Here is a 57,671-nt window from a genome sequence, read left to right on the forward strand (position 1 = left end):
TCGAACTGACCCGCGCCGCTTATCACCTGGGCAACCGCCACGTCGCCCTGCAAGTCGGCGACGGCTGGCTGCGCTTGCTCGATGACTACGTGCTCAAGGCGATGCTCGAACAGCTCGGCGCACAGGTCGAAGCCATCGAAGCGCCGTTCCAGCCGGAACACGGTGCCTACGGCGGCGGCCATCACCATTCGCGGCATGGCGACGAGGATTTCAACTACGCGCCGAAACTCCATCAGTTCGGCGTCCGCCTGTGAATCCGGCCTGGGCGCTGCTGCGCCTGGCCAGCCCGCAACTGCCGATCGGCGGCTACAGCTATTCCCAGGGTCTGGAAATGGCGGTGGATAACGGCCAGGTCCACAACCCGGACAGCGCCCGTCGCTGGATCAGCGATCAATTGCTGTTGAACCTCGCGCGCTTCGAAGCGCCGCTGTTGCTCGCCCATTGCCAGGCGGCGGCCGAGGAAAACTGGAGCGAACTGCGGCAACGCTGCGAAGCCCACCGCGCCAGCCGCGAAACCCGTGAGTTGCATCTGGAGAGCCGGCAAATGGGCTACTCGCTGCAACAACTGCTCAACGGCCTGCCGGAACTCGACGCGCCCGCCCGTACCTTTCTCGAACTCATCGACGAGCCGCACCTGGCCCTCGGCTGGGCGCTGGCCGCCCGCGCCTGGCGCATCAGCCCGCAGGACGCCCTCGCCGCGTGGCTGTGGAGCTGGCTGGAAAATCAGCTCGCCGTGCTGATGAAAACCCTGCCGCTGGGCCAGCAGGCCGCCCAGCGCCTGACCAGCGAACTGCTGCCGTTGCTGCAACAGGCCCAGCAGGACGCGTCCCGCATCAACCCCGAACACATCGGCAGCGCCGCTTTCGGCCTGTCTCTGGCGTGCATGGCACATGAGCGCCAGTACAGCCGCCTGTTCCGTTCCTAGGAGAGAAGTACATGAACACCCAACCTCTGCGCGTCGGTATCGGCGGCCCGGTCGGCTCCGGCAAAACCGCATTGACCCTGGCCCTGTGCCTGGCTCTGCGCGAGCGCTACAACCTGGCGGTCGTCACCAACGACATCTACACCCGCGAAGACGCCGATTTTCTGGTACGCAACGAAGCCCTGGCGCCGGAACGCATCATCGGCGTGGAAACCGGCGGCTGCCCGCACACGGCGATTCGCGAGGACGCCTCGATCAACCTCGAAGCGGTGGATCAACTGAACCGGCGCTTTCCGGGGCTGGACCTGATTCTGGTGGAGTCCGGCGGTGACAACCTGTCGGCGACCTTCAGCCCGGAACTGTCCGACCTGACCATCTACGTGATCGACGTGTCCGCCGGCGACAAGTTGCCGCGCAAGGGCGGGCCGGGGATCTGCAAATCCGACCTGCTGGTGATCAACAAGATCGACCTGGCGCCGCTGGTCGGCGCCTCGCTGGAGATGATGAACAGCGACACCCAGCGCATGCGCAACGGCAAGCCGTTCGTGTTCAGCAACCAGAAAACCGGCCAGGGCCTGGAAGACATCATCGCCTTCATCGAACGCCAGGGCCTGCTGAGCGCTGCCTGAATCACTTATCAACAAGGAAGCTTCGCCATGACACTCAAACGCATTTTCGCCGCCGCAGCCCTGCTGCTGACTCCGGCCCTGGCCTTCGCCCATCCGGGACACGGCGACAGCGGCCTGATCGCCGGTATCAGTCATCCGATCGGCGGCCTCGACCATTTGCTGGCGATGGTGGCTGTGGGTCTGTGGGCCGCGCAACAGCAAGGCGCGGCGCGCTGGGCGCTGCCCTGCACGTTCGTCGGCACCATGCTGATCGGCGGCCTGTTGGGTTTTGAAGGGCTGGAGCTGCCGGCGCTGGAAAGCGGGATTGCCGCGTCGGTTCTGGCGCTGGGTCTGGCGGTGGCGCTGGCGGTGCGTCCACCGCTGGTGATGGCAGTGGCCGCGACGGCGCTGTTTGCGTTGTTCCATGGCGTGGCCCATGGTCTGGAACTGCCGGACATGTCGAGCCCCTGGGCGTACGCGGCAGGCTTCGTGCTGGCGACGGCGGTGCTGCATGCGGCGGGTTACGGCGTGGTGCGGGTATTGCCACAGGCCGCGGCACCGCTGGTGCGACTGGCGGGCGCGGCATCCGCTGCGACCGGAGTCTGGTTGTTGGCGGGTTGATGCTTTAGCGACTGCACGACCCCTTCGCGGGCCAGCCCGCTCCCACATTGGACTGTGTCGTCCGTGTGGGAGCAGGCGTGCCCGCGAAGGCGGTCTGACAGACACCGCCTCTCTCATCCGTCCTCTCTGCTACCATGTCGCGCAATCGCCCCAGCCGTGACGACGTCCGCCCATGCCCCACGCTTCCCGCTCCGCTTCCCTGCCTGAATTGACCGCCCTGTTCGGCGCTGTGCAACAGCACTTTCTGAACGTGATCGTACCGCTCTGGCAAGGCCCGGGCTGGAATGCCGAGATGGCGCTGCCCTACGAAGCGCTGGACGCCAGCCATCAGCCACTGCCGCCGCAACGCTATCGGGCGATGGCCTGCGCACGGCAGCTGTATCTGTTTTCCAGCCTGATCGGCGTGGTGGACGGCGCCGCAACCCGTGCGGCCGCGCTGTTCCGTTCCCTGCAACGGCACTTTCACGATGCCGAGCATGGCGGCTGGTTCTACAGCATCGATCCACAGGGCAAACCGCTGGACTCGCGCAAGGATCTCTACACCCACGCGTTCATCCTGTTTGCCTGCGCCCATTACTGGGAAAAGTCCCGCGAGCCGCTGGTGGAGTCGACCCTCGACGCCGCGCTGGAGGTCATTTCCCGACGGTTCGCCACCGGTGATGGTCTCTACGAGGCCTGCCTCGAGCGCGACTGGCTGACCCTGGAAACCGGCCCGCTGCAAAACCCGCTGATGCACCTGGCCGAAGCGTTCCTCGCCACCCTGGCCGTGCGTGAAGACGCAGCGGTACAGCAAGCGCTGATCGAGTTATGCACAGCCATGCACAAGCGCTTCGTCGATCCGCAACACGGCGTGCTGATGGAGAAACCGCTGGGGGCTGTGGATAACTGGTATGAGCCGGGGCATCAGTTCGAGTGGTACTTCCTGCTCGAGTCCTCGCCGTTACTGCGTGGCTCCAGACTGCACGCGGCACTGGATCGGGCCTTTGCCTTTACCGAGCAATACGGCGTGGTAAGCGCCTCCGGCGCGGTGCGGGCATCGCTGGATCTGGAGATGGATGGCCGGCCGCTGGATTCGACCCAGCGCATCTGGGCGCAAGCGGAATACCTGCGCGCCCTGACCTTGCGTCCGGGCAGCGAGGCCGTGGTATTGCGTCAATTGCAGGCGTTGCAGCAACGCTTCCTGCATGCCGGCGGCTGGCACGAGTGCCGTGACGAACAGGGCGAGGTCAGCCGCAAGGACATGCCGTCGACCACGCCTTATCACTTGGCGACCTGCTATCGCGGCTTGGCCGACTATCTGAACTGACTGCCAGCCCGCGCTCACCAATGTGGGAACGGGCTGGCTCGCGAAGAACGCTGATGCGGTCTTACGCCTTGTTCCGCTCGATGGCAAAACCGGCCCAGGTCTGGCTCACCGGCATCAGCTCCAGGCTGTTGATGTTGATGTGCGCAGGCGCGTTCAGCACCCAGAAAATGGTTTCGGCGATGTCCTCGGGCTGGATCGGCTCGGCGCCCGCGTAGGTGGCGTCGTAGCGCGCCTGATCGCCAGCGAAACGCACCAGCGAGAACTCACTCTCACACAGCCCCGGCTCAATGTTGCTGACCCGCACGCCCGTGCCCTGCAAGTCGCAGCGCAGGTTCAACGAGAACTGTTTGACGAACGCCTTGGTCGCGCCATACACGTGGCTGCCCGGATACGGGTAGTTGCCGGCGATGGAGCCGAGGTTGACGATGCTCGCACCGCGACCATGGCCGATCAGACGCGGCAGCAGCAGGCGGGTGCTGTACATCAGGCCTTTGATGTTGGTATCGACCATGGTGTCCCAATCATCGAGGTCGCACTTGGGCGCCGGATCCACGCCCAGCGCCAGGCCGGCGTTGTTGATCAGGCCATGCAGCGTGGCGAACGACGGCGGCAGGCTGGCGATCGCGTCTTCCATTGCCTTGCGGTCACGCACATCCAGCACCAGGCCATGCACTTCGGTCTGCTTCGACAGCTCGGCGCAGAGGGCATTGAGGCGTTCTTCACGACGACCGGTCAGCACCAGCTTCCAGCCGTCCCGGGCGAAACGGCGGGCACAGGCTTCACCAAAACCGGAGGTTGCGCCGGTGATAAACAGGGTCTTGGACATCGTGTTCTCCTTGCGTCGGCTACCGGAGCAGCCATGGGGATAGAAAATCAGCAGGCAGCATGCCCGGCCCGGCATTCACGAGCAACCACTGGCCAAGACCGGAAACCTGTACAAAAAACGATCAATCGGCGCAACACCTTGCATTTCGTGGCCTGTAGCCACATGCACGCACCTTATCCACAAGCCCTTCCACAGTTTCCGGGGACAGCTGGAACAGCGCAAAGCCGCGCCACACAAGGCTTTGCGGGCGAAATACAAAGTTTTTTGCTTGACCCTGATCCGCCGGTTGTGCCGGGCTGGGCATTTTGCACGACCGCCCGGTCAGGACGATGATTGCGCGAGGCCAGTAATCCCGGCCCTCAGCGCGGTCTTTCCAGAGTTTAATCACAGACTTATCCACAGGATTTCCCACAAGACACCGACCACTTTTCCCCGCCCATAAAAAGGTTGACAAACCGCTCCCGGCGCGGAGGAAAAACGCCTGATCAAAAAATAACCACCAGCCTGCAAGCCACGGTTTACAAGGCTTACAGCCAGCTACCACCACGTTATGCACAGCCCGCTCCACAGCAAACGGGGACAAGTCAAAACTGTGCAAAAACAGGGTTTTGCAGCGGCTTTATGTCGCGCTTTGGCAGGTTGGGGGATTTGTTTTCCACAATTCGGCGAATGGGCTGTCAAGACTTATTCAGCGATGACAGTGGCCGTGCCGGCCTCTTCGCGGGCAATCCCGCTCCGACAGGGGCTTGTGGGGTCTTGAGAAGCAAAAAGCCCCGGCGTTTGCGCGCCGGGGCTTGTGGACAACTTGCCGGGAATCAGTGCCCGCCCAGATAAGCGTTACGCACCTCCTCGTTGACCAGCAATTCCTTGCCGGTGCCCGTCAGGCGGATCTCGCCGTTGACCATCACATAAGCCCGGTCGGACAGTTTCAACGCGTGGTTGGCGTTCTGTTCGACGAGGAAAATGGTCATGCCGGTTTTCGCCAGTTCGCGCAGGGTAGCGAAGATCTGTTTCACCACGATCGGCGCCAGGCCCAGGCTCGGCTCGTCGAGCAGCAACAGTTTGGGCCGGCTCATCAGCGCCCGGGCGATGGCGAGCATCTGTTGCTCGCCGCCGGACATGGTCATCGCCCGCTGGTTGCGCCGCTCCTCGAGCCGCGGGAACAGCTCGAACATGCGCTGCATGTCTTCCTTGGCATGTTTGTCGCCGATCGGAATGGTGCCCATCAGCAGGTTTTCCTCGACGGTCATGTCGGGGAACACCCGCCGCCCTTCCGGCGACTGCGCGATGCCGTTGGAGGCAATGTAGTGCGATGACTTGTGGGTGATGTCCACGCCTTGATAGAGGATCTGCCCGCCCGCTGCCCGTGGCTGGCCGAAGATCGACATCAGCAGGGTCGACTTGCCGGCCCCGTTGGAGCCGATCAGGCTGACGGTTTCCCCTTCGTTGATGTGCAGCGAAACACCTTTGAGCGCCTGGATCGGGCCGTAGAACACGTCCAGGTCCTTGAGTTCGATGATCGGTCGGGTCATGCCACTTCCTCTTCATCGGCGCCCAGGTACGCGGCAATCACTTTCGGATCGTGGCGGATATCGTCCGGTCCGCCCTCGGCGATGACGATGCCGTGGTCCAGCACCACGATGTGGTCGGAAATGCTCATTACCATGCCCATGTCGTGTTCGATCAGCACCACGGTCAGATCATGCTCGTCGCGCAGCAGCCGGATCATCGCGCTCAGCGCTTCGGTTTCCTGAGGGTTGAGGCCGGCGGCCGGCTCGTCGAGGCAGATGATCTGCGGCCGCGTACACATGGCCCGGGCGATCTCCAGACGGCGTTGCTGGCCGTAGGACAGCTCGCCGGCCAGACGGTTGGCGCAGTCCACCAGATCCACCACTTCCAGCCAGTAGAACGCGCAGTCCAGCGCATCGCTTTCAGCCTTGCGGTAGCCCTTGGTGTTGAGGATGCCGGCCAGCATGTTGCGGTTGACCCACATGTGCTGGGCCACCAGCAGGTTCTCCAGCACCGACATTTCCTTGAACAGACGAATGTTCTGGAAGGTGCGGGCCAGCCCTGCGCGGTTCACCAGATGGGTGCCGCCGAACATCTTGTAGTACAGGCGACTGGCGAAGGTTTTCGGCGAGACGAAATCGCTCGGTTTGAACGATTCGCCCAGCAGCTTGATGACGTTGGTCTGCTGGCCGCGCACGTTGAGTTCGATCTTGCCGCCCGAGGCCTTGTAGAACCCGGTCAGGCAGTTGAACACCGTGGTCTTGCCGGCACCGTTGGGGCCGATCAGGGCGAAGATCGAGTTGCGCTTGACCTTCAGGCTGACGTCGCTCAACGCCTTGATGCCACCGAAGTGCATCATCAGTTTTTCCACCGAGAGTACGACTTCACTCATGGCGCAGTCCTCTCATAGTGAATGGCACCCTTGCGTGGCGTGACCCCGGTACGGCTGATGCGGATCAGCCCCCGTGGTCGCCAGATCATCATCAACACCATCAGGATGCCGAACAGCAGCACCCGGTATTCGGCGAAACCGCGCAGCAGTTCCGGGGCGACGGTCAGCACGAACGCAGCGATCACCACACCGATGGTCGACCCCATGCCGCCGAGTACCACGATGGCGAGGATCAGGGCCGACTCGAAGAAGGTGAACGAGGTCGGGTTGACGAATCCCTGATAGGTGGCAAAAAACACCCCGGCCAGGCCCGCAGTCGACGCACCGATGGTGAACGCCGAGAGCTTGACCAGTACGTGGTTCAGGCCCATCGAACGGCAGGCGATTTCGTCTTCACGCAGGGCTTCCCAGGCGCGGCCCACCGGCATCTTCACCAGACGGTGCTTGATGTACAGCACGGCCAGAACCACCAGGAACAGCACCGCGTAGATGAAGTAATACTTCACGTCCGGGTTGTAGGCGATGCCGAAGAACTCGTGGAACGGCACCCCGCCATCCTTCGCCCGCTTGCCGAATTCCAGGCCGAAGAACGTCGGCAGCGGCGCCGGCATGCCGTTCGGACCGCCGGTCAGGGACAGCCAGTTGTTGAGGATCAGGCGAATGATTTCACCGAAGCCCAGGGTCACGATCGCCAGATAGTCGCCATGCAGGCGCAGCACCGGGAAACCGAGGATGCACCCGGCCAGCCCGGCGGTGATCGCCGCCAGCGGCAGCACGGTCCAGAAACCCAGCCCCAGATACTGATAACCGAGCGCCAGACCGTAGGCCCCGATGGCGTAGAACGCCACGTAACCGAGGTCGAGCAGACCGGCCAGGCCCACCACAATGTTCAGCCCCAGCCCCAGCAGCACGTAGATCAGTCCGAGGATGACCACGCCCAGCAGGTAGGAGTTGGAGAAGAACGGCAGCGCCACCGCGATGGCGATCATCAGCGGGATGATCCAGCGCAGGCGCGACTTGTAGTCCGGTGGCAGCACATGCACCCCGGAACCGGTGCTTTCGAACCCTTCGAGAATGCGCAGGCCCCTGGGCGTCTGCAGGAACAGGCTGAGGGCGAAGCGACCGGCCATGACAATGGCGATGATCCACGCCACGCGGGTCGATTCCAGGTTGAAGCTGTAGCCTTCGAGTACGACACCGACAATCGGGCCGAACACGATCAGGGCAATCAGGCCGGCAAGGATCGCCTCAACCAGGCTTTTTTTCACATCGATTTTTTTAGGAGTGGTTGAAGACATCGCTTACACCTTCGACACAAGAGGACGGCCCAACAGGCCCTGCGGCCGGAAGACCAGAACAAGTACGAGCAGCGAGAAGCTGAACACGTCTTTGTAGTCGGAGTTGACCAGGCCCGAGAACAGCGACTCGGAGATGCCGAGGATGATCCCGCCGAGCATCGCGCCGGGCAACGAACCGATCCCGCCAAGCACCGCAGCGGTGAACGCCTTGATGCCGATCACGAAGCCTGCGTAGAAGTCGAACGTGCCGTAGTTCATGGTGATCAGTACGCCGGCCAGGGCCGCCATCGCTGCACCGATGATGAACACGTAGGAAATCACCCGGTCGGTGTTGATCCCGAGGATCGACGCCATCTTGCGGTCTTGCTGGGTAGCGCGGCACATGCGGCCGAGCTTGGTGTACTTGATCACGTAGGTCAGCAGGCCCATGCCGACGAAAGCAGCGACCAGGATGAAGATCTTGGTGTAGGTCAGCTGGACGAAGCCTGAACCGACGTCGATCCGCCAGGCACCGGTGAGCAGCGTCGGAACACCCTGTTGCCGGGCGCCCTGGCTGATCTGGGCATAGTTTTGCAGGATCAGGGAGATACCGATGGCGCTGATCAGCGGTGCCAGTCGGGTGGAGTTGCGCAGGGGTTTGTAGGCAATGCGTTCGATGACCCAGCCATACACCCCGGTCACGACGATGGTGAAGACCAGTGTGCCGAGCATCAGCAGCGGGAAGGATTCGATACCGAAGTAAGCCAGCAGAGCCAGACTGATTGCCGCGAGGTAAGCGGAAATCATGTAAACCTCGCCGTGGGCGAAGTTGATCATGCCGATGATGCCGTAGACCATTGTGTAGCCGATGGCGATCAGGCCATAGACCGACCCGAGGGTCAGGCCGTTGACCAGTTGCTGCAGGAAAATACCATCCATAACGCAATCTCACGCAGTGAGAACCTGTACACGCGGGGTGTGCGGTTCTTCTAGGAAAATACAGATATACGCCGGAGCAAGGTCAGCCACGATCAGCCGGGGCCCCGCCGAACCTGTGGGAACTGGCGAACCGGCGAAGGCGATGGGTCAGCCGACAGGGGTGTCGACCGATCCGGCGCCTTCGCGGGCAGCCCGCTCCCACGGTGATCGGTGGGGCTCAGCTGATCGGGTCAGGCCTTATTTCTGTTTTTCCAGCTGGTGGTATTTGCCGGTGGCGTCCCACTGGTAAACCACGTAGTCGGAGATTTTCAGGTCGCCCTTGGCGTCCCAGGTCTTCTCGCCCATCACGGTTTTGACCGGGTTGGCTTTCAGCCACTTGGCAGCGTCTTCACCCTTGTTGGACTTGGCGCCGTTGAAACCGGCGGCCAGGGCCTGAACCGAGGCGTAGGCGTAGAGGGTGTAGCCTTCAGGCTCGGTGCCGGCCTTGCGGAACGCGTCCACCACGGTCTTGCTGTCCGGCAGCAGGCGTGGGTCGGCGCCGAAGGTCATGTACACGCCGTCAACATACTGCGGGCCACCGGCGGTGGTCACCAGCTCGTCGGTCACGATGCCGTCGTCGGACATGAACTTCACGTCTTTCAGGCCTTCGGTGCGCAGTTGCTTGACCAGAGGACCGGCTTCCGGGTGCAGACCGCCGAAATAGACCACATCGACACCGGCCGCACGGATCTTGGTGACCACGGCGCTGAAGTCTTTCTCGCCACGGGTCAGGCCTTCATACAGCACAGGCGTCACGCCACGCTTGGTCAGCTGAGCCTTGGTCGCATCGGCCAGGCCCTGACCGTAGGTGTCCTTGTCGTGCAGCACGGCAACCTTCTTGCCCTTGAGCACGTCGACGATGTAGTCGCCGGCAACGATGCCCTGCTGGTCGTCACGTCCGCACATACGGAACATGGCGCTCAGGCCGCGCTCGGTCACCTGCGGGTTGGTGGAACCCGGCGTGATCGCGATGATGCCGGCTTCGTCGTAGATCTCCGACGCCGGAATGGTGGAGGAAGAGCAGAAGTGACCGACCACACCGGCGACTTTCTGGTTGGTGAGGTCCTTGGCGACCGTCACGGCCTGTTTCGGCTCGCAGGCGTCATCGCCCTTGACCAGTACGATTTTTTCCCCGTTGACGCCGCCCGCCGCGTTGACCGCATCGGCCGCCGCTTGTGCCCCCTTCATGTACTGCTCGCCAAATGCTGCGTTGGCGCCAGTCATCGGGCCCGCCACACCGATTTTCACATCAGCTTGTGCAAACGCAGAAACACCCAGCGCAGTAGCCACTGCGAGGGCCAGAAAGCCTTTCTTGTAAAACGTCTGGGACATGAGGTGGTGCTCCAAGGTTTTTTTTTAGTTGGCACTGCGACTTCACTTCACTGAATGCTCAGAGCAAGGGCCGTGCCATCGGTTTTTTATTCTTCAAAAAGTCGCTGCTTTCTTGTTATTTCGACTGTTTCGTTCCCATTTTCATTGGGCGTGCAACCGTCTAAACCGCGGAAGGTAAAACCACATTCTTTTTCAGGCGCAACCCGCCAGCGCCATCATTGCAACCGCGTCAGCAAACGACGTGCAACCAGCCTGTAACAGCCCGCGTCACCGAACTGCACACTGCTGGTGCGGGACTGCTACAACCCGCACCATTACAGGCTAGTCGCAACGCCGAAAAGCGCCGCTTCATGCAACAAATTTCAACACTCAAATCACGATGCGCAAGCACTGGCCCGCGTGATACAGCGAGAATCCGGCCTCATATAAACAGCTGCGCAGGCCCACGCCCGCCAAGGGCTGCATCGGTGCGAAGGGAATCGGCAGGGCTTGAGGATTTCCGTTACACAGATAGTCGGCGAAAGCTTTGCCGACCACCGTACCGGTGGTGACGCCGCGACCGTTGTAACCGGTGACGGCCACCAGTCCGGGCGCCGGTTCGAACAAGCGCATCAAGTGATCGGGGGTAAACGCGATGCGCCCGGTCCAGGTGCATTCCCACTCAACCGGTTTGAGACCGGGGAAGTAATGCTGCTGTACCCGGTCGGCCCAGGCCTTGAGAAACCAGGTCGGTTTCTGATTACCGTTGCCGAGGCTGCCCAGCAACAGGCGACCGTCCTTGTCACGGCGAATGCTGCTCAGCACCTGACGGGTATCCCAGGAGCCCTGCCCGCCCGGCAGGATTTCCCGGGCGGCGTCTTCGGTAAGCGGCACCGAAGCGACCTGATAGTAATAACCGGGGAAGAAATTGCGCTTGAGTTCGGTCCAGTCGCCCTCGGTGTAGGCGTTGGAGGCGATCACCACCTGTTCGGCCAGCACCGAACCCTGAGCGGTCTGCACCGACCACTTCTGGCCCTGGCGCTCCAGACGAGTCACCGGCGAATGGTCGAACATCTGCCCGCCGAGACCGGCCACGGCATTGGCCAACCCGGTGACATAGGCCATCGGATTGAGCGTGCCGGCGCGGCGGTCAAGCAGCGCGGCGGCAATCTTTTTGGTGCCGGTGGCTTGCTGGCAGGCCTGACCGGTCAACAACTCCACGGGCGCGCCGCGACGTTTCCACTGCTGCTCGCGGCTGCGCAGATCCGCCTCACCCTTGGCGTTGTGCGCCATGTGCAGGGTGCCTTCGCGGCGCAACTGGCAATCGATGTGGTACTTGTCCACCAGGCTGAACACCAGCGCCGGCGCCGCGCCGAGCATGCGGTTGAGCTGACTGCCGACCGCTTCGCCGAACCCGGCCTCGATCTCGTCCGGTGGAATCCACAGCCCGGCATTGACCAACCCGACGTTACGCCCGGAGCCGCCCTGCCCGGCGCGATGGGCTTCGAGCACGCAAACGCTCTTGCCCTTTTCCAGCAGATGCAGCGCCGCCGACAACCCGGTAAACCCGGCGCCGATCACGCAGACATCGACCTTGACCTCGCCCCGCAGCGCCGCGTTATCGGGCCTGTGCGGCGTGAGTTGTTCCCATAGACATTCTTCGCGTAACGGCATTGCCAGACTCCAACAGAAACCTAACAAACACGGCTTGTTACCTTGTGGGAGCAGGCTCGCTCGCGAAAGCGGTGTATCAGCCAACCTCTACGTCGACTGGCACAGCGCCTTCGCGAGCGAATTCGCTTCCCAGGGAATTTGCGTACGGTTCAGACCTCAGTCGAACGTGATGCCCTGAGCCAGTGGCAACTCCAGCGAGTAGTTCACGGTGTTGGTCTGGCGGCGCATGTAGGCGCGCCATGCGTCCGAACCGGACTCTCGACCGCCACCGGTTTCTTTCTCGCCGCCGAACGCGCCGCCGATTTCCGCGCCGCTCGGGCCGATGTTGACGTTGGCGATGCCGCAATCGCTGCCGACCGCCGACATGAACTGTTCGGCCTCACGCACATCGGTGGTGAAAATGCACGACGACAGGCCCTGCGGCACAGCGTTGTTCAGGCGCAGCGCCTCGGCAAAATCGGTGTAGCCCACCACGTACAGGATCGGCGCGAAGGTTTCGTGGCAGACCACGTCGCTCTGCTCCGGCATCTCGACGATGGCCGGCGAGACGTAGTAGGCATCGGGGAATTGCTCTTGCAGTTGGCGCTTGCCGCCGAACACCCGGCCGCCCTCGCTCAGCGCTTGCTCCAGCGCGTCCTGCATGTTTTCGAAACTGTGCTTGTCGATCAGCGGGCCGACCAGATTGCCTTCCAGCGGATGACCGATGCGCACTTTGGAATACGCGGCCTTCAGGCGGGTGACGATCTCTTCTTTCACCGACTCGTGGGCGATCAGACGACGCAGGGTGGTGCAACGCTGACCGGCGGTGCCGACGGCGCTGAACAGGATCGCCCGTACGGCCATGTCCAGGTCAGCACTCGGGCCGAGGATCATCGCATTGTTGCCGCCCAGTTCCAGAATGCTGCGAGCGAAACGCGCAGCGACTTTCGGCGCGACTTCGCGGCCCATGCGGGTGCTGCCGGTAGCGCTGATCAACGCCACGCGTGGATCATCAACCAGCGCTTCACCGGCATCGCGGCCACCAATGATCACCTGGCTCAAATGCGCCGGGGCATCGCTGAAATTCTTCAGCACACGCTCGAACAACGCCTGGCAGGCCAGTGCGGTCAGCGGGGTTTTCTCCGACGGTTTCCACACCACCGGGTTGCCGCAGACCAGCGCCAGCGTGGTGTTCCACGCCCACACCGCGACCGGGAAGTTGAAGGCGCTGATGACGCCGACCACGCCCAGCGGATGCCAGGTTTCACGCATGTGGTGGCCCGGACGCTCGGAGGCGATGGTCAGACCGTACAACTGGCGCGACAGACCGACGGCGAAGTCGCAGATGTCGATCATCTCCTGCACTTCACCCAGGCCTTCCTGAGTGATCTTGCCCGCCTCCCACGACACCAGCTCGCCGAGGTCGGCCTTGTATTCGCGCAGCACCTCGCCGAACTGGCGCACCAGCTCGCCGCGACGCGGGGCCGGCACCTTGCGCCATTGTTCGAACGCATGATCGGCGCGACTGATGTGCTGCTCGACTTCGGCCGGGCCTTCCCAGTTCACAGCCGCGATGCGACTGCCGTCGATGGGCGAATGCACCGGCACTTTGCCGTTCTGGTACAGGGCCGGGTTCACGCCAAGACGATCAAGCAATGCGGCAACCATGGGTCACTCCTCAAACGAAAAACGGAATAGGTGCGGACGCGGATTTCACGTCCGGGCAGGCCTTTAGTTGTAGCCTTCATCACGCAAGGCAACAAACGACCATTACGCGAGATATCATTCCGTTTATTCATGCAAAGTTTGAGAGACAAGAAAAAGGGATCACCCATGCTCAACAAACGCCACCTGCCATCGATCACCGCGTTGCAGTGCTTCGAAGCCGTGACCCGGCACCTGAGTTTCACCCGGGCCGCCGAGGAACTGAACCTGACCCAGAGCGCCGTCAGCAAGCAGGTGGCGCAGCTTGAGGAATTGTTGCAGCACTTGTTGTTTCGTCGGGTACGGCGCCGTTTGCAGATGACCCCGGCCGGGGATCTGTACCTGGTGGAAGTCCGAAAAATCCTGACCCAGGTCGAGATGTCGACTCATTACCTGCGTTCCTACGGCGGCGAAACCGAAGTCCTGCGCGTCTCCACGCCCTCGACTTTCGGCGCCCGCTGGCTGGTGCCACGGCTCAAGGGCTGGCGTCTGCGTCATCCATCGATTCATCTGGATCTGTGCAACGAGCAGGAGGCCGATGACCTGCTGCAAGGACGCAGCGATCTGGCGTTCTATTTCGGCCAGGGATCGCGCCCCGGCACCGAATGCCTGAAATTGTTCGGCGAAGAACTGGTGCCGGTGTGCGCCCCCGGCAGCCTGCCCGACACACCGTTTACCGACCCGACCCAACTCACCGATCTGGTGCTGCTGCAAAACGCCTCGCGCCCGCAGGCCTGGCACGACTGGTTCGACAGCCAGGGCTACCAGACCGAGCACAGCTACCATGGCCCGCGTTTCGAAACCTTTTATATGTGCATCCGTGCGGCGCAGGTCGGTTGCGGTGTAGCCCTTTTGCCGAAATTCCTGGTGGAAGAGGAATTGGCCGACGGCAAACTGGTCATTCCCTGGCAGCATGCGATGCCCAGCAACGACGCCTACTACCTGGCCTATCCGGAGCACGCCGTGGAAGTGCCCAAGGTGCGGGATTTCGTGAAATGGATGCTGGAGCAGATCGACAGCCCGCAAATGCCATGAGCCCGCGCCCGCAGCCGTGTCAAAAAATGCTGGCAATCCCTATCGCTGATATGCGCCACTAGCGCCATTGATTGATCCCGCGCACCGGCGCGGTGTACCTGGAGATCCGTTTATGAGCGAGAGTGTGTTTGCCGATCGCATCGTGCAGAACCTGCTCGACACCGACTTCTACAAACTGACGATGATGCAGGCGGTGCTGCACAACTACCCCAACGTCGAAGTCGAATGGGAGTTCCGTTGCCGCAACAGCGAAGATCTGCGCCCGTATCTGGCCGAGATCCGCTTCCAGATCGAGCGCCTGGCGGAGTTGAGTCTGAGCGCCGATCAGTTGAGTTTTCTTGAGCGCATCTCCTTCCTGAAACCGGACTTTCTGCGCTTTCTGGGGTTGTTCCGCTTCAACCTGCGCTATCTGCACACCGGGATCGAGAATGGCGAATTGTTCATCCGCCTGCGCGGGCCATGGCTGCATGTGATTCTGTTCGAAGTGCCGCTGCTGGCGATCGTCAGCGAAGTGCGCAACCGCTATCGCTACCGTGAAATCGTTCTGGGCCAGGCCCGCGAGCAGCTCTACCGCAAATTCGACTGGCTGACCGCCAACGCCTCGGCCGAGGAACTGTCGCAATTGCAGGTCGCCGATTTCGGCACCCGCCGCCGGTTCTCCTACCGCGTGCAGGAAGAAGTGGTGAACGTGCTCAAGCATGATTTCCCCGGACGCTTCGTCGGCACCAGCAACGTGCATCTGTCCCGCGAGCTGGACATGAAACCCTTGGGCACCATGGCCCACGAATGGATCATGGCCCATCAGCAACTCGGCCCACGACTGATCGACAGCCAGAGCGCCGCCCTCGATTGCTGGGTTCGCGAGTATCGCGGCCTGCTCGGGATCGCCCTGACCGACTGCATCACCACCGATGCCTTCCTCGGCGATTTCGATCTGTACTTCGCCAAGCTCTTCGACGGACTGCGCCACGACTCCGGGGATCCGGTGCTGTGGGGCGAAAAATGCATCGCCCACTATCACAAGCTCGGCATCGACCCGATGAGCAAGACGCTGGTGTTCTCCGACAGCCTGACCCTGCCCAAGTCGCTGGAAATCTTCCGCGCGCTGCGTGGACGGATCAATGTCAGCTTCGGCATCGGCACCAACCTCACCTGCGACATTCCGGGTGTCGAACCGATGAGCATCGTGCTTAAAATGACCGCCTGCAACGGCCAGCCAGTGGCGAAAGTCTCCGACGAGCCAGGCAAGACTCACTGCAAAGACCCGAATTTCGTCGCCTATTTGCGACACGTTTTCCAGATTCCTGCCGTTTCCAGCCTATCTAGCAAGGAGTGAATTCATGCAAGCCGTACAGCGTGAGATTGCTGAACAGCTCAAGGTCCAGCCGCCGTTCGCCGACGACAAGGCCCTTGAGGCCGAAGTCGCCCGACGCATCACCTTCATTCAGGATTGCCTGGTCAATTCCGGCCTCAAGACCCTGGTGCTGGGCATCAGCGGCGGCGTCGACTCGCTGACCGCCGGCCTGCTCGCCCAGCGCGCCATGCGCGAATTGCGCGAACGTACCGGCGACAACGCCTACAAGTTCATCGCCGTGCGTCTGCCGTACGAAGTGCAGTTCGACGAACACGAGGCCCAGGCCTCGGTGGACTTCATCGCCCCGGACGAACGCCACACCGTCAACATCGGCCCGGCGGTGAAGTCCCTGGCCGGCGAAGTCGCGGCGTTCGAAGGCAAGCATGCGGTGTCGGTGGACTTCGTCCTCGGCAACACCAAGGCGCGGATGCGCATGGTCGCCCAGTACACCATCGCCGGCGCGGCGCACGGGCTGGTGATCGGCACCGACCACGCGGCGGAAGCGGTGATGGGCTTTTTCACCAAGTTCGGCGACGGCGCCTGCGACCTCGCGCCGCTCAGCGGCCTGGTGAAAAATCAGGTACGCGCGATCGCCCGCAGCTTCGGCGCGCCGGAATCGCTGGTGGAAAAAATCCCGACGGCGGATCTCGAAGACCTGTCGCCGGGCAAACCCGACGAAGCCTCCCACGGCGTGACCTACACCGAAATCGACGCGTTCCTGCACGGCGAGCCGGTGCGTGAGGAAGCGTTCAAGATCATCGTCAACACGTACAACAAGACCCATCACAAGCGCGTGATGCCGTTTGCGCCGTAAGTCCTGACCGCGACATGCAAAGGCCCACCGAGGTTTGACCCGGTGAGCCTTTTGGCTTTGGCCGCGTCATGCTGAGTCATCGTTGCGTTGGCGATATCACCCTGATGACTAACGTGGATGACAGTTGGTCGCCGGACTTGGCTCTGAAGGTATGGACCTTGGGCTGCAGATTACGAAGCCTGACGGTAAAAATGCCGTTCTCATCGGCCTCGAATGGCGCCAGCTCACCGTCGTAATCAACAATATGCCCTTTCGCCTTGAAGCCGGCCGTCCCCACAATCGTCACCGATGTATCAGAGGTCGTCTCGTGATTGCCGATCAGTCGAAACCTTTCCCCATAAATAAACTGAAGCGTGAGCTCAACCGCGACGACTCTAATATGGTGCGGCAGCGATGCATCGCCGTTTCGTTCGACAGCGGTGAACGCATGATTACCGGGTGCTACGTACTCGACGAAAGCACTCCAATGCCCGCTGGCATCAACATTGAGTGTTTGCAGCAGTTCATCATTATCCCAAAGCTCTATTTGCGTACTCGGCTCCCCCTCGCCAACAAAGTTCAGAGCATTGAAACGAGTGAGACTGCCATCCTCGATGGGAACGCCGTCAGGCCCCGTCACCCAGAGAATGCGTGCAGCCGCCACGTCCATGAAGACAACCCATGTTTCTGATTCCGTGCCATTGGCGGCTAGCACTCTGTAATAGCGTTCACCCCGCTTTTGCTTGGTTACATGGAATTCGAAGTGTCCGTCTTCGTTGGCAATAGCCCTTTCCAGGAAAAAAGCACCATCGACGAGTTCTACAGTTTGACCAGGTTCAGCCTCGCCTCTAATCCTCAGATAAGCATTTTTACTGATACCTCCGGGTTCAATCTCAACCCCATCACCGTTTCTAACGGACAAGATTCTTGGCTCCATCTCCCTGGATTGTTTATTGGGCGACTGAGTCAAAGCGTGTGCTCCGGGGAATTTCTCTTGATCGGTCATGCGAAAACTCCTTTTTCGAAAATGAACGCGCAAAGCGATCTGAGCGCCATGCCATCTGACGCGCGATCAAAATCTTCGTCTACTGTCAGAAATTACAGGTGGCGGCCTTTTTCCGACCAGCGGCCCTCCCCCGTCCGAGCAATGCCCCAGACGCAAAAACGCCGTTGCGGTACTACCGCAACGGCGTTTTTTGTATTGCCGGGACTGTGCGTTTACTTGACGGTCACAGTGCCTTTCATCATCGAGATGTGGCCCGGGAACGAGCAGAAGAAGCCGTAGGCTTCGCCGGCGGTCAGCTTGGACACGTCGATGGTCAGCGAATCTTTTTCGCCGGCGCCGATGATCTTGGTGTGGGCGATGACGCGAGCGTCGCCTTCCGGCAGGTAGTTCTTGTCGATGCCTGCGGCCAGGCCGGCGGTGGCGATCGGCTGCATGTCGGCTTCTTTACTGATCACCAGGTTATGGCCCATCACGTTCTTCGGCAGGCTGCCGGAGTGGGTCAGTTCGACGGTGAAGGTCTTGCAGCTCTTGTCGATTTCGATGGCCTTGGTGTTGAAGGACATCTGGTCGGTGGAGTCAACGGTGGTTTTACACTCGGCAGCCATCAATTGGCTGCTGGCCAGCGCCAGCAGGGATACCGCAACAACTTTGGAAAACATGGTGAATCTCCAAGGCAGGGTTAACAAAAACACGAGTGGTAGGAAGACTGCCTGAAATCTTCGCAAGTTCATATGACTTGAGTCAAAAATTGTATACAACTTTCAGGCTATGACATCCATCGAAACAATCTACCGGCCAGATTTCCCGGCCAGCTCTATGATCGGCCCATCCAACTGATACGGAGTGCCCGTCATGATCTTTAACGACCTGTTGCGCAGCCTGCTCGCCGCCTATGCCTGCGGCGCCAGCGGCACCTGTGAAATGCCTCGCCGCGAAGTCTAGCCCTTGGAGCGAGGCCTGCCAGCCATTACCCTGTGCGACTGATCGACACAGGAGCAACGCATGTCTCTCACTTCCGTTTGTGTATTTTGCGGCGCCAACGCCGGTACCACCCCGGCGTACACCGAGGCCGCCAAAGCCCTTGGCCGGGCATTGGCCGAACGTAAACTGACTCTGGTCTACGGCGGGGGCGCCGTGGGTTTGATGGGGATCGTCGCCGACGCGGCGCTGGCGGCCGGTGGCGAAGTGATCGGCATCATTCCGCAGAGCCTGATGGACAAGGAAATCGGTCACAAGAGCCTGACCCGCCTGGAAGTGGTCGATGGCATGCACGCCCGCAAGGCGCGGATGGCTGAACTGAGCGACGCCTTCATCGCCCTGCCCGGCGGCCTCGGCACCCTCGAAGAGCTGTTTGAAGTCTGGACCTGGGGCCAGCTCGGCTATCACGGCAAACCGTTGGGCCTGCTGGAAGTGAACGGTTTCTACAGCAAGCTCACCGCGTTTCTCGACCACATCGTCGGCGAAGGTTTCGTCCGCGCACCACACCGCGAGATGCTGCAAGTCAGCGAATCGCCACAGACCTTGCTCGATGCGCTGGATAGCTGGAAACCAACCGTCGCCCCGAAGTGGGTGGACCAGAAACCAGGCTGATCCCGCCAGGAGCTGATCCCGGGCCTCATTGATCCAGTGGCAGCACCGTGACCCGCACCTCCGGGTCATGGCTCCCGCCGCCCAGAATCACCCCGCGCAACGGCGATACATCGGAAAAATCCCGGCCCCAGGCCAGGGTGATGTGTTCCAGCGCCGGTTGCACGTTGTTGGTCGGATCAAAATCGACCCAGCCCAGCACCGGGCAAAACACTGAAACCCAGGCGTGGGACGCATCGGCGCCGATCAACCGGGGTTGCCCCGGCGGTGGCCGGGTCAGCAGATAGCCACTGACGTAACGCGCCGCCAGCCCACGGGAGCGCAGGCAGGCCAGCATCAGGTGAGCGAAGTCCTGACAGACGCCACGTCGACGCTCCAGCACTTCCACCAATGGCGTCGCCACCTGGGTCGCTTCAGCGTCGAAGGTGAATTCGCTGAAGATTTTTTCCATCAAGGCACGCACACCCAGTAACAGGGGACGTCCCGCCGGGAAACAGCTTTCGGAGAACTCGACGAAGCTGCGCTTCAGGTGAACGTAAGGCGACTGGAAACGATAGCGGCAGGCCTCCAGCCGTTCAGCGGACAACGGCTGGCTATTGTAGGTCAGCTCATTGCGCGCCAGTTCCCAGGCCACAGACAGATTGAAATCCAGCGCCGGCCGCGCCAGCACTTCGACCGTCAGACGTGCGTTGACCTGCAACTCATCATGGGGCCGCTCGAAGGCCAGGCGTGTCAGCGGATTGCCGAACACATCCTGCTCATCACGGCGGGTCGTCGGCTCCGGACTGATCAGCAATTGCCGCTCGGTCCAGCGCTGCCAGGCGCATTCCCGGGGCCACAGATGCGCCAGTTGCTGCGCCAGGGAAACCGGGCTGTCGTAGTGATAACAGGTGTCGTGGAGGATCTGGTAACGGGCATTCATCAGACGGACACCGTGCGCTGGCTGACATCATCGACGTGGGCGAAATGGCGCAGGGCCAGACGATCGGACACCTGGCCGCTGGCATCGGCGATGTCCTGCAACAGATCCGCCAGCCCTTCGAGCGCCGCGCGGAGGCTGGATTCACCAAACAGCGGATTCTCCAGGCAACCCAGATCGAAGCGCGCCAGGCGCTCGACCAGACCTGGCAGGCCCGCCTCACGTGGCACGCCGAAATCGTCGCTCAGCCGTTTGAGGGTGCGGGTCACCAGCTTCAACTGGAACAGCACCGCATGAGGGTTCTGTTCATCCAGCAGCAACAGGTCGAGCACCGGAATCAGCTGCGCTACCGCCAGATAGCGCGAGCGATAGGTGATGCTGCTGTTGCCCAGCTCCAGCAACCATTCCAGCCCCGCCTGATCGAAAGCGGCACCGCGCAGAAACCCCGCCAGACTGCTGCTGAGAAACTGCAGGCGTTCGATGCGCCGGCCGATCATCAGAAAGCGCCAGCCCTCGTCGCGGGTCATGTCGTCCAGGGCAAACCCGGACAGCGCCGCCAGCGACATCACCAGCCGGTTGAGGAAGTCCAGCAACTCGCCGAAGTCCGGCGCGTCGGTGTCCAGCTCCGCTGCCTCGCGCTGCAACTCCACCAGCGCCTGCCAGTTTTCCCGCGAGAGCTTGCCGCGCACCTGCGATGCCGCCCACTGCAGGCGTTGCAGGTTGGAGCGCAGGCTGAACGACCAATCATCCCCCAGCAGCGCCGCGAGCAGTCGCTGCGGCAACTCGCCCTCGTCCGGCAACAGCATCAGCCTCTCGCCCAGGGCCACGGCGGCCTGCAACGCCTGCGGGTCATCACCGTCGACGTAGCGCGCGAGCATGATCCGCAACAGCCGCGCACTGCCGTCGCAACGCTCACAGTAGCGGCCGAACCAGAACAGGTTTTCCACCACCCGCGATGGCAGATAAGGGTCGCGCCGTACCAGATCATGCACGCCGATATTGCGCTGGGCCTTCCACTGTTCACCGCTCGGCGGCAGGTCACCGAGTACCCAGGTGTCCTTGCTCGCACCACCGCGCTGCATGGACACCACTTCGGCATCGGCGTCCGCCGCAACACGGGTCAGGCCACCCGGCAACACCCGGTAACCGTCGCGGCTGGCCACCGCGTACATGCGCATGCCGATCGCCCGGGGTTGCAGTTGACCGTTCTCGGGCTGCCAGACCGGCGCGTGGGACAGTTGCGCCAACTCCTGCGCGACGTAGGCATAGGGCCGGGCCTGCATACGCGCGGCCAGCGCCTGGCGCTGCTTTTCGCTCAGGTCGCGACCGAAAACCGGCGTGAAACTCTGCGATGGAAACGCCGGTTTGATCAGCAGTTCCGGGAGTTTTTCCAGGGCCTGGGCCAACACTGGCGCCTCACCGCACCACCAGGTCGCAATGGACGGCAGGATCAGTTCTTCGCCGAACAGGTACTGATTGATCTTCGGCAGAAAGCCCAGCAGCCCGGGCGATTCCAGGACTCCGCTGCCCAGCGCATTCGCCACCAGAACGCGGCCCTGACGCACGGCCTCAAGCAGTCCGGGAACGCCCAGCGCCGAGTCGGTACGCAGCTCCAGCGGGTCGCAGAAGTCATCGTCGAGCCGCCGCATGATCGCGTGAACCCGGCGCAAACCGCTGAGGGTTTTCAGGTAGACCGTGGCGTCGCGCACCGTCAGGTCGCCGCCCTCTACCAGCGGATAGCCGAGCTGACGCGCCAGATACAGATGCTCGAAATAGCTTTCGTTGAATCGCCCCGGCGTCAGCAACACCACCAGCGGCGCCTCATCGACGCAGGGTGCCTGGCGGGCCAGGGTTTCCTGCAAGGTGCGGAAGAACCCGGCCAGATGCTGCACTTTCAAATCCCGATACAACTCGGGAAAGGCCCGGGACACGATGGTGCGGTTTTCCAGCGCATAACCGGCACCGGACGGCGCCTGGGTGCGATCCGCCGTCACCCACCAGCGGCCGTCCGGCGTACGCGCCAGGTCCACGGCATACAGATGCAGAAAGGCATCGTCCGGCAGCGCGAGGCCCTGACACGGCCAGAGGAAATTGTTGTGGCCGAACACCAGTTCCGCCGGCAGCAGGCCCTCGCGGATCAGGCGTTGCGGTCCGTACAGGTCCGCCAGCACCGCATTGAGCAGTCGCGCACGCTGGGCGATCCCGGCCGACAGCTGCTGCCATTCATCATCGGCAATGACATGGGGCAGCAGGTCCAGCTCCCATGGACGATCGGCGCCCTTGGGATCGGCGTAGACGTTATAGGTGACGCCGTTTTCCTGTATCTGTCGCGCCAGCAGTGCCTGACGCTGCCCCAGTTGCGCCGGCGTGCTGCGCTGCAATTGGTCGAACAGCCGCCGCCAATGCGGACGCACCGCCCCGCTGGCGTCGAGCAGTTCGTGATAAGTGCCCGCCGTGAGCGGGTAGCGGTCAAGCAGGTCAGGCATGGAAAGCTCGGCAGCCAGCAAGGAAAGGTCAGACTAACGCAGGCACATGACGCCCGGATATACGAAAAATCCGCGCGTCGTGCCTGAAAAGGGAGACGCTTTAGAAACGTCGCAAATCGAGCGTCATCGGCAACTCGTCAGTCATGGTCAGATTCGGTACAGGAAGTTTCCCCGGCGTGTGGCCGATGCGGAAAAACCGCGCCATGCGCCGACTCTCCGCTTCGTTGGCATTGACCGGCAGCGTCTCGTAATTGCGTCCGCCCGGATGCGCGACGTGGTACTGGCAACCGCCCAGCGAGCGCTGCATCCAGGTGTCGAGCAGGTCGAACACCAGCGGCGCATGCACCGGGATACCGGGTTGCAGGCAGTTGGCCGGTTGCCAGGCGCGAAAACGCACCCCGGCGACAAACTCGCCGACCCGCCCGCTCGGTTGCAGCGGCACCGGGATGCCGTTGCAAGTCAGCCTATAGCGCTGCGGCGCCAGCCCGGTGAGCCTGACCTGCAAACGCTCCAGCGAGGAGTCGACGTAGCGCACCGTGCCGCCCGCCGTACCCTCCTCGCCCAGCACATGCCAAGGCTCGAGGGCCTGGCGCAGTTCCAGTTCGATGCCGTTGACCGCGTAATCGCCGACCTTGGGAAAGCGGAACTCCCGATGCGCAGCGAACCACTCGGCGCGCAGCGGATAACCGGCGTTGTTCAGCTCAACGATGACGTCGGCGAAATCCTGTTCGATAAAGTGCGGCAACAGAAAGCGGTCATGCAGTTCCGTGCCCCAGCGCGCCAGTTTCGACGGCGCGTAAGGCTCGCGCCAGAACCGCGCCACCAGCGCTCGCAACAGCAACTGCTGAGCCAGGCTCATACGCGCATGGGGCGGCATCTCGAACGCCCGCAACTCCAACAGGCCAAGGCGCCCGGTGGCGCCATCCGGCGAATAGAGTTTGTCGATACAGAATTCGGCGCGATGGGTGTTGCCGGTGACATCGATCAGCAAATTGCGCAGCAACCGGTCCACCCGCCACGGCGGACATACCTCACCCGGCGCGGGCATTTGCGCGAAGGCGATCTCCAGCTCATACAGCGCGTCATTGCGCGCTTCATCAACCCGTGGCGCCTGGGAAGTCGGGCCGATGAACAATCCGGAAAACAGGTAGGACAACGACGGATGGTTATGCCAGTAACTGATCAGGCTGCGCAGCAGATCCGGGCGGCGGAGAAACGGTGAGTCGGCCGGTGTCGCGCCACCCAGTACGAAATGGTTGCCGCCGCCGGTGCCGGTATGCCGGCCATCGATCAGAAACTTCTCGGTAGTGAGTCGGGTCTGTCGTGCCTGTTCGTAAAGAAATTCGGTGCGCTCGACCAGTTCATCCCAGGTCGCGGACGGTTGCACGTTGACTTCGATCACCCCCGGATCCGGTGTGATGCGCAAATTGCTCAGGCGCGGATCGCTCGGCGGCTCGTAGCCCTCCAGCAGCACCGGGCAATGCAGTTCTTCGGCGGTGGCCTCGATGGCCGTGACCAGTTCCAGATAATCCTCGACCCGCTCCAACGGCGGCATGAACAGGTACAACCGGCCCTCGCGAGCCTCCGCGCAGAATGCAGTGCGGGTCAGCCAGTCGGCGGACTGGTCGATGGCCGGTCGGCGCTCCTCAGGCCTGGCGGCCTCGCCAGGATTGCTGAGCTGCGCGGTGTCGGGCAGATCCGGGAAGTCCTGATTCGGGTCATTGGGGTGGATAAACGGGTACTCGGCGGCCTTCACCCAGGGTTGCGAAGCCAATGGCAGGCGATAGCCCAGCGGTGAGTCCCCCGGCACCAGACGACAATGCTCGTCGCGCAGATACCAGCGCCCGCTCTGCCATTGATCGCCTTTGGCGGTGCGCGCCAGCGGCAGTACCTGGCCGATCACTTTATCGAGCCCCTGGCTGAACACTTTGCGCAGGCGTGCGCGCTCCAGCGGGTCTTCCAGACGCGAGTCTTCGGCACTGACGTTGCTCGGCAATGCGCCCTCGCGCCACAGGTAATAGAAGTTGTCCTCGTAGGCCGGGAAGACAAACCGCTCAGGCAATTTCAGGCGTTCGGCGACACTCGCCAGAAAACGCCCGGCCAGTTGGCCATCGGCGCCGTAGTCCTGCTGCTCGTCGGCGATCAGCGCGCTGTTGTGCCAGATCGGCACGCCATCGCGGCGCCAGTAACTGTTCAACGACCAGCGCGGCAGTTGTTCGCCGGGATACCACTTGCCCTGCCCGAAATGCACCAGCCCCTGCGGCGCGTAGTGTTTGCGCAGGCGCTGGAACAGTTCGGCGGAAAGCCGGCGCTTGTCCGCGCCCAGGGCGGCGGTGTTCCACTCGGCGCCGTCCGGGTCGTCGATGGACACAAAAGTCGGCTCACCGCCCATGGTCAGGCGCACGTCGCCCTCCAGCAGGTCGGCATCGACCTGCCGGCCCAGCGCCTGGATCGCCAGCCATTGCTCATCGGTGTAGGGCTTGGTGACCCGTGGCGCCTCCCAGATCCGCTCCACCGACATCTCATGGCTGAATTCGCACTCGCAAGGCTCCACCAGCCCACTGATCGGCGCCGCCGACGACGGATCGGGACTACAGGCCAAGGGAATATGCCCTTCACCGGCGAACAGTCCGGACGTGGCGTCCAGGCCGATCCATCCGGCGCCGGGCAGGTAAACCTCGCACCAGGCATGCAGATCGGTGAAGTCCACTTCGGTGCCGGACGGGCCGTCGAGGCTTTTCACATCCGCCGTCAGTTGAATCAGATATCCAGAGACGAAGCGCGCCGCCAGTCCGAGATTGCGCAGCAGTTGCACCAGCAGCCACGCCGAATCGCGGCAGGATCCCGAGGCGTGCTCAAGGGTGTGCTCCGGGGTTTGCACCCCGGGCTCCATGCGGATCAGGTAGTTGATGTCCTCACTCAGGCGCTGATTGAGCGCCACCAGGAAGTCCACGGCCGGCAACGGCGTGCGCTCGATGGCGTCCAGATAGGCTTTGAACTTCGGCGTCAGGGGCAAGGTTTCGAGGTATGGCGCCAGTTCCTTGCGCTCATCGGCGGCGTAGGCGAAGGGGATTTTCTCGGCATAGGGTTCGAGGAAAAAGTCGAACGGATTGAACACCGCCATCTCGGCCAGCAGATCGACTTCGATCCGCAGTTCTTGCGTCTTCTCGGGAAACACCAGCCGTGCCAGATAGTTGCCCTGGGGGTCCTGCTGCCAGTTGATGAAATGCTGCTCGGGCGCGACTTTCAGCGCATAGGACAGAATCCGCGTGCGGCTGTGGGCGGCCGGGCGCAGACGAACGATCTGCGGGCCGAGTTCGACCGCGCGTTCATAGCGATAATGCGTGACGTGGTGCAATGCGACATGGATCGACACGGCGTGCCTCCTGCGAGTCTGAGCGTTTTCGAAAGCGCGCAAGACTTATGCCATGCAGGGACCTGGGCGCTTTCCCGGAAATGCTCAGGGCAGTACAGCACCAAAATCGGGCGGCGGAGGAAAACGCGCGCACGTCATTGCACGCAAATGTTGCGAAGAGTGCCCTAACCCTCTCCCGGAGGGCGAGGGGACTGACCGTGGTGATTATCAGCCCTGCGCCGACGCAGTCGAGTTTTGAAAAGCATGAAGATCGGCTCCCTTTCCCCCTCGCCCCCTGGGGGAGAGGGCTGGGGGGTAAATCTCACTGCCACCCAAAATCCCGAAACCAGAAATGCAAAACGCCAACCCGAAGGTTGGCGTTCTGTTCAGCTCAATCAAAACTCAGCGCGGGACGACCGGCTTGCGTGTCGGCTTCGGCCCTTTGCCTTTGGCCGCGTCCTTGCGCTCCTTGGCCGCCTGCTGGTTGCGGGCGAATGCCGCCGCCTTGGCCTGTTCACGCTTGTCCCACGGATTACCGCCATCACTGGCACGCGGCGGCAGGCCGTTGTGCTGGGTGAGGATCTTGGTGGTCTTCTCTTTCGCCACTTTATGGCTGCCGGCCGGCGTCGAGTTCTTGCGACGGGCGCTCTGGTAGCTGTCGGTGGACGGCTGGTGCAGCGGAATCAGCTGGTTCTTGCCCGGCCCGATCAGATCGCCGCGACCCATGCGGATCAGCGCTTCACGCAGCATCGGCCAGCCTTTCGGATCGTGATAACGCAAGAACGCCTTGTGCAGGCGACGCTGCTCTTCGCTCTTGACGATGGTCACGCCGTCGCTCTTGTATGTCACCTTGCGCAGCGGGTTCTTGCCCGAGTGATACATCGCGGTGGCGGACGCCATCGGCGACGGGTAGAACGCCTGCACCTGGTCGGCACGGAAGCCGTTGCCCTTGAGCCACAGGGCCAGGTTCATCATGTCTTCATCGGTGGTGCCCGGATGCGCGGCGATGAAGTACGGAATCAGGTATTGCTCCTTGCCCGCTTCCTTGGAGAACTTCTCGAACATGCGCTTGAACCGGTCATAGGTGCCGATGCCCGGTTTCATCATCTGGTTGAGCGGACCTTCCTCGGTGTGTTCCGGGGCGATCTTCAGGTAACCGCCGACGTGGTGGGTCACCAGTTCTTTGACGTACTCCGGCGACTCGACCGCAAGGTCGTAGCGCAGGCCGGAAGCAATCAGGATCTTCTTCACACCCGGCAATGCACGGGCGCTGCGGTACAGCTGAATCAGCGACGAGTGGTCGGTGTTCAGGTTCGGACAGATCCCCGGGAACACGCAGGATGGCTTGCGGCACGCGGATTCGATTTCCGGGCTCTTGCAGGCGATGCGGTACATGTTCGCGGTCGGGCCGCCGAGGTCGGAAATGACACCGGTGAAGCCCGGCACCTTGTCGCGGATCTCTTCGATTTCGCGAATGATCGACTCTTCGGAACGGTTCTGGATGATCCGGCCTTCGTGCTCGGTGATCGAGCAGAAGGTGCAGCCACCGAAGCAGCCGCGCATGATGTTCACCGAGAAACGGATCATGTCGTAGGCCGGGATCTTTTCCTGGCCGTAGGCAGGATGCGGAATACGGGCGTAGGGCATGCCGAACACGTAGTCCATTTCCTCGGTGGTCATCGGAATCGGCGGCGGGTTGAACCAGACATCGACTTCGCCATGCTTCTGCACCAGCGCGCGGGCGTTGCCCGGGTTGGTTTCCAGGTGCAACACGCGGTTGGCGTGAGCGTACAGAACCGGGTCGTTGCGCACTTTTTCCACGGACGGCAGGCGGATGACGGTTTTGTCACGCGTCATCTTCGGGCTGGCCAGGATCTGCACGACCTTGGCTTCCTGTGGATCTTCGACCGGGCCCTTCTCCTGTTCGATGGCGCAGGCGGCGGTGTCCTGGGTGTTGACGTACGGGTTGATGATCTTGTCGATCTTGCCCGGACGGTCGATGCGCGTGGAGTCGACTTCGTACCAGCCTTGTGGCGTGTCACGACGAATGAACGCAGTACCGCGCACATCGGTGATGTCTTCGATCTTGTGCCCGTAGGACAGACGCTGGGCGACTTCGACGATGGCCCGCTCGGCGTTGCCGTACAGCAGGATGTCGGCGCTGGCGTCGATCAGGATCGAGTTGCGCACGCGATCCTGCCAGTAGTCGTAGTGAGCAATCCGCCGCAACGAAGCTTCGATACCGCCGAGCACGATCGGCACGTGCTTGTAGGCTTCCTTGCAGCGCTGGCTGTAGACCAGGCTCGCGCGGTCCGGACGCTTGCCGGCCATGCCGCCCGGGGTGTAGGCGTCGTCGGAGCGGATTTTCTTGTCGGCGGTGTAGCGGTTGATCATCGAGTCCATGTTGCCGGCCGCGACACCGAAGAACAGGTTCGGCTCGCCGAGCTTCATGAAATCGTCTTTGGACTGCCAGTTCGGCTGGGCGATGATCCCGACGCGGAAGCCCTGGGACTCCAGCAGCCGGCCGATGATCGCCATGCCGAACGACGGGTGATCGACATAGGCATCACCGGTGACGATGATGATGTCGCAGGAGTCCCAGCCGAGCTGATCCATCTCCTCCCTGCTCATCGGCAGGAATGGCGCCGGCCCGAAACATTCGGCCCAGTACTTCGGATAGTCAAATAACGGCTTGGCTGCTTGCATGTCGATAACCGGTGTTGGCTTTCATGGAATTTCGCGGGCGCGGAATATAGCACAAATTTTGACCAATTCCGACGGCTGTGGTCGGAAATTACCGCATCCCCTTCGCAGGCGGGTGATGCTCCCTGCGTGAGCAGGCTTGCCCGCGAAGAGGTCGGTCAGACGCTGAAAATCTTACTCATCGTCGTCGAAGTTGTAGCTACCCGGCGCCAGGTTCTCGAAACGTGTGTATTTACCGATGAACGCCAGGCGGATAAAGCCGATCGGGCCGTTCCGCTGCTTGCCGATGATGATCTCAGCGATGCCTTTGTGTTCGGTCTCCGGGTGATACACCTCGTCCCGGTACACGAACATGATGACGTCGGCGTCCTGCTCGATCGCTCCGGATTCCCGCAAGTCGGAGTTCACCGGGCGCTTGTTCGGGCGTTGTTCCAGGGAGCGGTTGAGCTGCGACAGCGCGACCACCGGGCAGTTGAATTCCTTGGCCAGGGCCTTGAGGGATCGCGAGATCTCGGAAATCTCGTTGGTCCGGTTGTCACCGCTGGAGCCTGGAATCTGCATCAACTGCAGGTAGTCGATCATGATCAGGCCGATTTCGCCATGTTCACGCACCAGACGCCGGGTTCGCGCACGCATTTCCGAGGGGCTGATACCGGCGGTGTCATCGATGAACAGCTTGCGGTCGTTGAGCAGGTTGACCGCCGACGTCAGGCGCGGCCAGTCGTCGTCTTCCAGTTGGCCGGAACGCACCTTGGTCTGGTCGATACGGCCGAGGGAAGACAGCATACGCATCATCAACGATTCGCCTGGCATCTCGAGGGAGTACACCAGCACCACCTTGTCGCTGCGCAGCACCGCGTTTTCCACCAGGTTCATCGCGAAGGTGGTCTTGCCCATCGACGGACGGCCGGCGACGATGATCAGGTCGGCCGGCTGCAGGCCGCTGGTTTTGTCGTCGAGGTCGGTGTAGCCGGTCGACAGGCCAGTGATCCCCTCACCGGTGTTGAACAGCGTGTCGATGCGGTCGATGGCCTTGGTCAGCAATTCGTTGACACCGACCGGGCCGGTAGTCTTGGGGCGCGCCTCGGCAATCTGGAAGATCTGCCGTTCGGCTTCATCAAGGATTTCTTCGGCGGTGCGACCTTCAGGGTTGAAGGCTGCGTCGGCGATTTCCGTGCTGATGCCGATCAATTGGCGCAACGTCGCACGCTGGCGGACGATCTGCGCATAGGCCTTGATGTTGGCGACGGACGGCGTGTTTTTCGCCAGCTCACCAAGGTAACCGAGGCCGCCGACTTGCGAGGTCTGCCCTTCCTTGTCCAATTGCTCGGCCAGGGTCACGACGTCGATCGGCATGTTCTGATCGGCCAGTTTGGCGATCGCACGGAAGATCAGGCGGTGGTCATGTCGATAGAAATCGCCGTCGGAGACTTGATCGAGCACGCGTTCCCAGGCGTTGTTGTCCAGCATCAGACCACCGAGCACGGCCTGTTCGGCCTCGATGGAATGCGGTGGCACCTTCAGGGCGGCGGTTTGCAGATCGTACTGCTCGGGAGCGGAGATATCGTTCATGGCCACTTGAGTTTGGTTAAAAGCAGGAGTCACAGAAAGACAAAGGGCACGACCTGTAAACAGGATCGTGCCCGATGTTAACCGCCTGACGGACAAGCCGCCAGCCGATCAGGTGTTGCTTAGGCTGCTACCACGACAACGCGTACGGTGGCTTCAACTTCGGCGTGCAGGTGCACGGCCACGTCGAATTCACCCACGTTGCGGATGGTGCCGTTCGGCAGACGAACTTCGCTTTTCGCAACTTCAACGCCGGAGGCGGTCAGTGCGTCAGCGATGTCGTGAGTACCGATCGAACCGAACAGCTTGCCTTCGTCACCAGCGGTGGCAGTGATGGTCACTTCCAGCTCGGCCAGGTGAGCAGCGCGGCTTTCAGCCGATGCTTTACGGTCTGCGGCAGCTTTTTCCAGCTCAGCACGACGCTCTTCGAACGCAGCCAGGTTGGCAGCGGTCGCAGCGGTAGCTTTGCCGAAAGGCAGCAGGTAGTTACGGCCGTAACCAGCCTTAACGTTTACTTTGTCGCCCAGGTTGCCCAGGTTGGCGATTTTTTCCAGAAGGATCAGTTGCATGTGGAAATCCTCTTAACTTTTAACCTTCACCGTTCGCGTTATCCGCGTCTTTCGACACGTGACGACCGCGAAAATCAATCAGGCTGTCGACAATGGCCAGAACCACGAGCAACGGATAGATCAGCTGCATGAACAGCAACAGCGTCACGTACAACCCCACCAGCCAGAAACCGGCCAGTCGCCTTTGCGCCACCAGCCCGTGAATCAGGGCCAGCCCGGCGAACACCAGCGGTACGCTGCACAACGGCGTCAACATGGCCATCTGTGCGCCCAGATTGGGGCCCAGAAGCATCAACGCCAGCAGCAACATCGCTGGTCCCAGCGGGATCCGGATGGCGCGAAACTCGCGACCAAAACCACCCGGGTTGTACAACAACGCCTGCCAGTAACGCCCGACAATCAGGCTCAGCACGCTGACGATCTGCAACAGGGCCGCAATCAGTCCGGTAAGGACCGGTGCAATCAGCGACGCGAAACGCGCCTGCTCGTCTACCGACAATCGTTGGTAGGCGTCACCGAGAAGCGACGGCATGACCTTTATCAAGGCCTGCGCCAGCATCTCGATCTGGGGCGCGAATACCGCCCCGAGCACAACTGAAAACACCAATCCCGCTGCTACGCTGACCAGCAGCACGCGGACCCAGGATTCACTTGCGCGCAACACCAGCGCAAGGCTCGAAGACCCCAGCAGCACCAGAAGTGCCCGTGGGTCGTCGGCATACAGCCACCAGATCAAGGCCGGCAGCATTCCCAGGAACAGAACGCCAAGGGCGTCCGTCAATCCGCGCCGCAGGAGCACCAGGCTCCCGGCGGCAGCACCCAACCAATACAACAACGGCAATGTTGCACACCCGGCCACTACAAGAGTGGCCTGCATACGGCCGCGCATGATGAACTCAGCTAAGGCACGCATGCATTCAATCCTTTGCTACTTGTCGACTACCCGGTCTCAGCGGCCGTGGCTGTCGGTGTAGGCCAGCAGGGCCAGGAAGCGGGCGCGCTTGATAGCGGTGGCCAGCTGACGCTGATAACGAGCTTTGGTACCGGTGATACGGCTTGGAACGATTTTGCCGGTCTCGGATACGTAGGCTTTCAGAGTGTTGAGATCTTTGTAATCGATCTCTTTCACGTCTTCAGCGGTGAAGCGGCAGAATTTACGACGACGGAAGAAACGTGCCATTTAATAGGCTCCTTAAAAGGTCCGTGGATTACTCGTCAGCGTTATCGCTGGAATCGCCTTCATCACCATCAACGCCTTCGACGTCGGAGTGCTCTGGACGATCGCGACGCTCACGGCGCTCACTGCGGTTTTCTTCAGCCTTGAGCATCTCGGACTGGCCGGTAACGGCTTCGTCGCGACGGATGACCAGGTTACGGATCACTGCATCGTTGTAGCGGAAGTTGTCTTCCAGCTCGGCCAGGGCCTTGCCGGTGCACTCAACGTTCAGCATCACGTAGTGAGCCTTGTGAACATTGTTGATTGCGTAGGCCAGTTGACGACGGCCCCAGTCTTCCAGACGGTGGATTTTGCCGCCGTCTTCTTCGATCAGCTTGGTGTAACGCTCAACCATGCCGCCGACTTGCTCGCTCTGGTCAGGGTGGACCAGAAAGATGATTTCGTAATGACGCATGAATGCTCCTTACGGGTTGTAGCCTGCCGCTCAAAAACGGTCAGACAAGGAGTGAATGACACTTGTGGACTTGCCGGCGCGGGGCACATCGGTGCCTGCCGTCACAGCAAGGGGCGCAATTGTAGAGAAGGGATTGGAGCGGTGCAAGGCAATTGGTGATTATTTGAACAACCACTCATCCTCGCCCTGATACAAAAGCACTGAGGGAGCGGGCTTGCTCGCGAAGGGGATACATCAGGCAACACTTTCATGTCGACTGACACCCCACTTTTCGCGAGCACGCTCGCTCCCCCAGGTTCGAATCAGGCTTTTTTGGCGGCAGCCCTGGCTTTTGCACCGCGCTGGCGCTGAGCCTCGAACAGGCAGACACCGGTCGCCACGGACACGTTGAGACTGCTGACGCTGCCGGCCATCGGCAAATGCACCAGATAGTCGCAATGCTCGCGGGTCAGGCGACGCATGCCTTTGCCTTCGGCGCCCATGATCAGGATGGTCGGGCCGGTCAGGTCCTGGTCGTAAAGGCTGACCTCGGCCTCCCCCGCCGTACCGACGATCCACAGACCACGCTGCTGGAGTTTCTCCAGGGTGCGCGCAAGGTTGGTCACGGCCACCAGCGGAATCACTTCCGCCGCGCCGCAAGCGACTTTACGCACCACCGGGGTCAGGGTCGCCGATTTGTCTTTCGGCACGATCACCGCCAGCGCACCGGCGGCATCCGCCGAACGCAGGCAGGCACCGAGGTTATGCGGATCGGTCACGCCGTCGAGCACCAGCAACAGCGGCGCGCCTTCGGTGCGATCGAGCAGCTCGTCGAGCATCGCTTCACCCCAGACCTGGCTCGGGCTGACCTCGGCGACGACGCCCTGATGCACACCTTCAACCCAGGCATCCATCTCGCGGCGCTCGGCCTGACCGATCTGGACACGGTTTTCGTTGGCCAGTTCGATCAGCGGCTGTACGCGCGGATCGTTGCGACTTTCCGCCAGCCAGATCTGCTTGACGCGTTTTGGGTGGTGACGCAGCAACGCTTCTACCGCGTGAACGCCGTAGATTTTTTCCAACTGACTCATGACTTCGCCTTCGGTTTACGTGCCCCGCCGCTTTTGGCTGGAGCCGAACCCGCTTTTGGCGGGCCTTTACGGTGTTTGCTCGGCTTGGCTGGCTTGCCGCCGGCAGACTTGTCAGGCGCAGAACGCCCGGTCTTGCCACCCGATGGCGCCTTACCGCCGGTTTTGGCATCGGCCAGCAAGGCCTTCTTCATCTCCCGGCTTTTGCGCAGCTCGGCGTTTTTCGCCACGGCATCGCTTGGACGGTAGGCTTCGGACGCTTTTTCCTTGGCTGGACGGCGGCTGGCGGTTTTCGCCGGTGCCGGTTCGGCGGCGGTCTTCGCGGCAGGCGCAGCGGTTTCGGTGCCACGCTTTTTGCGACCGATCGGCGCGCTGATGGTTTTTTCCGCCATCTCGAAATCGATCTTGCGCTCGTCGAGGTCGACGCGCATGACGCGCACTTCGACGGTATCGCCGAGACGGAAGCTGCGACCGGTACGCTCACCCGCCAGGCGGTGGTGTACAGGATCGAAGTGGTAGTAGTCGCCCGGCAGCGCGGTGACGTGCACCAGGCCTTCGACGTAGATGTCGGTCAGCTCGACGAACAGACCGAAACCTGTCACGGCGGTGATCACGCCCGGGAAAGACTCGCCCACGCGGTCCTTCATGAACTCGCACTTGAGCCAGTTCACGACATCGCGGGTCGCTTCGTCGGCACGGCGCTCGCTCATCGAGCACTGCTCGCCGAGCTGCTCCAGTGCCGCTTCGTCGTACGGGTAGATGCGCGCCTTCGGAATGGTCATCGCACCGGCACGGCGAACGTGCGGGGTGTTCTGCTTGGAGTGGATCACGCTGCGGATCGCCCGGTGCGTGAGCAAGTCCGGGTAACGACGGATCGGCGAAGTGAAGTGGGTGTAGGCTTCGTAGTTCAGGCCGAAGTGGCCGTCGTTTTCGGCGCTGTACACCGCCTGGCTCAGGGAGCGCAGCATCACGGTCTGGATCAGGTGGAAATCCGGACGATCCTTGATGCTCGCCAGCAGGGCCTGGTAGTCCTTCGGCGTCGGGCCGTCCTTGCCTTTGTGCAGGGACAGACCGAGCTCGCCGAGGAACGCGCGCAGTTTTTCCAGACGCTCCGGCGGCGGGCCGTCGTGAACGCGGTACAGCGCCGGGATTTCATGCTTCTGCAGGAATTCGGCGGTGGCCACGTTGGCCGCCAGCATGCATTCCTCGATCAGCTTGTGCGCATCGTTGCGGGTCGTCGGACGGATTTCGGCGATCTTGCGCTCGGAACCGAAGATGATCCGGGTTTCCTGGGTCTCGAAATCGATCGCGCCACGCACATGGCGGGCAGCCAGCAGCACCTTGTACAGCGAATAGAGCTGCTTGAGGTGCGGCACGATGTCGGTGTATTCGCCGCGCAGCTTGCGCGCCTCGGTGGCTTTCGGCGTTTCCAGCATCGCGCTGACCTTGTTGTAGGTCAGGCGGGCGTGGGAGTGGATCACCGCCTCATAGAAGCAGTAGTCGGTCATCTCACCGGATTTGGAGATGGTCATCTCGCAGACCATCGCCAGACGGTCGACGTGCGGGTTCAGCGAGCACAGACCGTTGGACAGTTGCTCAGGAAGCATCGGCACCACGCGCTCGGGGAAGTACACCGAGTTGCCGCGCACCTGGGCTTCGTTGTCCAGGGCCGAGCCGATCTTCACGTAACTGGAAACGTCGGCAATCGCCACGTACAGCTTCCAGCCGCCGGAGAACAGGCGCAGCTTGCCCGGTTTGGCTTCGCAATAGACCGCGTCGTCGAAGTCACGGGCATCTTCGCCGTCGATGGTGACGAACGGAAGATGGCGCAGGTCGACGCGCTTCTCTTTGTCCTTTTCCTCGACTTCCGGCTTGAGCTTGGCAGCTTCCTTCAGAACAGCCTCAGGCCAGACGTGCGGAATGTCGTAGGTACGCAGGGCAACATCGATTTCCATGCCCGGCGCCATGTAGTTGCCGACCACTTCGATCACGTCGCCTTGCGGCTGGAAGCGCGGCGTCGGCCAGTGGGTGATTTTCACCTCGACGAACTGACCGATCTGCGCGTTGGCGTTGCGGCCCGGAGTGACCAGCACTTCCTGCTGGATCTTCGGGTTGTCCGCGACGACGAAACCGATGCCACCCTCCTCGAAGTAGCGACCGACGATGCTTTCGTGGGCACGGGAAACCACTTCGACGATCACGCCTTCACGACGACCGCGACGGTCCAGGCCGGAAACCCGCGCCAGGGCGCGGTCACCGTCGAACACCAGACGCATCTGCGCCGGACTCATGAACAGATCGTCGGAGCCATCATCCGGCACCAGGAAGCCGAAGCCGTCACGGTGGCCGCTGATGCGACCCAGGATCAGATCGAGCTTGTCCACCGGCGCGTACGTACCACGGCGGGTGTAGATCAGTTGAGCATCGCGTTCCATGGCGCGCAGGCGGCGGCGCAGGGCTTCGATCTGGTCTTCCGTGGTCAGACCGAACTCTTCGACCAGTTGCTCACGGGCAGCAGGCGAACCCCGATCAGCAAGGTGCTGAAGGATCAGTTCGCGGCTGGGAATAGGGTTTTCGTATTTTTCCGCTTCACGAGCGGCCTCGGGATCGAGGGACTGCCAATCGGCCATTAGAGAGTTTTCACCTTGTCTATATGCGGGCTAGTTTGGCATAGGCGCCCTGAAACGGGAAATTTCAGACTATATAAGGCCCATCTGAAGCCTTGTATCGACGCTCGAAAGCCGTTTTCAACACTGCCGGTAAAAAAAATCATTTTTTTTGCCGGCAGGGGTTTACAGTTAAAAAGGCGCTCCGTATAGTGCGCGCCATCGACGACGTAGACGCTGTCGATGATGCCCAGGTGGTGAAATTGGTAGACACGCCAGCTTCAGGTGCTGGTGACCTTACGGTCGTGGAAGTTCGAGTCTTCTCCTGGGCACCAATTTCGAGTTTGAGACTAGATCAGTTTCAAGACTCACACAAAAACCCGCGAAAGCGGGTTTTTTGCATTTTGCGGAACCGTTTCTGAAAAACTGATTTATTAAAATCAAATCAGGGGTTTACAGATCAAAGGACGCTCCGTATAGTGCGCCACATCAACAGCGGCAACGCTCGCGATGAATGCCCAGATGGTGAAATTGGTAGACACGCCAGCTTCAGGTGCTGGTGACCTTACGGTCGTGGAAGTTCGAGTCTTCTTCTGGGCACCAATTCAAATTCAAGGTTACGACCTTGAGTTTCACAAAAACCCGCGAAAGCGGGTTTTTGCGTTTCTGGCGTTCAGAAATCATCTGGCGGCAGATCCGCCGGCCGCGAAGCGCATCTGAGAAACAATATCGTTTATCATTGTTGCAAGTTTTTGCAATGCGACAGTGAGGAACCCTGCGAATGATGTTTCGAAATACCCTGCGCCGAGGCCTGACCTTCATCCTCCTCGGCCTGGCACTCGCCACTCCCCTCACCCAGGCTGCCGACGCGGTTTCCCTGACTCTCTACAACGGCCAGCACAAGGAAGTCGGCGACGCGATCGCCAAGGCCTTCGAAGCCAAGACCGGCATTCACGTCAATGTACGCAAGGGCAGCAGCAATCAGCTCGCCAGCCAGATCATCGAAGAAGGCGACCGCTCCCCCGCCGACGTCATTTACACCGAAGAATCCCCACCGCTGAACAACCTCGGCGAACAAGGCCTGCTGGCCAAGGCCGACGACGCCACCCTGGCCGTTCTGCCGAAAAAGTACGTCGCCGGCAATGGCACCTGGATCGGCGTGACCGCCCGGGTTCGCGTGGTCGCCTTCAACCCGAAACTGATCGATGAAAAAGACCTGCCCAAATCGGTGCTGGATTTCGCCGACCCGCAATGGCAAGGCAAAGTCGGTTTCGTTCCCACCAGCGGCGCGTTCCAGGAACAGGCCGTCGCCATCATCAAGAAGCACGGACGTGATGCCGCCGAAGAATGGCTGACCGGCCTGCGCGCCTTCGGCAAGACCTACAGCAACAACATGGTCGCCCTCAAAGCCGTGGAGAACGGCGAAGTCGCCACCGTTCTGGTGAACAATTATTACTGGTTCGCCCTGCAACGAGAGAAAGGCAAGCTCGATTCGAAACTGCATTACTTCACCGGCGGCGATGTCGGCGGACTGATCACCGTATCCAGCGCCGCCGTACTCAAGTCCAGCAAACATCCAAAAGAAGCGCAGCAATTTCTCGCCTACATGGCCAGCGAAGAAGGCCAGCGCGTGATCACCCAGACCACCGCCGAATACCCGCTGCATAAAGGCATGGAATCGGATCGCGGCCTCAAGCCGTTCAGCGAACTGGAAGCACCGGACGTCACCCCGGCGGATCTGGGCAATGCCGAAGAAGCGCTGGATCTGGAACGCGAAGTTGGCCTGAACTGATGGCCGCATCGCTATCCGTCACGCGCAGGGAGTACGTGCCACGGCGCAAACGGCCATCGATCTGGTTGATTCTGCCGGTATTGCTGCTGGTGGTCTTGAGCCTGTTGCCGCTGGCCTATGTCGGGCTGAAAGCCTGGCAGGCCGGCTGGGCACAGGCGCTGCATTTGCTGTGGCGCCCTTACGTGTTCGGCCTGCTGCGCAACACTCTGGCGCTGATGGTCGGCGTGACGCTGGCTTGCGGTGTGATCGGCCTGTCGCTGGCCTGGTTGCTGGAACGCAGCAACCTGCCAGGACGACGTCTGTGGGGGGTGATTCTGTGCCTGCCGTTCGCAGTGCCGGCCTTCGTCAGCAGTTTCACCTGGGTTTCCCTGAGTGCGCAGTTCGAAGGCCTCGGCGGAGCGATTCTGGTGATGAGCCTGTCGAAATACCCGCTGATCTTCCTGCCGGTGGCGGCGACGCTGCGCAACCTCGATCCGTCTCTTGAAGAGTCGGCCCGCACACTGGGGCAGAATCGCTGGGGCGTGTTTTTCCGCGTCACCCTGCCCTTGCTCTGGCCGTCGCTGCTGGCCGGCTCGCTGCTGATTGCCCTGCACATGCTGGTGGAGTTCGGCGCGTTGTCGATCATCGGTCTGCAAACCTTCACCACCGCGATCTATCAGCAATTCGAGCTGGAATTCAGCAACGCCAACGCGGCGATGCTTTCCGCAGTGTTGCTAGCGCTGTGTCTGGTGCTGCTGTGGCTGGAGTTGCGCGTGCGCGGCAAGGGCCGACACGTGCGCACCGGCCAAGGTGCAGCGCGTCAGGCGGAACAGGTTCGACTCGGGCCTTGGGCCATTGCCGGTCAGTTGTACTGCCTGCTGCTGGCAATTGTCGGCAGCGGGATTCCGCTGGGCATGCTGGCCTACTGGCTGGCGGTCGGATCGTCGGCAGCGTTTCCGGTCGCGGCCATCACCGAAGCCCTGTTGTCGTCGCTGGCACTGTCTCTCGGCGGCGCGGGATTGTGTCTGCTGCTGGCAGTGCCGGTCGGATTGCTGGTGGTGCGCTACAAAGGCCAACTGGCGATCTGGGCCGAGCGCCTGCCCTATCTGCTGCACGCCCTGCCGGGGCTGGTGATTGCGCTGACGCTGGTGTATTTCGCCCTGCATTACGTGCCGGTGCTGTATCAGACTTCGACCTTGCTGCTGATTGCCTATGCCTTGCTGTTTCTGCCATTGGCACAGGCGCCGATCCGCACGGCACTGAACAAGGCGGCACCACAGCTGGAAGAGGCCGCGCGCACGCTGGGCGCATCGTCGTTCACGGCATTTTGCCGGGTGACCCTGCCGATCATTTTCCCGGCTTTGGGCGCAGCGTTTGCGCTGGTATTTCTGGATGCCATGAAGGAACTGACGGCGACGTTGCTGCTCAGCCCTACAGGGCTGAACACATTGGCGACCGAGGTGTGGGCGCACACCGCGAATGTCGAGTTCGCAGCCGCAGCGCCTTATGCGGCATTGCTGATCGTGGTGTCGGGCCTGCCTGTGTATCTGCTGACGACCCGGATGTATTTGAGCCGATAAAAAAATCGCAGCCGAAGCTGCGATTTTTTTTGCCGGCATATCAGGCCCGGAATTGCCCCAGACTCGCCTTGAGCTGCGCGGCCAGGCCATCCAGGACCTTGCCGCTGGCCGTGGTTTCCACCACCGCCTGCGCGGCCTTCTCGGCCTGGGCATGAATCGTTTCGACTCGTCCGCGTACCGCCTGCGCACCTTGCGCCTGATGTGCCGCCGCCTGAGTCGCCAGGCCAATCGCCGCATGCACCTGCTCGACCGAAGCCTGTACCGATTGCTGCAACCGCGCGCTGTCGCGCAGCACCAGCAAACCTTCGCTGGCCTGGCGCCCGGCCTGACCGATCGCTTCCACCGCCTCACGGGCGCCCTGCTGCAAGGCGACGATGTGCGCCTGAATGTCGCCGGTCGAGCTTTGTGTCTTGCTCGCCAAGGCACGCACTTCGTCCGCCACCACGGCAAAGCCACGACCGGTTTCGCCGGCCCGCGCCGCTTCGATCGCCGCGTTGAGCGCCAGCAGGTTGGTCTGTTCGGCGATGCCGTGAATCACGGTCAGCACCACTTCGATCTGCTCGCTCTGCTGCGCCAGGCGTTCGATGACTTTCGCTCCAGTATCGACCTGCCCCGCCAGCGCCTCGATCAGGCTGCCGACCTTGGCCGACGTGCGGGTGTTTTCATCGGTGGCCTGACGGATATCGACCACTTGCTTCAACGCGGCCTGCATGGCATGGCTTTCCGATTGCGCCTCGTCGGCCATTTGCGAAAGCGCCCGCAAACTTTCCGCCACTTCATCACGCTGCATCCCGGCCGCCGCGTCGGCGCCGGCATTGCGCAAGGTCATGGCGCCGATTTCCACGCCGGTGCGCTGGGCCACATCCCCGGCCTCGCGCACGATCGGCTGCAACTTATCCACAAAGCGGTTGACCGCCGACGCCATGTCGCCGATCTCGTCCTTGCTGTTGATCTGCACGCGCTTGGTCAGATCGCCTTCGCCGGCGGCAAGGTCGTCCATCGCGGCGTTGAGCATCTTCAGCCGATTGACCACGCGATGCCCCAGCACCACCGCCAGCAGCAACAGCACGCCGGCCCCCACCAGTGCCAGGCCCATGCCGATGCGCCAGCGCAGCGTCGCGGCGGCGTCCTGCACGGTGCTGGTGGTGTTGGCTTTCATTTCACCGGCGGTGGATTGTGCCGATTGCAGGCGCGCACGCATCGCCGTAGCACTGTCGGCCGCCGCCCCCTTGAGGCTGTCGCCGACCAGTTGATCGCTGCTGGCAATCAACGCCGAGAAACGCTGATCGAGCGCCGCCAGGTCGGTTTCCACCGACGCGGTGGAAACGCCCATCAACACCTTGCCGATTTCCACGCCGTTCGGATTGATCGACGCTTCGATATAGAAAACCGACGGATCGTTCTTTGCCGCATCCAGCAACTTGTCCAGCGCCCGCTCGCCCTGGCCTTTTTCCAGCAGAGCCTTGTTGATCGGGTTTTCGCGGTTGAGGTAGCGCGTCAGATGCTGGCCCGTGGCGTCGTCGTAGACCACGAACAACACGTTGGGATTACGCTGGGCACGCCGGGCGAATTCGGACAGGGTCGGAACGTCGCTGTCCCACATGGCGCGAGGCGCGACGGAAGCCAGCAACTGGGCCATGTCATTGGCCGAGTCCTTCAGGTCTTTTTCCAGGGTCGCACGCAGTTGCGCCTGCTCGTCCTTCAGACGCGAGGACAGGCCGGCCGTGAGACGCTGGCGGGTACTGGAGGAAAGGCTGTCGAGGCTCGACGTGACTTCGCGCCCGGCCTGTTCCAGTTCGCCGGACAGCTTCTGGCTGTCGGCGCCCAGACGAGTGCCGAGGTCGGCTTCCAGCGCCGTGACGGTGCTTCGCGTCAGGGCGACGGCCACCAGCACTTGCACCAAAAGGGCGATACCAAGGGTAACGAACACGGGCCGCAATAAACGGCTTTGTAACAGCGAGAGAACGGCCGACACTGTGAATCCCTCTACTTCTGACGCCATTAATTTGATGGCATTCTTGTCGGGATATTTACAGCAAAGGTCGTGCCGTCCAACAGGCATAAACGACAAAGGCCCCGATCAAGGGGCCTTTGTTTTTTACATCAACGACTTATCAAGCAAACGGATGACGCAGAACGATGGTTTCGTTGCGATCCGGGCCTGTCGAAATAATGTCGATCGGCGCGCCGATCAACTCTTCAACGCGCTTGATGTAGGCACGAGCGTTAGCCGGCAGCTCTTCCAGGGTTTTGGCACCCACGGTCGATTCGGTCCAGCCCGGTACTTCTTCGTACACAGGCTGAAGGCCTACGTAGCTGTCAGCATCAGTCGGAGCAACGGCATTGCCTTGCGCATCTTTGTAGCCGGTGCAGATGTTGATGGTTTCCAGGCCGTCGAGTACGTCCAGCTTGGTCAGGCAGATGCCCGAGATGCTGTTCACATCGATAGCGCGACGCAGGATGACGGCGTCGAACCAGCCGCAACGACGGGCACGGCCGGTGGTAGCGCCGAACTCGTGACCTTGTTTGGCCAGGTGCGCACCCACTTCGTCAAACAGCTCAGTCGGGAATGGACCCGAACCCACGCGAGTGGTGTAAGCCTTGGTGATGCCCAGGATATAGTCCAGGAACATCGGGCCAACACCCGAACCGGTAGCCACGCCACCTGCGGTGGTGTTGGAGCTGGTCACGTACGGGTAGGTCCCATGGTCGATGTCGAGCAACGAGCCTTGGGCGCCTTCGAACATGATGTCTTTGCCGGCACGACGCAGGTCATGCAGCTCGGCCGTTACGTCCAGCATCAGCGGCTTGAGCAGTTCAGCGTATTCCTTGCACTCGGCCAGGGTCTTTTCGAAGTCGATGGCAGGCTCTTTGTAGTAACCGACCAGCGTGAAGTTGTGGTAGTCCACCAGTTCACGCAGCTTGTCTTCAAAGCGCGGCATGTTGAGCAGGTCGCCAACACGCAGGCCACGACGCGCAACCTTGTCTTCGTACGCCGGGCCGATGCCGCGACCGGTAGTACCGATCTTCAGCTCGCCACGGGCCTTTTCGCGGGCCTGGTCCAGCGCCACGTGGAAGGACAGGATCAGCGGGCAGGAAGGGCTGATGCGCAGGCGCTCGCGCACCGGTACGCCTTTCTCTTCCAGCTTGTTGATTTCCCGCAGCAGGGCATCAGGTGCAACCACCACGCCGTTGCCGATCAGGCACTGCACGCCTTCGCGCAGCACGCCCGACGGGATCAGGTGCAAGACGGTTTTTTCGCCGTCGATCACCAGGGTGTGACCAGCGTTGTGGCCACCCTGGTAGCGCACTACGGCGGCAGCATGTTCGGTCAGCAGATCAACGATCTTGCCTTTGCCCTCATCACCCCACTGGGTGCCCAGGACTACGACATTCTTACCCATAACACTTGTCCTCATTCGCGCAAACTTGGTGCCGGCGATGGCCGGCGGGAAAACTCAAGAAGCCAGTGGCGATACTTGCCAAAGCCCGTTCTGCTGGATCAATTGCCGGTCGCAGTCCGCATCACGGGCGGCGGCCAATGGCTGTCCAGGCAACGCCTGAACGACACGCTGACCCTCACTGCGCAACTGGCAAACCTGCCGCCAGAGTGCCGCATCCGTACTGTCAGGCATCCAGATACCGCCAGACGGTAGCTCGATCTCAGCACGCCCCAGGGTCACCAGGGTTTTCAAATCGGTGGAGAAGCCGGTGGCCGGACGGGCGCGACCGAAGTCGGCGCCGATGTCGTCGTAGCGACCGCCCTGGGCGATGGACTGACCAACACCCGGCACGAACACCGCGAACACCACGCCGGTGTGGTAGTGATAACCGCGCAACTCGCCGAGGTCGAAGTACAACGGCAGCTCCGGGAAACGCACCGACAACCGCTCGGCGATCGCCAGCAGATCTTCCAGCGCCGCCAGTACCGGCGCCGGCGCATTGGCCAGACGTTCACGGGCAGCGCTCAGCACTTCACGGCCACCGCACAGGTCGACCAGCGCACGCAGCATGCCGGACAAATCGGCTGGCAGGCCTTCGGTCAAGGTAATGACCTCATCGATCGCCTTGCGTTGCAACGCGTCGAACAGCTGCTGCTCGACTTCACCCGACAACCCGGCCGCCTGGGCCAGGCCACGGTAGATGCCGACATGCCCCAGGTCCATGTGCACATCCGGCACATCCGCCAGTTGCAGCATGGCGAGCATCAGGCTGATGACTTCGACGTCGCTGCTCGGACTGGCATCGCCGTACAGCTCGGCGCCCAACTGGATCGGGCTGCGCGAAGACGACAACGCACGCGGCTGGGCGTGCAGCACGCTGCCGGCGTAGCACAGACGACTCGGACCCTCGCGACGCAGGGTGTGCGCATCGATGCGCGCCACTTGCGGTGTGATGTCGGCACGGAAACCCATCTGCCGGCCCGATTGCGGATCGATGACCTTGAAGGTACGCAAATCCAGGTCCTGGCCCGCGCCGGTCAGCAGGGATTCCAGGTACTCGATATGGGGAGTCACGACAAACTCGTAACCCCAGCTCTGGAACAGATCCAACACCTGGCGACGCGCTACTTCAATGCGCGCCGCTTCCGGTGGCAGTACTTCTTCGATGCCATCTGGCAGCAGCCAGCGGTCTACCGTTGCCATTACGCCATTCCCCTTTGATCCGGGCGGCCAACCCTAGGGCGAGCCTTGAGTGAAGCAGAAAATGATCGGGCCGTTCAAAACACACGCGCAAGAACGACGCAGCGACACGCCGGTTACCGGCCTCGCCAACCACTTTCCTCGAAAAACTGTCGGGCCATTCAACCCGATGTTCTGCAGCAAAAACAGCAATCAAACGTGCAGACGCAAAAAAGCCGGGAATTTCCCGGCTGCCGCATCATACACACGTTTTCCCAAAGGATCACCCCGCCAGACACTTTAGCCGCCAGGCGGAGTGATTCAGGTCAACGTCGTATCAAGGCTTGACCTTTTCCAGGTAACGGAAGAAGTCGCTGCTTGGGTCGAGAACCATGACGTCGGATTTGTTCGCGAAGCTTTCACGGTAGGCACGCAGGCTACGGTAGAAACCGTAGAACTCCTGGTCCTGGCCGTAGGCCTTGGAGTAGATCGCAGCGGCCTGGGCGTCACCATCACCGCGAACCTCTTCCGATTCACGATAGGCTTCAGCCAGCAGCACACGGCGTTGGCGATCGGCGTCGGCACGGATGCCTTCTGCCAGCTCGTTACCCTTGGCGCGGTGCTCGCGAGCTTCACGCTCACGCTCGGTGCTCATCCGCTCGAACACGCTGCGGTTGACTTCCTTCGGCAGGTCGATGGCCTTGACCCGGACATCGACCACTTCGATGCCCAGCTCTTTTTCCGCCATCTTGTTCAGCGACGCCGTGATATCGGCCATCAGCGCATCGCGCTCGCCGGACACCACTTCGTGCAGGGTGCGTTTACCGAACTGGTCACGCAGGCCCGACTCCAGACGACGGGACAGACGCTCGTCGGCGATCTGCTTGAGGCCGGACGTCGCGGTGTAGAAACGCTCGGCGTCCTTCACGCGCCACTTGGCATAGGCATCGACCATCACGGCTTTCTTTTCCAGGGTCAGGAAGCGCTGCGTCGGTGCATCGAGCGTCATCAGGCGGGCGTCGAATTTACGCACCTGGTTGACGTAAGGCACTTTCACATGCAGACCTGGCTGGACATCCGCCTGAACCACGCGACCGAACTGCAGCAGCACCGCACGCTCGGTCTGAGCCACGATGTAGAAGCAGTTCCAGGCAGCGATCGCCACGACAACGCCGACAATAAGGGCGATCAGCGATTTATTGCTCATCAGCGACTCTCCCTGGTACGTGCCTGCTGTTGCTGCAGATCGGCTGCGGCACGCGCATTTGCTTCATTGCTGGTGGTTGCCGCACTGCCGCTCACCGGAGCGCTGGTGCTGCGACCACTTTCGACCATTTTGTCCAGCGGCAGGTAGAGCAGGTTGCTCTGGCCGTTCTTGTTGCCGGTCACGAGTACCTTGCTGGTGCTGCTGAAGACTTCCTGCATGGTGTCCAGGTACAGACGCTCGCGAGTGACTTCAGGTGCCTTGCGATACTCGGCGACCAGTTTGGTGAAGCGATCGGCCTCACCCTTGGCGCGGGAGATCGTTTCGTCACGGTAGCCGTTGGCATCCTCGATGATGCGCTGGGCCTGGCCACGGGCTTCCGGCACGACGCCGTTGGCGTAGGTTTCAGCCTGGTTGCGCGAACGCTGCTCGTCTTCACGGGCGCGGATCACGTCATCGAAAGCTTCCTGCACTTCGCGCGGTGCGGCTGCGCTCTGTACGTTGACCTGAGTGACGGTGATGCCGGTGCGGTAGGTATCGAGGAAGCGTTGCAGACGCTCCTTGATTTCGCTGGCCATCTGCTCACGACCTTCGGTCAGCACCTGATCCATGGCGGTGGAACCCACCACATGGCGCAGCGCACTGTCGGTCGCATGCTGCAGGCTGATTTCCGGCTGGTCGACGTTCAGCACGAAGTCCTGCAGGTTGCTGATCTTGTACTGCACGGTCAGCGGCACTTCGACGATGTTCTCGTCTTCGGTCAGCATCTGGCCCTGCTTGGTGTAGGCACGCTCACGCGTGACGTTTTCCATGTACTTCTTGTCGATCGGCGGGAAGTAGATGTTCAGGCCCGGGCCGACGGTTTCGTAGTACTTGCCGAAGCGCAGCACCACGGCCTGCTCCTGCTCGTCCACGACGTACACCGCGCTGTACAGCCATACCGCCGCAAGCACGACAAGGCCAATGCCGAGCAGGCCGCCGAAGCCGCCACTCTTGCCTGGACCACCACCGTCATCACCGCGTTTTTTTCCACCACCGAATAACCCGTTCAGGCTTTCCTGCAGCTTTCGGAAGGCTTCGTCGAGATCCGGCGGCCCCTTGCGGTCGCCATTGTTGCGACGCTTGCCACCCCAGGGATCCTGATTGTTCGAGTTGCCACCCGGCTCATTCCAAGCCATAGCGCTCTCCATCTGATAAAGCAAAGACGCACCCACGGCGCGCCGACCAATGCTACAGAATGCCTGCCGTTGCGGCACAACCGCTTTTTCAGGCTTTTATTGCAAAGTGTGTTGCTCGATGAACTCCGTCGGCACAACGCCTTCACGGCTGACCAGTCGATTGAGCTCCGAGCGTGGCAATCGAACGGCCAGCAAGCTGACACCTTCTTCGTCGTATTCTTCTTTCTGCACCGCGCCCAGTTCGAAGAACTGCGCACGCAGGCGCGCAAACCGCTGAGGCAAGCGCAACGTACCGACAAACAAGTCACTGCCCAGCAACTCGGCAATGGCTTGTTCAAGCAATTCCAGACCCGTGCCATCACGCGCCGACAGCCAGACCCGTTGCGGCCTGCCGTTTTCGTCGCGCTGGATTTGTGGCTCAACGCCTTCAAGCAAATCGAGTTTGTTATAGACCTCGAGGATCGGCAAGTCCTGGGCGCCAATCTCGCCCAGCACCACCATCACCTGCTCGATCTGCAACATGCGATCCGGTTCGGCCGCGTCGATCACATGCAACAACAGGTCGGAGTTGCTCGACTCTTCGAGCGTAGACCGAAATGCCTCGACCAGCTTGTGCGGCAAGTGACGAATGAAACCCACGGTGTCGGCCAGGACAATCGGCCCCAGGTCGTCCAGTTCCAGACGGCGCAAGGTCGGGTCCAGCGTGGCAAACAACTGGTCAGCCGCGTACACCTCGGACTTCGTCACGTTGTTGAAGAGCGTGGATTTGCCGGCGTTGGTATATCCCACCAGCGATACGGTAGGGATGTCCGCACGCGAGCGGCCACGTCGCGACTGTTCGCGCTGGCTGCGCACTTTTTCCAGACGGCCCTTGATCTGGCGCAGACGCACCCGCAGCAGACGGCGGTCGGTTTCGAGCTGGGTTTCACCCGGGCCGCGCATGCCGATGCCACCACCCTGACGCTCAAGGTGAGTCCAGCCACGAACCAGCCGGGTACTCATGTGGTCAAGCTGGGCCAGTTCGACCTGGAGCTTGCCTTCATGGGTACGGGCGCGCTGGGCGAAAATATCGAGAATCAGGCCCGTGCGGTCGATCACGCGACACTCGAAAACACGTTCGAGGTTACGTTCCTGACTGGGCGTGAGGACATGATTGAAGATCACCAGATCGGCTTCTTCGGCGTGAACCAGGTCGCGCAGTTCCTCGACCTTGCCACTGCCAATCAGGTATTTGGCGGTTGGCCGATGACGCGGCACGTTAAAAAACGCAACGGTCTCGGCGCCAGCCGAATTTGCCAGCTCCTGAAACTCCTGCGGATCTTCGCGCGCCTCAGGGTCCTGTCCATCTAAGTGAACGAGGATGACTCGTTCACCACCACCGTGGCGCTCAAAGAACAAAGGAGACTCCTATCAGGCGTTACCTGGCTCAGCGTCGGCACCGTCGTCGGTTGCGCTAGGCAGACGAATCGGGCGAACCGGTACGACTGTAGAGATGGCGTGCTTGTAAACCATCTGGCTGACGGTGTTTTTCAGCAGGATAACGAACTGGTCGAACGACTCGATCGTGCCTTGCAGCTTGATCCCGTTAACCAGATAGATGGAAACCCCCACTTTCTCTTTACGTAAAGTATTCAAGTAAGGGTCTTGTAGCGAATGCCCTTTTGACATGTGCCGCACTCCTTTAAGGATTCAATATAAAAAATAGGTAATTCAGATGGCTTTTGCCGCCACACCCCCAAGGATAGACGGCAATTGCAAGGACTCAGCTCAATATGGAGATGGTCCCAAGGTATTTCAAGGCGCGTGGCAGATTGTCGCAATCCAGACTGTCGAGCCAGTGTAAATCTTCCCAGCTGCGCAGCCAGGTGAACTGACGCTTGGCCAGCTGGCGCGTGGCAATGATGCCGCGCTCCTGCATTTCGGCCTTTGTCAGCTTGCCATCCAGGTAATCCCAGACTTGGCGGTAGCCTACCGCACGTATAGACGGCAACCCGGCATGCAGGTCACTTCTTTTACGCAGGGCTACGACCTCGTCGATAAATCCCTGTTCCAACATAATTGTGAATCTTTGTTTAATGCGCTCGTGCAGTACCTGACGGTTTGCCGGGGCAATGGCCAAGTTCGCGACAGTATAGGGCAATTGTTGCAGTCCCGATGCGGCTGCTTCAGTACTTTGCGCAGATTGTTTCAGGCGCAGCTCGGTCATGCTCTGACCACTGACCCGATAAACTTCCAGCGCGCGACTCAGGCGTTGCGGATCGTTCGGATGAATGCGCGCCGCCGACTCCGGATCAATCACCGCCAATTGCTCGTGCAGGGCTTGCCAGCCAAGGCGCTCGGCCTCTTCTTCGATCTGCGCGCGGACTTCGGGATCGGCCGCCGGCATGTCCGCCAGACCTTCGACCAAAGCCTTGTAATAGAGCATCGTGCCGCCCACCAACAGGGGAATTTTTCCGCGTGCGGTGATTTCCGCCATGGCTTGCAGGGCATCACGACGGAAGTCGGCGGCGGAATAGCTCTCGGCCGGATCGAGAATATCGATCAGACGATGGGGAAATTCGGCCAGCAGCTCTTTAGAAGGCTTCGCGGTGCCGATGTCCATGCCGCGATAGACCAGCGCCGAATCGACGCTGATCAGCTCGCACGGCAGCACCTTGGTCAGCTCGATGGCCAGATCGGTCTTGCCCGCAGCGGTCGGGCCCATCAGGAAAATCGCTGGAGGAAGCTGGCTCATCAACGACCGCGCAGGAACAGTTTGTCCAGATCGTCCAGGCCCAGTTGGGTCCAGGTCGGTCGGCCATGGTTGCATTGACCGCTGCGCTCGGTGTTTTCCATGTCGCGCAGCAGGCCGTTCATTTCCGGCAGGGCCAGCCGCCGGTTGGCGCGGATCGCGCCGTGGCAGGCCATGGTGCCGAGCAGTTCGTTCAGGTGTGCCTGGATCCGGTCGCTGGTGCCATATTCCATCAGATCGGCGAGCACATCGCCGACCAGCCGGTTGGCCTCGGCCTGCTTGAGCAGGGCCGGGATCTGCCGGATCGCCAGGGTTTCCGGGCCAAGACGTTGCAACTCGAAGCCCAGTCGCTGGAACCACGCCGCATGCTCTTCAGCGCAATCGGCCTCGCGCTGACTGACCGCCAGCGACTCCGGCACCAGCAGCGGCTGGCCGCTCAGGCCTTCGCTGGCCATGGCGATCTTCAGCCGTTCATACATGATCCGCTCGTGGGCCGCGTGCATGTCCACCAGCACCAGCCCCTGGGCATTTTCGGAAAGAATGTAGATGCCCTTGAGCTGTGCCAGCGCGTAGCCAAGGGGCGGAATGTCGTCCTGACCGGCCGGCAGCGCATTGGCATTGGCTTCCGGCAGCGGCGCGAAGAACTCGCGATAAGCGGCCTGCGCCTCGGCGGCCGGCACTGCGGATTGCGGGCGCGGCGTGTACTGGTACTGATAACCGCCGCCACTGCTGGTGCCCGACGAGGTATTGAACACCGGTTGCGCCTGCGGTTGCTCCAGCAGTGCATTGGCCGCCAGACGCATTTCGCCCTGCGGGCCGAACTCACCGGCCTCAAGCCCGGTCGGGCGGACGATGGCAGTGGTCGGGGCAGGCGCGCCGAGTTGATCTTCTGGCCGCACGTCACCCAAAGCCCGATGCAGGGTGCCATAAAGGAAGTCATGCACCATGCGTCCGTCCCGGAAACGGACTTCGTGTTTGGTCGGGTGGACGTTGACGTCCACCGCCGCCGGATCGACCTCGAAAAACAGCGCAAACGTCGGATGCCGACCATTGAACAGCACGTCGCGATAAGCCTGGCGCACCGCGTGGGCCACCAGTTTGTCGCGCACCGCCCGGCCATTGACGAAGAAATACTGCAAGTCGGCCTGACTGCGGTTGAACGTCGGCAGACCGACCCAGCCCCACAGATGCAGACCGTTGCGCTCGATCTCGATCGGCAGCGCCTGTTCGAGGAAGCCCGCGCCGCAGATCGCCGCCACGCGCCGGGCGCGGGCCGCATCATCGTGGGCTTCATGCAGGCTGAGGATGGTCTTGCCGTTGTGGCGCAAATGGAAGGCCACGTCGAAGCGCGCCAGCGCCAGACGCTTGATCACTTCTTGCAAGTGATCGAATTCGGTTTTTTCAGTCTTGAGAAACTTGCGCCGCGCCGGGGTGTTGAAGAACAGGTCGCGAACTTCCACCGAGGTGCCGACCGGGTGCGCAGCGGGCTGAACCCTGGGCGCCATGTCGCGGCCTTCAGTCTCGACTTGCCAGGCTTGATCGGCATCGCGGGTGCGCGAAGTCAGGGTCAGGCGTGCCACGGAGCTGATCGACGCCAGCGCCTCGCCACGGAACCCCAGGCTCATCACCTGTTCGAGGTCTTCCAGGTTGCGGATCTTGCTGGTGGCGTGACGGGCCAGCGCCAGCGGCAGATCGTCGGCGGAAATGCCGCTGCCATCGTCGCGCACCCGCAGCAGCTTGACGCCGCCCTGCTCGACATCGACATCGATGCGCCGGGCGCCGGAGTCGAGGCTGTTTTCCAGCAACTCCTTGATCACCGAGGCCGGGCGCTCAACCACCTCGCCGGCGGCGATCTGGTTCGCCAGCCGTGGGCTGAGCAGTTCGATACGGGCAGCGCTCAACACCTGATTCATTCTTTGGACGCCAGTTCGGTGCCGGGAATGGTCAAGTGCTGACCGACCTTCAACTCATCGCTGCTCAGGTTGTTGGCGCTGCGCAGCGTCGCTGGCGAAACCTGGTAGCGCACGGCGATCATCGCCAGGGTTTCCCCCGGGCTCACTCGGTGATCCCGTGGTCCCTGGGCGATCTTGCCGGAGTCACGCAGCCAGGCAATGTAAGTGCCCGGTGGCGGGTTCTGCTGGAAGAACTGGCGCACGCCGCTGCTGATCGAGCGGGCCAGCGCTTGCTGGTGGCTCGACGCGGAGAGTTTCGAGGCCTCGTTGGCGTTGGAGATGAAGCCGGTTTCCACCAGGATCGACGGAATGTCCGGCGACTTCAGCACCATGAATCCGGCCTGTTCCACGCGCTGTTTGTGCAGTGGCGTGACCCGGCCGATGTTGGTCAGGACCTTCTGGCCAACGTTGAGGCTGGAGGTCAGCGAGGCGGTCATCGACAGGTCGAGCAACACCCCGGCAAGCATCCGGTCCTTGTCGTCGAGGCTGACGTTGCCGGCACCGCCGATCAGGTCGGAACGGTTTTCGCTGTCGGCCAGCCAACGGGCGGTTTCGGACGTGGCGCCACGGTCGGACAGGGCAAACACCGAAGCACCGAACGCTGCCGCAGACGGCGCGGCGTCGGCGTGAATCGATACGAACAGGTCGGCGCCCTTCTTGCGGGCGATTTCGGTACGGCCACGCAACGGGATGAAGTAATCGCCGGTACGGGTCAATTCGGCGCGGAAGCCTTTCATGCCGTTGACCTGGCGTTGCAGTTCGCGGGCGATCTGCAGCACCACGTCTTTCTCGCGCTGACCGCGCGAGCCGGAAGCGCCCGGGTCTTCGCCGCCGTGGCCGGCGTCGATCACCACAATGATGTCGCGCTTGCCGGCCGGGGCCGGTGGCAATTTGATCGCCGGCTCCGTCGGAGTGACCGGCACCGCCGGCACGGTGGCCACAGAAGGGGTCGGCGCAGGTGGCGGTGCGGCATCAGCCGGGTTATCGAACAGGTCGACCACCAGACGGTTGCCATACTGCGCGTTCGGCGCCAGCGAGAAGCTTTTCGGGGTGACGGCTTTTTTCAGGTCGATGACCACCCGCAGATCGGTCGGTGTGCGCTGCGCCGAGCGCATCGCGGTGATCGGCGTGTTGGCGGTCTGGACATTCAGCGGCGCGCCGAGGGTGGCACCGTTGATGTCGATCACCAGCCGGTCCGGTGCGGTCAGGGTGAAAACGCTGTGCTGCACCGGACCGGTCAGGTCGAAGACCAGACGCGTGTTATCCGGCGCCCGCCACAGGCGCACGCTGTTGACCTTCGTCTCGGCCACAGCGTTGACGGTTACTGCCATCAACATCAGTCCAGCGGCAGCCACCAACGCGCGAAAGCGCATACCTAACCCCATCATTTAATTGGATTCCAATGCCAAAGCGGCACACCAGGCCTCGCCACGCGAACCCTGGGACAAAATGTTCAGCGAACGCCCGCTGTCTTGCGGGCTAATGGTAATGGTCAGGTCAGGCTTTGGCAAAAAGCCTGCACCTTTATCCGGCCACTCGATCAGGCACAGCGCGTCATCTTCGAAATAGTCGCGGATACCGAGAAACTCCAGCTCCTCCGGATCGACCAGGCGATACAGGTCGAAGTGAAAGGCACGGACATCACCGATCTCGTAGGGCTCGACCAGGGTGAAGGTCGGACTTTTCACCGCGCCGACATGTCCCAGCCCGCGAATGATGCCCCGCGACAGGGTGGTCTTGCCCATGCCGAGGTTGCCTTCGAGAAAAATCAGCCCATGCCCCTGGGTAACGCGGGCGATCCGTGCGCCAAAGTCGCTCATGGCCTGTTCATCGGCCAGGTACAGGGTTACTTCAGACACGGTGCATGCTCCTCCAACAACTGACGAATGGCTGGAATCAGATCACTGGCCGCCAGCCCACGGCCGAATTCACCTTGTTGCTGCCCCGCATTCGCGTGCAGCCAGACACCCAGGCAAGCGGCGTCAAAACCGTCCATGCCCTGGGCCAACAACGCGCCGATCAACCCGGCGAGCACGTCGCCGAGGCCGGCGCTGGCCATTGCCGGATGCCCTTGATGACACAGGGCCAGACGCCCGTCCGGGTGTGCGACCAGGCTGCCGGCGCCCTTGAGCACCACAACCGCTGTATGTTTTTTGCTCAACGCCAGGGCTGCCGCCGGACGGTCGGCCTGCACCTCGGCGGTGCTGATGCCCAGCAACCGCGCCGCCTCGCCCGGATGCGGGGTGATCACGCAATCCTTGGGCAGGCTCACCGCACCGCTCGCCAGCAGATTCAACGCGTCGGCATCCCACACTTGCGGCAATGGCGCATTCGCCGCCGCCGACAACAACGCCCGCCCCCAACCGGCCTGCCCAAGCCCAGGCCCGACCACCAGCGTGGAGACTTTTTCCAGCAGGCCCATCAACTGATTCGCCGAAGAAGTGCCAAGCACCATGACTTCAGGCACCCGGTTCAACGCCGCCGGCACGTGCTCGGCCCGGGTGGCCAGCGAAACCATGCCGGCCCCGCTGCGCAACGCGCTCTCGCTGCTGAGCAGGATCGCCCCGCCAAAACCGTGATCGCCACCGATCAGCAGCACATGACCGAATCGCCCCTTGTGCGCCGTTGGTGGCCGGGCCGCCAGACGCGGCAGATTAGCCACGTTGAGACGGCGCGCGGCAGCGGCAATGTCACTGAAGGTTTCGGCAGAGGCTTGCAGATCGTTAAACACCAGCTCGCCGACGTGATCCGCCGCGTCAGCGGTGAACAACCCAAGCTTGAGTCCGATGAAGGTCACGGTGAGATCCGCACGAACCGAATCCCCCAGCACACGGCCGGTATCGGCGCACAACCCGGAAGGAATATCGACCGCCACCACCGGCAGGCCACTGGCATTGATCGCCGCGATGGCCGAGGCGTAAGGCTCACGTACCTCGCCGTTCAATCCGATGCCCAGCAGCGCGTCGAGGACAACACCGCGCAGTTCGCTCGCGGCACTCCAGGCCGTCACCACGACGTTTTCGCTCACGGCCTCGGCGTGAGCCCGCGCGGCATCGCCCTGCAAACGCTGCGGATCACCGACAGCCAGGACTCGCACACGCCAACCGGCGCGTTGCGCCAGCGCGGCCACCCGATAACCGTCACCGGCATTGTTGCCATGCCCGGCCAGCACCGTCAGTTCGCTCGCCGCCGGCCATTTGCGCACCAGCGCGCGCCAGGTCGCATAGGCCGCTCGCTGCATCAGTTCGAAGCCCGGCGTGCCGGCGGCGATCAGCCGTGCATCGAGTGCTCGCACCTGCGCGGCGCGGTACAGCGCGTCGGGTAATTCATCTTTAGTGTGCGGCATGCGTCTTCGGGCTCCGATGTCTGGCAGAATTATACGCACCTCAGCTCCGGTTTCTCTCGCCTCATGTCCGCCATCACCACAGACCTCCCCGCCCTCGCCCAATCCATCAAGGACTGGGGCCGCGAGCTGGGCTTTCAGCAAGTCGGCATCAGCGGTCTGGACCTGGCCGAGCATGAACAGCACCTGCAACGCTGGCTCGAGGCCGGCTATCACGGCGAAATGGACTACATGGGCGCCCACGGCAGCAAACGCTCGCACCCCGAGGAACTGGTGCCCGGCACGCTGCGGGTGGTTTCCCTGCGTATGGACTACCTGCCTGGCGACACGCAAATGGCGCAAATGCTGGCAAAACCGGAGAAAGCCTACATCTCGCGTTATGCCTTGGGCCGCGATTACCACAAATTGATCCGTAAACGCGTGCAACAACTGGCAGATAAAATTCAGGCACACATCGGCCCGTTCGGTTTTCGCGCCTTCGTCGACAGCGCCCCGGTGCTGGAAAAGGCCATTGCCGAACAGGCCGGCCTGGGCTGGATCGGCAAAAACACCCTGGTTCTGAACCGCAAGGCCGGCAGCTATTTTTTCCTCAGCGAACTGTTTGTCGACCTGGCACTGCCGGTGGACGAACCGCACAACACCGAACATTGCGGCCGCTGCACTGCGTGCCTCGACATCTGCCCGACCAACGCCTTCGTCGGCCCGTATGTGCTGGACGCCCGACGCTGCATTTCCTACCTGACCATCGAACTGAAGAACGCCATCCCCGAAGACCTGCGACCGCTGATCGGCAATCGGGTGTTCGGCTGCGACGACTGCCAGATCGTCTGCCCGTGGAACCGTTTCGCCCGGCCATCCGGGGAAAGCGACTTCAAGCCACGGCACAACCTCGACAACGCCGAACTGGCCGAACTGTTCATGTGGGATGAGGATAAATTCCTCAGCAACACCGAAGGCTCACCGCTGCGCCGCGCCGGTTACGAACGCTGGCTGCGCAACCTGGCAGTGGGACTGGGCAATGCGCCGTCGAGCATTCCGGTACTGGAAGCGCTCAAGGCGCGTCGGGACTATCCGTCGGAACTGGTGCGCGAGCATGTCGAGTGGGCGCTGAAACGTCACGGACTCGCGTAAGCCACATCAATGCTCGTCGTTGTAAACGAACTTGGGCATTTCCCAATGGAACCGTATCGCCAGCAGCCGCAGCAAGAACCCGCCGAACAGGGTGATCAGGATCGCCTGCTCACTCGGCACATTCAGATACAGGCACAGCATGTAGCACCAGGCGGCGGCGAACGAGACGCTGGCGTAGAGTTCGCGGCGGAAAATCAGCGGGATGTCGTTGCAGAAGATGTCGCGCAGGATGCCGCCGAAAACCCCGGTAATCACCCCGCTGACCGAGGCCACCAGCATGCCGTGGCCCATTTCCAGAGCGGTCATGCAGCCGATCAGGGTGAACGCCACCAGGCCGACCGCGTCGAGCACCAGAAACAGCGAACGCAGGTGCCGCATCCAGCGCGCGGTGAACACCGTGATCATCGCGGCGGCGGAGGTCAGCACCAGGTATTCCGGGTGTTTGACCCAGGTCAGCGGGTAATGCCCGAGCAACATGTCGCGCACCGAACCGCCGCCCAGTGCCGTGACGCAGGCGATCAGCACCACGCCGAACCAGTCCATGCCGCGCCGTCCCGCAGACAGGGCGCCGGTCATGGCTTCGGCGGTAATGGCGATCAGGTAGAGCATCAGCAACATGGTGGCGATCCAGGCAGGAAGGCGCGCAGTCTAGCCATTTCAACGTCGCACCAGAAGGGGGCGTCGCGGAATGTTGTCTGGCGTTGAGTCTTCAGGAACCGGGCGCTCCATTCGCGGGCAAGCCCGCTCCCACAAAAGCCGCGCGACCTTGTGGGAGCGCCGGAACTTACTCAGGCCTTGATGAAGTGCTGGCGGTAGTGCTGCAGCTCGGCGATGGATTCGCGGATGTCGTCCAGCGCCAGGTGGGTGCTGCCCTTCTTGAAGCTGTCGCGCACGTCCGGCGCCCAGCGTGCGGCCAGTTCCTTGAGCGTGGAGACGTCGAGGTTGCGGTAGTGGAAGTAGCTTTCCAGCGCCTTCATGTGGGTATAAAGGAAGCGCCGATCCTGACAGATGCTGTTGCCGCAGATCGGCGACTTGCCCTTCGGCACCCATTGTTCGAGGAAGGCGATGGTCTGGGCTTCGGCTTCGGCCATGCTGATGCGGCTGTCGCGCACACGCTGGGTCAGGCCCGAGTTGCCGTGGGTGCGGGTGTTCCACTCGTCCATGCGGGCGAGGACTTCGTCGCTGTGGTGGATGGCGATCACCGGGCCTTCGGCCAGGGTGTTGAGGTCACTGTCGGTGACGATGGTGGCCATCTCGATGATGACGTCGTTTTCCGGGTCCAGACCGGTCATTTCCAGGTCGATCCAGATCAGATTCTGCGGGTTTTGCATATTTCGACTCCTAGGCAATGCTGCGCAGTTTAGCCTAGGCCGGTGGCCGGGCGTGCTAAACTCGCCGCCGTTTTACCTAATCGCTGCATTCTTTTATTACGGAACACCCATGGCCAAACGCCAACTCAATCGTCGCCAGAACTGGCGCATCGAAAAGATTCAGGGCGAGCGCGCCGCCCGCGCCGCCAAACGCGAGTCCTCGGCTGTCGAGGCGCTTGAGGGTGGCGACCTTGGCCCGGAACAACACGGCCTGGTGATCGCGCACTTCGGTGTGCAGGTCGAAGTCGAGGCCGTTGACGGCGATCAGGCCGGCCAGGTGTTCCGCTGCCACTTGCGCGCCAACCTGCCCGCACTGGTAACCGGCGATCGCGTGGTATGGCGCGCCGGCAACCAGGGCATCGGGGTGATCGTCGCGCAACTGCCGCGCACCACCGAACTGTGCCGCCCGGACAGCCGTGGCCAGCTCAAGCCGGTGGCCGCCAACGTCGACATGATCGTCATTGTCTTCGCCCCGCTGCCCGAGCCCCACGCCAACCTGATC

At 61.8% G+C, this 57,671-nt stretch carries 48 protein-coding genes and 2 tRNA genes (2 of these 50 cut by a window edge); 15 read left to right on the forward strand and 35 right to left on the reverse strand.

All coding sequences use genetic code 11. The features are described 5' to 3' along the window. The 5 genes from ureE to KVQ74_RS19015 all read left to right on the forward strand — a co-directional run. Nucleotides 1-254, forward strand: partial view of an urease accessory protein UreE gene (gene ureE / locus KVQ74_RS18995; RefSeq protein WP_217832702.1) — the 3' portion only. Its footprint begins 247 nt before the window's first position; only the last 254 of its 501 coding nucleotides appear in the window; its start codon lies off the left edge, out of view; it ends in the stop codon at nt 252-254. Beyond that, a complete protein-coding gene (locus KVQ74_RS19000; protein WP_217832703.1) occupies nt 251-925 on the forward strand; it encodes an urease accessory protein UreF in 675 nt (224 codons plus the stop codon). The genes ureE and KVQ74_RS19000 overlap by 4 nt, the downstream gene beginning before the upstream one ends. An 11-nt stretch (nt 926-936) precedes the next feature. Further along, the gene (ureG, locus tag KVQ74_RS19005; protein ID WP_217832704.1) at nt 937-1,551 is read left to right on the forward strand and encodes an urease accessory protein UreG; all 615 of its coding nucleotides are present in this window, start codon (nt 937-939) and stop codon (nt 1,549-1,551) included. A gap of 27 nt (nt 1,552-1,578) precedes the next feature. After that, nucleotides 1,579-2,151, forward strand: coding sequence for a HupE/UreJ family protein (locus KVQ74_RS19010; protein WP_217832705.1), 573 nt, complete (start codon nt 1,579-1,581; stop codon nt 2,149-2,151). Between the two features lie 172 nt (nt 2,152-2,323). Then, complete coding sequence (locus tag KVQ74_RS19015; RefSeq protein WP_217832706.1) at nt 2,324-3,457, forward strand: AGE family epimerase/isomerase; 1,134 nt, start codon at nt 2,324-2,326, stop codon at nt 3,455-3,457. Between the two features lie 61 nt (nt 3,458-3,518). Here the strand turns inward: KVQ74_RS19015 and KVQ74_RS19020 are convergent, their stop codons facing one another. The 8 genes from KVQ74_RS19020 to amaB all read right to left on the reverse strand — a co-directional run bounded on the left by KVQ74_RS19020 (nt 3,519) and on the right by amaB (nt 13,571). Continuing rightward, the gene (locus KVQ74_RS19020) at nt 3,519-4,283 is read right to left on the reverse strand and encodes an SDR family oxidoreductase (protein ID WP_217832707.1); all 765 of its coding nucleotides are present in this window, start codon (nt 4,281-4,283) and stop codon (nt 3,519-3,521) included. 815 nt (nt 4,284-5,098) lie between these two features. Continuing rightward, complete coding sequence (locus KVQ74_RS19025; protein WP_217832708.1) at nt 5,099-5,815, reverse strand: ABC transporter ATP-binding protein; 717 nt, start codon at nt 5,813-5,815, stop codon at nt 5,099-5,101. Further along, on the reverse strand, nt 5,812-6,684 hold the full coding sequence (locus KVQ74_RS19030; RefSeq protein ID WP_217832709.1) for an ATP-binding cassette domain-containing protein: 873 nt from the start codon (nt 6,682-6,684) through the stop codon (nt 5,812-5,814). The genes KVQ74_RS19025 and KVQ74_RS19030 overlap by 4 nt, the downstream gene beginning before the upstream one ends. After that, nucleotides 6,681-7,982, reverse strand: coding sequence for a high-affinity branched-chain amino acid ABC transporter permease LivM (gene livM, locus KVQ74_RS19035; protein WP_217832710.1), 1,302 nt, complete (start codon nt 7,980-7,982; stop codon nt 6,681-6,683). Before livM ends, KVQ74_RS19030 begins: the two co-directional genes overlap by 4 nt. Nucleotides 7,983-7,985: 3 nt before the next feature. Next, a complete protein-coding gene (locus KVQ74_RS19040) occupies nt 7,986-8,900 on the reverse strand; it encodes an ABC transporter permease subunit (protein ID WP_007950661.1) in 915 nt (304 codons plus the stop codon). 237 nt (nt 8,901-9,137) lie between these two features. After that, nucleotides 9,138-10,271 carry an ABC transporter substrate-binding protein gene (locus tag KVQ74_RS19045; protein ID WP_217832711.1) on the reverse strand — a complete coding sequence of 378 codons (1,134 nt, stop codon included), beginning with the start codon at nt 10,269-10,271 and terminating at the stop codon, nt 9,138-9,140. A gap of 369 nt (nt 10,272-10,640) precedes the next feature. Then, nucleotides 10,641-11,924, reverse strand: coding sequence for an L-pipecolate oxidase (gene amaA / locus KVQ74_RS19050; protein WP_217832712.1), 1,284 nt, complete (start codon nt 11,922-11,924; stop codon nt 10,641-10,643). A gap of 156 nt (nt 11,925-12,080) precedes the next feature. After that, a complete protein-coding gene (gene amaB / locus KVQ74_RS19055; RefSeq protein ID WP_217832713.1) occupies nt 12,081-13,571 on the reverse strand; it encodes an L-piperidine-6-carboxylate dehydrogenase in 1,491 nt (496 codons plus the stop codon). 165 nt (nt 13,572-13,736) lie between these two features. Here amaB and KVQ74_RS19060 point away from each other — a divergent pair, with 165 nt between their 5' ends. From KVQ74_RS19060 to nadE, 3 genes are all read left to right on the forward strand, one after another. Then, nucleotides 13,737-14,642, forward strand: a complete 906-nt coding sequence (locus tag KVQ74_RS19060) for a LysR family transcriptional regulator (protein WP_217832714.1) — start codon at nt 13,737-13,739, stop codon at nt 14,640-14,642. 112 nt (nt 14,643-14,754) lie between these two features. Next, nucleotides 14,755-15,978, forward strand: a complete 1,224-nt coding sequence (pncB, locus tag KVQ74_RS19065) for a nicotinate phosphoribosyltransferase (RefSeq protein WP_217832715.1) — start codon at nt 14,755-14,757, stop codon at nt 15,976-15,978. 4 nt (nt 15,979-15,982) lie between these two features. Beyond that, on the forward strand, nt 15,983-16,810 hold the full coding sequence (gene nadE / locus KVQ74_RS19070) for an ammonia-dependent NAD(+) synthetase (RefSeq protein WP_217832716.1): 828 nt from the start codon (nt 15,983-15,985) through the stop codon (nt 16,808-16,810). A 76-nt stretch (nt 16,811-16,886) separates the two neighbouring features. On the opposite strand, the gene KVQ74_RS19075 is transcribed toward nadE, so the two are convergent. Further along, nucleotides 16,887-17,795: a hypothetical protein gene (locus tag KVQ74_RS19075; RefSeq protein WP_217832717.1), complete on the reverse strand. Its 909-nt coding sequence runs from the start codon at nt 17,793-17,795 to the stop codon at nt 16,887-16,889. Nucleotides 17,796-18,007: 212 nt separating this feature from the next. Continuing rightward, nucleotides 18,008-18,454 carry an azurin gene (gene azu, locus KVQ74_RS19080; protein ID WP_217832718.1) on the reverse strand — a complete coding sequence of 149 codons (447 nt, stop codon included), beginning with the start codon at nt 18,452-18,454 and terminating at the stop codon, nt 18,008-18,010. Between the two features lie 343 nt (nt 18,455-18,797). On the opposite strand from azu, the gene KVQ74_RS19085 reads away from it, so the two are divergent. Further along, nucleotides 18,798-19,385 carry an LOG family protein gene (locus KVQ74_RS19085; protein WP_217832719.1) on the forward strand — a complete coding sequence of 196 codons (588 nt, stop codon included), beginning with the start codon at nt 18,798-18,800 and terminating at the stop codon, nt 19,383-19,385. A gap of 25 nt (nt 19,386-19,410) precedes the next feature. On the opposite strand, the gene KVQ74_RS19090 is transcribed toward KVQ74_RS19085, so the two are convergent. The 11 genes from KVQ74_RS19090 to rnr all read right to left on the reverse strand — a co-directional run bounded on the left by KVQ74_RS19090 (nt 19,411) and on the right by rnr (nt 36,311). Further along, on the reverse strand, nt 19,411-20,304 hold the full coding sequence (locus tag KVQ74_RS19090; protein WP_217832720.1) for a transglutaminase family protein: 894 nt from the start codon (nt 20,302-20,304) through the stop codon (nt 19,411-19,413). Further along, on the reverse strand, nt 20,304-22,787 hold the full coding sequence (locus KVQ74_RS19095; protein WP_217832721.1) for a circularly permuted type 2 ATP-grasp protein: 2,484 nt from the start codon (nt 22,785-22,787) through the stop codon (nt 20,304-20,306). Before KVQ74_RS19095 ends, KVQ74_RS19090 begins: the two co-directional genes overlap by 1 nt. Before the next feature lie 100 nt (nt 22,788-22,887). Further along, complete coding sequence (locus tag KVQ74_RS19100; protein ID WP_217832722.1) at nt 22,888-26,163, reverse strand: transglutaminase family protein; 3,276 nt, start codon at nt 26,161-26,163, stop codon at nt 22,888-22,890. Nucleotides 26,164-26,544: 381 nt separating this feature from the next. Then, nucleotides 26,545-28,848: a YgiQ family radical SAM protein gene (locus tag KVQ74_RS19105; RefSeq protein WP_217832723.1), complete on the reverse strand. Its 2,304-nt coding sequence runs from the start codon at nt 28,846-28,848 to the stop codon at nt 26,545-26,547. A 171-nt stretch (nt 28,849-29,019) separates the two neighbouring features. Next, nucleotides 29,020-30,417, reverse strand: coding sequence for a replicative DNA helicase (dnaB, locus tag KVQ74_RS19110; RefSeq protein WP_217832724.1), 1,398 nt, complete (start codon nt 30,415-30,417; stop codon nt 29,020-29,022). A gap of 119 nt (nt 30,418-30,536) precedes the next feature. Further along, nucleotides 30,537-30,983, reverse strand: a complete 447-nt coding sequence (gene rplI / locus KVQ74_RS19115; protein ID WP_169428620.1) for a 50S ribosomal protein L9 — start codon at nt 30,981-30,983, stop codon at nt 30,537-30,539. 19 nt (nt 30,984-31,002) lie between these two features. Continuing rightward, nucleotides 31,003-31,896, reverse strand: a complete 894-nt coding sequence (locus tag KVQ74_RS19120; protein ID WP_217832725.1) for a hypothetical protein — start codon at nt 31,894-31,896, stop codon at nt 31,003-31,005. A gap of 36 nt (nt 31,897-31,932) precedes the next feature. Next, nucleotides 31,933-32,163 (reverse strand): 30S ribosomal protein S18, encoded by a 231-nt coding sequence (gene rpsR / locus KVQ74_RS19125; RefSeq protein ID WP_002551829.1) that lies wholly within the window; start codon nt 32,161-32,163, stop codon nt 31,933-31,935. A gap of 28 nt (nt 32,164-32,191) precedes the next feature. Continuing rightward, the gene (gene rpsF / locus KVQ74_RS19130) at nt 32,192-32,614 is read right to left on the reverse strand and encodes a 30S ribosomal protein S6 (RefSeq protein WP_217832726.1); all 423 of its coding nucleotides are present in this window, start codon (nt 32,612-32,614) and stop codon (nt 32,192-32,194) included. Between the two features lie 302 nt (nt 32,615-32,916). Then, nucleotides 32,917-33,684, reverse strand: a complete 768-nt coding sequence (gene rlmB / locus KVQ74_RS19135) for a 23S rRNA (guanosine(2251)-2'-O)-methyltransferase RlmB (protein ID WP_217832727.1) — start codon at nt 33,682-33,684, stop codon at nt 32,917-32,919. Further along, nucleotides 33,681-36,311 (reverse strand): ribonuclease R, encoded by a 2,631-nt coding sequence (gene rnr, locus KVQ74_RS19140; RefSeq protein WP_217832728.1) that lies wholly within the window; start codon nt 36,309-36,311, stop codon nt 33,681-33,683. The genes rlmB and rnr overlap by 4 nt, the downstream gene beginning before the upstream one ends. 224 nt (nt 36,312-36,535) lie before the next feature. On the opposite strand from rnr, the gene KVQ74_RS19145 reads away from it, so the two are divergent. The 4 genes from KVQ74_RS19145 to KVQ74_RS19160 all read left to right on the forward strand — a co-directional run bounded on the left by KVQ74_RS19145 (nt 36,536) and on the right by KVQ74_RS19160 (nt 39,638). After that, nucleotides 36,536-36,622, forward strand: a tRNA-Leu gene (locus KVQ74_RS19145). Nucleotides 36,623-36,803: 181 nt separating this feature from the next. Continuing rightward, nucleotides 36,804-36,890, forward strand: a tRNA-Leu gene (locus KVQ74_RS19150). A 178-nt stretch (nt 36,891-37,068) separates the two neighbouring features. Beyond that, a complete protein-coding gene (locus KVQ74_RS19155) occupies nt 37,069-38,079 on the forward strand; it encodes an iron ABC transporter substrate-binding protein (RefSeq protein WP_217832729.1) in 1,011 nt (336 codons plus the stop codon). After that, nucleotides 38,079-39,638 carry an ABC transporter permease gene (locus tag KVQ74_RS19160; protein WP_217832730.1) on the forward strand — a complete coding sequence of 520 codons (1,560 nt, stop codon included), beginning with the start codon at nt 38,079-38,081 and terminating at the stop codon, nt 39,636-39,638. The genes KVQ74_RS19155 and KVQ74_RS19160 overlap by 1 nt, the downstream gene beginning before the upstream one ends. 40 nt (nt 39,639-39,678) lie before the next feature. Here KVQ74_RS19160 and KVQ74_RS19165 read toward each other — a convergent pair whose 3' ends face one another. From KVQ74_RS19165 to KVQ74_RS19220, 12 genes are all read right to left on the reverse strand, one after another. Then, nucleotides 39,679-41,613 (reverse strand): methyl-accepting chemotaxis protein, encoded by a 1,935-nt coding sequence (locus tag KVQ74_RS19165; RefSeq protein ID WP_217832731.1) that lies wholly within the window; start codon nt 41,611-41,613, stop codon nt 39,679-39,681. Nucleotides 41,614-41,752: 139 nt separating this feature from the next. Then, nucleotides 41,753-43,042, reverse strand: coding sequence for an adenylosuccinate synthase (locus KVQ74_RS19170; RefSeq protein WP_217832732.1), 1,290 nt, complete (start codon nt 43,040-43,042; stop codon nt 41,753-41,755). 54 nt (nt 43,043-43,096) lie between these two features. After that, entirely contained in the window at nt 43,097-44,284 is a 1,188-nt protein-coding gene (locus tag KVQ74_RS19175) for an ATP phosphoribosyltransferase regulatory subunit (RefSeq protein ID WP_217832733.1), read from the reverse strand. A gap of 313 nt (nt 44,285-44,597) precedes the next feature. Beyond that, complete coding sequence (gene hflC / locus KVQ74_RS19180) at nt 44,598-45,467, reverse strand: protease modulator HflC (RefSeq protein WP_217832734.1); 870 nt, start codon at nt 45,465-45,467, stop codon at nt 44,598-44,600. Further along, nucleotides 45,467-46,642, reverse strand: coding sequence for an FtsH protease activity modulator HflK (gene hflK, locus KVQ74_RS19185; protein ID WP_217832735.1), 1,176 nt, complete (start codon nt 46,640-46,642; stop codon nt 45,467-45,469). The genes hflC and hflK overlap by 1 nt, the downstream gene beginning before the upstream one ends. Nucleotides 46,643-46,738: 96 nt before the next feature. After that, nucleotides 46,739-48,040, reverse strand: a complete 1,302-nt coding sequence (gene hflX, locus KVQ74_RS19190; RefSeq protein WP_217832736.1) for a ribosome rescue GTPase HflX — start codon at nt 48,038-48,040, stop codon at nt 46,739-46,741. Nucleotides 48,041-48,052: 12 nt separating this feature from the next. Next, nucleotides 48,053-48,310 (reverse strand): RNA chaperone Hfq, encoded by a 258-nt coding sequence (gene hfq / locus KVQ74_RS19195; RefSeq protein ID WP_217832737.1) that lies wholly within the window; start codon nt 48,308-48,310, stop codon nt 48,053-48,055. Between the two features lie 94 nt (nt 48,311-48,404). Then, nucleotides 48,405-49,376 (reverse strand): tRNA (adenosine(37)-N6)-dimethylallyltransferase MiaA, encoded by a 972-nt coding sequence (miaA, locus tag KVQ74_RS19200; RefSeq protein WP_217832738.1) that lies wholly within the window; start codon nt 49,374-49,376, stop codon nt 48,405-48,407. Continuing rightward, nucleotides 49,376-51,277, reverse strand: coding sequence for a DNA mismatch repair endonuclease MutL (gene mutL, locus KVQ74_RS19205; protein WP_217832761.1), 1,902 nt, complete (start codon nt 51,275-51,277; stop codon nt 49,376-49,378). Before mutL ends, miaA begins: the two co-directional genes overlap by 1 nt. A gap of 5 nt (nt 51,278-51,282) precedes the next feature. Further along, nucleotides 51,283-52,662 carry an N-acetylmuramoyl-L-alanine amidase gene (locus tag KVQ74_RS19210; RefSeq protein ID WP_404822705.1) on the reverse strand — a complete coding sequence of 460 codons (1,380 nt, stop codon included), beginning with the start codon at nt 52,660-52,662 and terminating at the stop codon, nt 51,283-51,285. 51 nt (nt 52,663-52,713) lie between these two features. Next, nucleotides 52,714-53,184: a tRNA (adenosine(37)-N6)-threonylcarbamoyltransferase complex ATPase subunit type 1 TsaE gene (tsaE, locus tag KVQ74_RS19215; RefSeq protein WP_217832739.1), complete on the reverse strand. Its 471-nt coding sequence runs from the start codon at nt 53,182-53,184 to the stop codon at nt 52,714-52,716. Then, on the reverse strand, nt 53,172-54,671 hold the full coding sequence (locus KVQ74_RS19220) for an NAD(P)H-hydrate dehydratase (RefSeq protein ID WP_217832740.1): 1,500 nt from the start codon (nt 54,669-54,671) through the stop codon (nt 53,172-53,174). The genes tsaE and KVQ74_RS19220 overlap by 13 nt, the downstream gene beginning before the upstream one ends. 63 nt (nt 54,672-54,734) lie before the next feature. On the opposite strand from KVQ74_RS19220, the gene queG reads away from it, so the two are divergent. After that, nucleotides 54,735-55,799 (forward strand): tRNA epoxyqueuosine(34) reductase QueG, encoded by a 1,065-nt coding sequence (gene queG / locus KVQ74_RS19225; RefSeq protein WP_217832741.1) that lies wholly within the window; start codon nt 54,735-54,737, stop codon nt 55,797-55,799. A gap of 6 nt (nt 55,800-55,805) precedes the next feature. On the opposite strand, the gene KVQ74_RS19230 is transcribed toward queG, so the two are convergent. After that, complete coding sequence (locus tag KVQ74_RS19230) at nt 55,806-56,417, reverse strand: trimeric intracellular cation channel family protein (RefSeq protein WP_217832742.1); 612 nt, start codon at nt 56,415-56,417, stop codon at nt 55,806-55,808. Nucleotides 56,418-56,587: 170 nt separating this feature from the next. After that, nucleotides 56,588-57,130: an oligoribonuclease gene (gene orn / locus KVQ74_RS19235; RefSeq protein ID WP_217832743.1), complete on the reverse strand. Its 543-nt coding sequence runs from the start codon at nt 57,128-57,130 to the stop codon at nt 56,588-56,590. Between the two features lie 109 nt (nt 57,131-57,239). On the opposite strand from orn, the gene rsgA reads away from it, so the two are divergent. Beyond that, nucleotides 57,240-57,671: the beginning of a small ribosomal subunit biogenesis GTPase RsgA gene (gene rsgA / locus KVQ74_RS19240; protein ID WP_217832744.1), read on the forward strand. It continues 600 nt past the right edge of the window; 432 of the gene's 1,032 nt are visible here — the first part of the coding sequence; its start codon is at nt 57,240-57,242; its stop codon lies beyond the right edge, outside the window.

Origin of the sequence: Pseudomonas botevensis, assembly GCF_019145475.1 — a bacterium.
In the GTDB taxonomy this organism is placed as follows: Bacteria; Pseudomonadota; Gammaproteobacteria; order Pseudomonadales; family Pseudomonadaceae; genus Aquipseudomonas; species Aquipseudomonas botevensis.

What these genes read in the sequence shown, in the direction of transcription:
- rnr (WP_217832728.1), bottom strand. Translation starts at nt 36,311, where the DNA reads ATGGCCGATTGGCAGTCCCTCGATCCCGAGGCCGCTCGTGAAGCGGAA.
- KVQ74_RS19120 (WP_217832725.1), bottom strand. Translation starts at nt 31,896, where the DNA reads ATGCGTGCCTTAGCTGAGTTCATCATGCGCGGCCGTATGCAGGCCACT.
- orn (WP_217832743.1), bottom strand. Translation starts at nt 57,130, where the DNA reads ATGCAAAACCCGCAGAATCTGATCTGGATCGACCTGGAAATGACCGGT.
- hflC (WP_217832734.1), bottom strand. Translation starts at nt 45,467, where the DNA reads ATGAGCAATAAATCGCTGATCGCCCTTATTGTCGGCGTTGTCGTGGCG.
- KVQ74_RS19015 (WP_217832706.1), top strand. Translation starts at nt 2,324, where the DNA reads ATGCCCCACGCTTCCCGCTCCGCTTCCCTGCCTGAATTGACCGCCCTG.
- KVQ74_RS19160 (WP_217832730.1), top strand. Translation starts at nt 38,079, where the DNA reads ATGGCCGCATCGCTATCCGTCACGCGCAGGGAGTACGTGCCACGGCGC.
- rpsR (WP_002551829.1), bottom strand. Translation starts at nt 32,163, where the DNA reads ATGGCACGTTTCTTCCGTCGTCGTAAATTCTGCCGCTTCACCGCTGAA.
- KVQ74_RS19220 (WP_217832740.1), bottom strand. Translation starts at nt 54,671, where the DNA reads ATGCCGCACACTAAAGATGAATTACCCGACGCGCTGTACCGCGCCGCG.
- miaA (WP_217832738.1), bottom strand. Translation starts at nt 49,376, where the DNA reads ATGAGCCAGCTTCCTCCAGCGATTTTCCTGATGGGCCCGACCGCTGCG.
- KVQ74_RS19010 (WP_217832705.1), top strand. Translation starts at nt 1,579, where the DNA reads ATGACACTCAAACGCATTTTCGCCGCCGCAGCCCTGCTGCTGACTCCG.
- KVQ74_RS19105 (WP_217832723.1), bottom strand. Translation starts at nt 28,848, where the DNA reads ATGCAAGCAGCCAAGCCGTTATTTGACTATCCGAAGTACTGGGCCGAA.
- KVQ74_RS19210 (WP_404822705.1), bottom strand. Translation starts at nt 52,662, where the DNA reads ATGTTGATGGCAGTAACCGTCAACGCTGTGGCCGAGACGAAGGTCAAC.
- KVQ74_RS19230 (WP_217832742.1), bottom strand. Translation starts at nt 56,417, where the DNA reads ATGTTGCTGATGCTCTACCTGATCGCCATTACCGCCGAAGCCATGACC.
- amaB (WP_217832713.1), bottom strand. Translation starts at nt 13,571, where the DNA reads ATGGTTGCCGCATTGCTTGATCGTCTTGGCGTGAACCCGGCCCTGTAC.
- KVQ74_RS19075 (WP_217832717.1), bottom strand. Translation starts at nt 17,795, where the DNA reads ATGACCGATCAAGAGAAATTCCCCGGAGCACACGCTTTGACTCAGTCG.
- KVQ74_RS19090 (WP_217832720.1), bottom strand. Translation starts at nt 20,304, where the DNA reads ATGAATGCCCGTTACCAGATCCTCCACGACACCTGTTATCACTACGAC.
- KVQ74_RS19020 (WP_217832707.1), bottom strand. Translation starts at nt 4,283, where the DNA reads ATGTCCAAGACCCTGTTTATCACCGGCGCAACCTCCGGTTTTGGTGAA.
- hflK (WP_217832735.1), bottom strand. Translation starts at nt 46,642, where the DNA reads ATGGCTTGGAATGAGCCGGGTGGCAACTCGAACAATCAGGATCCCTGG.
- KVQ74_RS19040 (WP_007950661.1), bottom strand. Translation starts at nt 8,900, where the DNA reads ATGGATGGTATTTTCCTGCAGCAACTGGTCAACGGCCTGACCCTCGGG.
- ureG (WP_217832704.1), top strand. Translation starts at nt 937, where the DNA reads ATGAACACCCAACCTCTGCGCGTCGGTATCGGCGGCCCGGTCGGCTCC.
- KVQ74_RS19030 (WP_217832709.1), bottom strand. Translation starts at nt 6,684, where the DNA reads ATGAGTGAAGTCGTACTCTCGGTGGAAAAACTGATGATGCACTTCGGT.
- dnaB (WP_217832724.1), bottom strand. Translation starts at nt 30,417, where the DNA reads ATGAACGATATCTCCGCTCCCGAGCAGTACGATCTGCAAACCGCCGCC.
- rplI (WP_169428620.1), bottom strand. Translation starts at nt 30,983, where the DNA reads ATGCAACTGATCCTTCTGGAAAAAATCGCCAACCTGGGCAACCTGGGC.
- KVQ74_RS19175 (WP_217832733.1), bottom strand. Translation starts at nt 44,284, where the DNA reads ATGGCAACGGTAGACCGCTGGCTGCTGCCAGATGGCATCGAAGAAGTA.
- KVQ74_RS19170 (WP_217832732.1), bottom strand. Translation starts at nt 43,042, where the DNA reads ATGGGTAAGAATGTCGTAGTCCTGGGCACCCAGTGGGGTGATGAGGGC.
- KVQ74_RS19085 (WP_217832719.1), top strand. Translation starts at nt 18,798, where the DNA reads ATGTCTCTCACTTCCGTTTGTGTATTTTGCGGCGCCAACGCCGGTACC.
- KVQ74_RS19025 (WP_217832708.1), bottom strand. Translation starts at nt 5,815, where the DNA reads ATGACCCGACCGATCATCGAACTCAAGGACCTGGACGTGTTCTACGGC.
- KVQ74_RS19045 (WP_217832711.1), bottom strand. Translation starts at nt 10,271, where the DNA reads ATGTCCCAGACGTTTTACAAGAAAGGCTTTCTGGCCCTCGCAGTGGCT.
- queG (WP_217832741.1), top strand. Translation starts at nt 54,735, where the DNA reads ATGTCCGCCATCACCACAGACCTCCCCGCCCTCGCCCAATCCATCAAG.
- azu (WP_217832718.1), bottom strand. Translation starts at nt 18,454, where the DNA reads ATGTTTTCCAAAGTTGTTGCGGTATCCCTGCTGGCGCTGGCCAGCAGC.
- livM (WP_217832710.1), bottom strand. Translation starts at nt 7,982, where the DNA reads ATGTCTTCAACCACTCCTAAAAAAATCGATGTGAAAAAAAGCCTGGTT.
- KVQ74_RS19060 (WP_217832714.1), top strand. Translation starts at nt 13,737, where the DNA reads ATGCTCAACAAACGCCACCTGCCATCGATCACCGCGTTGCAGTGCTTC.
- pncB (WP_217832715.1), top strand. Translation starts at nt 14,755, where the DNA reads ATGAGCGAGAGTGTGTTTGCCGATCGCATCGTGCAGAACCTGCTCGAC.
- rlmB (WP_217832727.1), bottom strand. Translation starts at nt 33,684, where the DNA reads ATGAGTCAGTTGGAAAAAATCTACGGCGTTCACGCGGTAGAAGCGTTG.
- nadE (WP_217832716.1), top strand. Translation starts at nt 15,983, where the DNA reads ATGCAAGCCGTACAGCGTGAGATTGCTGAACAGCTCAAGGTCCAGCCG.
- hfq (WP_217832737.1), bottom strand. Translation starts at nt 48,310, where the DNA reads ATGTCAAAAGGGCATTCGCTACAAGACCCTTACTTGAATACTTTACGT.
- KVQ74_RS19155 (WP_217832729.1), top strand. Translation starts at nt 37,069, where the DNA reads ATGATGTTTCGAAATACCCTGCGCCGAGGCCTGACCTTCATCCTCCTC.
- amaA (WP_217832712.1), bottom strand. Translation starts at nt 11,924, where the DNA reads ATGCCGTTACGCGAAGAATGTCTATGGGAACAACTCACGCCGCACAGG.
- KVQ74_RS19095 (WP_217832721.1), bottom strand. Translation starts at nt 22,787, where the DNA reads ATGCCTGACCTGCTTGACCGCTACCCGCTCACGGCGGGCACTTATCAC.
- rpsF (WP_217832726.1), bottom strand. Translation starts at nt 32,614, where the DNA reads ATGCGTCATTACGAAATCATCTTTCTGGTCCACCCTGACCAGAGCGAG.